This is a genomic window from Bacteroides sp. D20, assembly GCF_003436255.1.
In the GTDB taxonomy this organism is placed as follows: Bacteria; Bacteroidota; Bacteroidia; order Bacteroidales; family Bacteroidaceae; genus Bacteroides; species Bacteroides uniformis.
This window is the reverse complement of the sequence record NZ_QSOO01000014.1, coordinates 57,672-115,342: the sequence shown is the minus strand read 5'-3', so window position 1 is coordinate 115,342 and position 57,671 is coordinate 57,672. Positions and strand designations below refer to the sequence as shown.

Genomic DNA, 57,671 nt, shown 5'->3' with positions numbered 1-57,671 from the left:
GCTTCATGCCGAACAGTTCTTCCGCTTCTTCAATCAGGAGCCAGTCGGTGATATTGCTGGTATCAACTGCCACACCGAAAAACTCGTCAATGTGTTTTTTGCTGTAATAGTTCTTCCCTGCGATGCGGCAGATAGGTATGCGGTTGCGCTTGGCGGTGGTGTATAGCCACGACTGCTTGACCTTGAAGAGCAACATTACCTCCTCGCCCGAATAGAAGTCCATCACTTCGTCTGTTTCCTTTTCCCTTTTTTCTTTTTTGGCTAGTGGAGACGATGGAGTGAACTTTTTCTGTGCGGAAGTGCTGCCGGGCAGGATGCGGTGGTAGGGGTTGCCTTCCAGCATCCGCTCGATGTCCGCCTTGCGGATGAATGCCATGCGGTTGCTGATACGTGAGGCTTTCAGCTTGCCGAGGGCTACGAGTTTGTAAACATACTGTCGGGAACAACCCATGAGTATGGCTGCTTTGGAAAAGGTGAGATACTCCTGATGCTGTATCTCCATGATTGGCCGGGCGGTTTTGAAGAGGTTGTTCTTCTGTTCCGTTCTGGCTCGTTTGGCTTCTGCCTGACAAGCCTCGCTGCAATATTTCTGTACCCCGCTCCGGGTTACAAATGACTTGCCGCAAAAACTGCATTTTCTGGTTGTTTTCATGCTGCTTTATCGTTTACTGGTTCATTCCTTCAATCGTGTATCTCTGAAACGGTGAACGGAGGTAAACAGTAGTCAATCGTTGTCGCCTTTCTACACGGTGTTACCATCGCTGCAAGTAGGAGCGGTTGCTGTCGCTTGTCGTAAACGGTTGTAAACCCTTGTAAACTGTCTGCACGATGTGACAAAAAACAAGCTCCGCAAATTCTCCACGTCAGAAATACGTCTCAAAAATATGTGGAAATTTGGGAAGCATCAAAAAGCAGCCGAAAAGTGTTAATTTTTAGAATATACTGATAGATAAAGATTTACGCTTGGATGTTTCTGGTTATTTTTGGTTGTTCTACGCTTCTAAATACAATAGATGATTTTAGCCTCTCTTTTATTATAAGCTTCATTTGGGGCAATCATATAATAAAGTGTATGGGTGGAAACGCTTCTTGTTGTGGTTACAGTAATCCAATCCACTTGTGGCATTCTCACATCAAAGTCAAAGTTACTATTTAGCTCTACTGCAATTCGTCCGCCTTCATCAGATATTGTATATTCATTTTTAATCAAATTCAAAAAAGCCCTTTCAGCTTGACATACTTTTAAAACCTCTTTCTGTTTACCATTTTGAAAAATGATTTCTCCTTCACGTTTATTGTACTCGTTATTTTTATCAATAATGAACGAAAGATTAGAGGTAGAAAGCCCACGAGTAGAAGTTCCTTTATGAATCCAACCCCGATATTGTTCAGGAATAAAAGTTTCATAGGCAACATTGGCTTTTATTTCTATCCGAATAGTGCCACCTTCCATTCCTACTGAATATTCTTTCTGCGACAGCATTATCGCATCTTTCTGCACCTGGATAATCTTCAACGTATCTGCCACAGATTTATCATTCCTATCATAATAGATAATTTCAGCCTCCCTCTTACCATAAGTTCCATTAGGAGCAATCGTATAATAAAGCGTATGGCTGGAAACACTTCTCGTTGCGGTTGTGGTAATCCAATCTACCTGCGGCATTTTCACATCAAAGTCAAAATTGCTGTTCAGTTCTACGACAATTTGTTCTCCTTTATCAGAAACGGTATATTCATTCTTAGTCAACAATAAAATGCCTCCTCCTGTCTGATATACCTTCAAGACTTCCTCCAATTCACCGCTTCGGAAAATGATTTCTCCTTCGCGTTTATCATATTCCTCGCTCTTGCTGATGTAAAACTTCCGCACGGTTCTATCCATGTCAGTTCTTGTGGCAGGTTCGTGCATTTGATTATGCCCTTTATCGCCCATAATTATTTGCCCGGAGCCAGAACCTTCACGTATCCAACTCTGGTATTGCTCAGGAATAACAACTTCATAGGAAACATTTGCTTTTACCTCTACCTGAATTTCTCCTCCATTCTTATCTACTTCAAACTTTGCAGTAGTCAGAGTAATAGCATCTTTCTGTTTCTGCGTTACTACGATACTCTTAGTCAAGTCACCAGCTGTCAAGTTCAATACCACATTACGGTCATCAACTCCTTCATTTCTTGCCACTCTAACCGATACTTGGCTTTCCCCGGCTTTCCCTTTATTGGGGAACACCGTACACCAACTGACATCACCGCCTGACTGTGAAACATCTATCGACCAATCTTTATTGGTTGTAAAAGAAAGAATCGCTTCGCCACTATCCGAAGTGAAATCCAAGCTTCCGGTAAAGTAAATTTCACTATCAGGATTAGGAGTAATCTCTGCCGGAGCATCATCATCCGAACAACTGCCAAAAGTAATTAATAGACACAAGGCTACCATTGAGAACAACAAACGTACATAAATGGAACTTGTAGAATTCGCTCTAAATAGAATCATAACCAAATAGTATTAGCCTCGCGTTCCTCCGAGGATATTAAAAAAAGACAGCGTGGAACTGCGTGCTATTCATCGTCTTTGAAGGTCCTGAGAAAACCCGAGTAAACAAATGAACAGACAGCAGACCCACGCCGAAACCAGCGCAGGAGCAGTCCATGCCATTCTTGTTCACTCGATGAAAATTTCTCAGGTTCTCAAAGACAAGAATGAAGCACAACGCTTCTTACAATATCATTTCACAAAAATATTGAAACTAAGGACACTTCCTTGCTTCGATGGCAAATTTAACGATAAAGAGTGAAAACAAGAAAAAGATTGGAAAGTATTTTTAAGGCTGATGCCTACAGAAGATAAATATGATTTTGTCATTCTGACACTTTGTATTTTCTATCGCACGAGAATCCCGTATTTCCGCCCCATTACCCACACAGCAAGAAATACGAGAGCGGAAATCCGTAAACATCAGGCTATAAGCATTGTACCGAAACACACGCCCTTCCAATAAATCGAAATCACCTCTCCGAAAGCCCGAATACACCGAAAAGGCAAAAGCAAAAGAACGTTTTACTAAAACAAAGTTACCATTTTACTAAAACGTAACTCCCCTTTTAGTAAAATGGTATACTCTTTTTAGCTTAAAGGTGTAGCCAATTTCTGCATAGAAACCCTATAAAAGCGGAAGAATATGCAAAAAGAACGCATCTTTATGAACCGAATATCCACAATGTATCCCAAATTCGTTCTTCTATAAAACCAAGTGCGGCAGGAAAACCGGGAAAAGCATTACTTTTTGTCAATGTTATAGGGATATTTCTGTCTTTCAGTATCTTTTACAACAACCCATGCAGTTCCCACGTCCGCACATGCCGTATTCCTTCATTGGGCGGCAGACAGAAATCATCAAGCGAAACAACCAGCTTCTCATAATTTTCGGTTATAAACGAATATGTCCATCAATTCTTTCGTCCATAACCTAAAAAGTTTATGAAAAAGGCTAGATTTTCGGTTATAAACGAAAGATTCATCTAAACAAGCAAGGAAGATACTTCCTTTCCGCATCCCCTTTTATCGGCCGGATATTCCCTCTATAGAATCATCATTGTTGCATCTATATATCCACCGCGTTGCATCTATACTTCCACCGTGCTGCATCTATAGATGCAGCAAATCCCTTAACCTATCCTAATAATGCTGCTTATTGTCACCTATTTAGAAGCGAAATCATTATATTTGCGCCCATATATGCCAATACGTTGACTAAGCGATGGCAAAACAGCTTGTAAAAAACAAAACTGAATAATAACGAATTTCATCTGAATGAAACAGTACAAAACCGTAAACAACCTTGTAGGCTGGATTACCTTCCTTATTGCAGCGACGGTCTACTGCATGACCATCGAACCTACTGCAAGCTTTTGGGACTGCCCGGAGTTCATCACCACCGGCTATAAGCTGGAAGTAGGACACCCGCCCGGCGCACCGTTCTTCATGCTGGTAGCCAACCTATTCTCACAATTTGCTTCCGATGCCTCCACCGTGGCCAAGATGGTGAACTACATGAGCGCGCTGATGAGCGGCGCATGTATCCTGTTCCTTTTCTGGAGCATCACGCACCTGGTACGCAAACTTGTGGTGACAGACGAAAACAATATCACACGCGGCCAGATGGTTACCATCATGGGTAGCGGTCTGGTGGGCGCACTTGCCTACACGTTCAGCGATACCTTCTGGTTCAGCGCTGTGGAAGGCGAGGTGTATGCCTTCTCCTCACTGTTCACTGCCGTCGTATTCTGGCTCATACTGAAATGGGAGGACGTTGCCAACGAGCCTCACAGTGATCGCTGGCTGATTCTCATTGCCTACCTGACCGGTCTGAGTATCGGCGTGCACTTGCTGAACCTGCTCTGCCTGCCCGCCATCGTACTGGTATACTACTACAAGAAAGTACCCAACGCCAATGCCCGAGGCTCCCTGCTGGCATTGCTCGCTTCGGGCATACTGGTAGCAGCCGTACTCTACGGCATCGTGCCGGGTATCGTGAAAGTGGGCGGCTGGTTCGAACTGCTCTTCGTCAACACGCTGGGCATGTCCTTCAACACGGGTGTCATCGTATATATCATCCTGTTGGCAGCCTGCCTCATCTGGGGTATCTACGAAAGCTATACCGAACGCAACAAGGCACGTATGGCACTCTCGTTCATACTCACCATCGCCATGCTGGGTATCCCGTTCTACGGACACGGTACCAGCTCGGTAGTTATCGGTGTCATTGTCATTGCCGCATTGTGGCTCTACCTCCGTCCGAAGACGCAGGCAGCCGTCAAAGAGAAATTCCGCGTATCGGCACGCACGCTGAACACCTCGCTGCTCTGCACCATGATGATTGTCATCGGATATTCCTCGTATGCACTTATCGTCATCCGCTCCACCGCCAACACGCCGATGGACCAGAACTCTCCGGAAGACATCTTCACACTGGGCGAATACCTGGGACGCGAGCAGTATGGCACACGCCCGCTGTTCTATGGCCCTGCCTTCTCCTCGCAAGTGGCACTGGACGTGAAAGACGGTTACTGCGAACCGCGCATCAAGTACAACGGCACGAAGTTCATCCGCAAGGAGAAAGCTACGCCCGACGAAAAGGATTCGTACATCGAAATCCCCGGACGCATTGAGTACGAATACGCCCAGAACATGCTGTTCCCGCGTATGTACAGCAGTGCCCATACACAACAATACCATGCCTGGCAGGACATCAAGGGTTACGATGTGCCCTATGACAAATGCGGCAACATGATTATGGTAAACATGCCCACACAGTGGGAAAACATCAAGTTCTTCTTCTCCTACCAGCTCAACTGGATGTACTGGCGCTACTTCATGTGGAACTTCGCCGGACGCCAGAACGACATACAAGGCAGCGGAGAAATTGAACACGGCAACTGGATTACCGGTATCCCGTTCATCGACAACTGGCTGGTGGGCGACCAGAGCCTCTTGCCTCAGGAACTGAAAGACAACAAGGGACACAACGTATTCTACTGCCTACCCCTGCTGCTGGGTATCATCGGCCTGCTATGGCAAGCCTACCGTGGGCAGAAAGGCATCCAGCAATTCTGGGTGGTCTTCTTCCTCTTCTTCATGACCGGTATTGCCATCGTGCTCTACCTGAACCAGACTCCGAGCCAACCGCGCGAACGTGACTATGCCTACGCCGGTTCGTTCTACGCCTTCGCCATCTGGATTGGTATGGGTGTGGCAGGACTCGTCCGTCTGCTTCAAGACTATGCCAAGATGAAGGAACTGCCTGCTGCCGCCATCGTTTCCGTAGCCTGCCTCTTTGTCCCCGTGCAGATGGCAAGCCAGACTTGGGACGACCACGACCGCAGCGACCGCTACATGGCACGCGACTTCGGCCAGAACTACCTGATGTCCTTGCAAGAAAGTGGCAACCCGATTATCTATACCAATGGTGACAACGATACCTTCCCCCTCTGGTACAACCAGGAGACCGAAGGTTTCCGTACCGACGCCCGTACCTGCAACCTCTCGTACCTGCAGACCGATTGGTACATCGACCAGATGAAGCGCCCCGCCTACGACAGTCCTTCTCTCCCCATCACCTGGGACCGTATGGAGTACGTAGAAGGCACCAACGAATACGTCCCCATCCAGCCTGAGTACAAGAAAAGCATCGACCAGCTCTATGCCGAAGCCGAGAAGCAGGCACTGGACGGTAATCCCGAAGCACTAGTCAATGTAAAGAAAGAATTCGGTGACAACCCGTATGAGCTAAAGAATATCCTCAAGAACTGGGTGCGCAACAAGAATCAGGACTTGAAGGTGATTCCTACCGACAGCATCGTCATCAAGGTAGACAAGGAAGCCGTGCGCCGCAGCGGCATGATGATACCGGGCGACTCAATCCCCGACTACATGCACATTTCGCTGAAAGGCAAACGCGCCCTCTACAAGAGCGAGTTGATGATGCTCGAAATGCTGAGCGAGGCCAACTGGGAACGCCCCATCTATATCGCTGTCAGCGTAGGCAGGGAGAACCAGCTGAATATGGAAAACCACTTCGTTCAGGAAGGTCTTGCCTATCGTTTCACTCCGTTCGACACCAGTAAGACGGGCGTGACAATAGACTCCGAAAAGATGTACGACAACCTGATGAACAAGTTCAAGTTCGGTGGCATCGACAAGCCGGGCATCTATATCGACGAGAACGCCATGCGCATGTGTCACTCTCACCGTCGCATCTTCTCCCAACTCGTGCAGCAGCTGATGCGTGAGGGCAAGAAAGACAAGGCAAAAGCCGCCCTGGACTATGCCGAAAAGATGATTCCCGCCTACAACGTGCCTTACGACTGGCAGAACGGTGCCGTACAGATGGCGGAAGCCTACTACCAACTGGGCGAAACCGCCAAGGCGGACGAGATGATGAAAGCCCTTGCTGACAAGGCTGTAGAGTACCTGACCTGGTATCTGAGCCTGGACGACAACCGCTTCATGATTTCTACCCGTGAATTTGAATACCACTGGGCTGTACTCGATGCCGAGGTGAAGGCCATGAAGAAGTACAACTCCAAGCTCGCCGAAATCTACGAGCCGAAGGTGGAAGAACTGTATAATATGTATGTGGACAGAATGAAGGAGTGAGAATAAGGATTAGGGATTAAAGGATTAGGGATTAGCCTGTGCAGTTCATCACTAATCATTAACCCCTAATCCTTAACCCCTAATCCTTAAAATCCCTAATCCCTTAATCCTTAATCACGTGTTTATAGAACAACCTCCTGAGTTTTTTCGCAAACTATATCCCGGTGCAGTCTGGAGGATGGACCCCAATGAAAAAGCCGTTTATCTGACTTTCGACGATGGCCCTATCCCCGAAGTAACTCCCTGGGTGCTCGACCTGCTGGATAAGCACAACATCAAAGCCACCTTCTTCATGGTAGGTGACAACATACGGAAGCATCCGGACGAATTCCGGATGGTCGTTGAGCGTGGGCACCGCATCGGTAACCACACCTTCAACCATATCCGTGGATTTGAATACACGGCCAAGAATTATCTGGGAAATACCGAACAGGCGAAGATTTTCATGGAAATGGGTGGGGACATCAATTGCAATGTGGAGAAGGTTCTCTACCCTCTCTTGTTCCGCCCTCCCCACGGCCATATGTTCGCCAACCAGTATCTCACGCTGAAACGAACCTACAAGATTGTGATGTGGGACCTCGTGACCCGCGACTACAGCAAGAAGCTGCGCGGTCCGCAAGTGCTAGCCAACGTGATGCGCTACGCCCGCAACGGCTCCATCATCACCTTCCACGATTCCTTGAAATCCTGGTGCAACGGAAACCTGCAGTACGCATTGCCGCGCGCCATTGACTTCCTGAAGGAAGAGGGATATGAATTCAAAGTATTATAAACTTGAAACAGCAGAAAGTTACCAACATCTGCTGTCACAATAAATTCCACATAAAATAAGAAGGGGTTGTCTCGGCAAAAGGCAACCCCTTACATTTTATAGGCTCATGTCCTGTTCCACAAGAATAAACAGATGTTTTATAATTACCAAGTAAATGTACATCTGTATTCATCCCACTGGTCTTTTACAACCAGTTCCGTAGGATAACTGTCGGAATTCAATGTCCATGTAAAATACATATCGGACACAGAGTCCTCGCCATTGTATGTATAATGCCCTACAAGCGGCAGATGTTTCGTAGCCTTACCAAGCATGCCTCCATAATAGGCATATATCATCTCGTCCATATCCACATCCAGTATTTCATCAAACAACATCAGGCAGCCCTTATTCTCGATAGGAGCTGTTATATTATCCGTCGTATAGTCTATGGCAGCACTATACTCCCACTCGTCATTGCTGTCGATAATTCCGTCACCATTGAGATCCCCACTAGCTACATAACGTGTGGAAGTCTTCACCACATCTCCATCCTTATAGGTGATGTTCGTTATTTCACCATCGCTTTCAGAGCGTTTCATTACAACCAGATGGCCTTCAGTGTCGTATTCCATCTCCCAAGTAAACTCATCGGCATCGGGAGTACCAGCGTGGTCTATTGAGTTGCAAAATTCCACATAACCATCGCTGTTGAGCTGCAAGTTCAGTTCTGTAACATCGCCCTCTTCATCCGTCACGGTGATTCTTGCTCGGTCCTTTGCAACATCTGCCTTTGTAGTAGCGGGAAAGTACTCAAAGACGGCTTTATCCCCATCCTCAGTTGTAATGTTCGTCACCAGCCCTTCTTCATTGTGAGAAATCGCCATGCCCGAAACCGACTTCGGAAGCCCTCCCGTAAACACTTGCGAAGGATTGACCACAGTGGCGGTGTTTTCGCCACCCTCACCATTCTCATTTTCGTCATCGTCACTGCAAGCAGTGAATCCCAAGCACAACGCCACACCCAACATGGAGGCAGCCATCATTTTAAACATTTTCATAAGTTACAAATCTTGTTTTATCCCCATCCCTCTAAGGAAAATCCATAATAACAAAAGTATAAGGAATGCCGTCCGTATCTCACGACAACAAGACTCTGCCATTCAAACCCGGACAGATACTTTTGGCCATTTATCATTCCCAGACAAAGCTTAATATTTTTTGCAAAGTAATAAACTTTTCCTTTCACTCCTTGTCACTGAAAAAGGTGATTTTTCAGCCACATACAGAAAAAATTCAGCATCTCCAATAAAAAGCAAAATGAATAAGACGTATATTTGCAACAACTAAGCACAGATTGAATTCCACTAAAATATACCGATATGAGGGTACGCCATACTAAGCTATTATCACTCCTCTTTTCTTTAACCACTATCCTGCTTCACGCCGGAGAAATACCAACAGACACTCTGTTGGCACACTTCTACAACCGGGCAGCCAATCTCATGGAAGAAGGACACTACGATGAAGCGCAACGTAGCTTCGACAGCGCCTTTGCCACCCGGAACGTAAAGCACTCCTTCATGTATCCCATCTTGCTGAACGAACAAGCCACACTACTGATCTATGTGGGAAAGACAGAAGAAGCCTTTGCCATGAAAAAAAATGTGCTCCCCTACCTGCCGCAGATAGATGATTTGGAAAAGCACATCAGCGTATACAACGATTTGGGCCTCCTCTACCGTCAGCACCAAATGAATGACTCTACACTCTACTATTACAATAAAGCACTGGACAGTGCCTTGCAATATGGGGACGAAAGCTGGATAGCCCACATCTGCAACAATGTGTCCATCCTATACTTCAATATCAGGCAGCTGGACGAAGCTGAAAAGTATACCGACATGGCCACCGAACATGCCGCCAGAACCGAAGACCCATTCGTAGCTTTCACCACCTGGCAAATCAGGGCAACCATAAAGGCTGAGCTGAACAAGCTGGATGATGCTGAAAAATCCAACCGCAAAGCCTGGAACATTGCCTGCCACGGAGAGGGAAACGAAGACTTATGGAAGATACGCTGCCTGCCCGGCATGCTGAGACTCTTTGAACGAAAAGAACAACCCGATTCCATAGACCACTACTTGAAATTGGGGAACAAACTACTACAACGGGTACCATCCAACTCCATCGCTGCCATAGGATTCATACAATCGAGGGCAGCCACCGAAACAAACCGCAAAAACTATGCCCGCGCCTTGAAGGACTTCCACTGGCTGCGTAACCGGAAAACCGGTACCGAGCCCAAAACATTATTTACACAAATGGCACGATGCTACGATGCCTTGGGAAACCCCAAACTGGCCTACACCTATATGGATAGTGCCCGCATGTGGACTGATACGCTGGCACAGCACAATCTGACGCAACAAATGGCAGAATTCAACGTGAAATATCACACACAAGAAAAGGAATTGGAGATAGCCCACCTGCAACAAGAACAACTGGAACACCAAGCCTTCCTGCTAAAAGCCTCCATTGCTGTAGCCCTTCTGTCCGGTCTTGCTCTCATTACTTTGTTGACGCTCCGCCACAAGAAACGAATAGCCGAAAAGAAGATTGAACTGCTAAAGCAAGAAAACGAACTGAACTCGGCACGCCGTTACATTGAAGGGTTGGAAGAGGAATGCAAATATTTTGCCAAGGAACTGCATGACGGCATAGCCAACGACCTGCTGGGGCTGCAAATGAAGATAGAAACTTCTGCCAGCAAAGGGAATGAGCAGGAACTGCCTCACTCGTCAGCAAACTGAGAAACAACGTGCGGAATATCTCACACGAACTGATGCCTCCCGAATTCGAGCATCTCAGTCTAGACCAGATACTCGACCGTTATGCTGCCAAACTGACCGAGAACACCGGCATAGAGGTCAGCTATCATCCAACGGAGAACAACGCATCACGCCATCTTCCCAATGAAACCGCTTATGAGCTGTACCGCATCGTACAAGAGCTCACCATGAACATCGTGAAACATGCCTCAGCCAGTCATATAGTCATCAGTCTCCGTGCCGACAATGAAAATAAATATACCCTGCAAATTACAGACAACGGTAAGAATGCAAACAAGCAACAAACAGCAACAAACAACAATGACGGCATAGGATTGCGCACCGTAAACGACCGTATCAGAGCCATCAACGCTACCGCCAATGTATGCTCGTCAACAGAAAACAACGTTTTCACCCTACTGCTTAACATAAACGAATGAAACCAAACAAAGAAACATACAGAATACTGGTAATAGATGACCACCCGATTGTTGCTGAAGGCATCATCGCATTGGCCTCGCAACTCGAAGGAGTGACGTGCAAAGGAGCCACTTGTGCAAAAGACGTGGAACAACTGACCCTCAAAGAGAGATTCGACCTTTGCATCATTGACCTTGAACTACCGGATATGAATGGATTCCAACTCATATCCCACCTTCACAGCCAGATACCCAAATGCGGCATTTTAATCTATACCATGCATGAAGAACCTTGGATCATAGCCAAATTATCCACCCTAAACATCAACGGAGCTGTTTCAAAAAATGCCAGCACCAGCGAATTGAGAGACGCCATCAGTACACTGAAAAACGGAACCAGATACTTCAGCAATGTTTTCAGCGAACTGGACAAGGAAAAACAAAACACCCTACCACATGCACTTCCCGAATTGTCGAGACGTGAAAAAGAAGTGCTCGCCTATCTCTCGCAAGGACTGAGCACTTCTGAAATATCCCAATTACTATTTCTCAGCATCAATACAATACAGACTTACCGGAAGCGCCTGATGGAAAAACTGGAGGCCAAAAACGTTGCAGAACTTGTCTACAAGGGGAAGAGCTTATTCTGAGAACACTTGTCATTCGCCCGGACAGTTACAAGCCTCCAGCTTCTCAAGCTTCTCCGTCTGAAAAGGAAGAAAATCAACTTAGCGGATACTCACCGTCATCGGATTGCGCACCTTCTGTGCAAAATCAGCCATGTATCGGTTCCAGGCTTCAGCAGTCTTGATGTCCGCGCGGTCCCAGGCAAAGCCCCAGTAATACACGTAGTCAGCGCCCGGCTCATAGTCGCTGACAACCAGTACATGACCGTCCGCATTGTTACGCATCTTCTTCTCCTCTATGGGGAAAAGCACGGTTTTGGCTTCCTTCACAACGGCAGGGAAAGCGGCCCCCATAAATATCTTGCCATTATCCGGTCCGGTAGTGGGGTCTACATACGTCATATAGCCACCGGCGGCATCAGCCACCACAGCACCGTCCGGTTCGTGCAGCACAATACCGGTAACAATGGGCAAAGATTCCTTTAGATTGCTATACGAAACGGCAGTACGGTTCAGATGAGAACCGGCATCCAGCGTAATCAGACGCGTTTCCACCACCGCAGTATCCCCTTTCACAGCCAACGGATTGAACTCCAGCTTCACCGTGAAGCGCAACGGACCGTTGTCCAGCACCTCCTGCGTCTTGTAGCACCACGGATAGATAATGGTATCATTCACCATCAATGCAGACACTCCGGCTCCCAATGTTGGGCCTACTGCATAGCAGTCCATGCCATAACCGTGGTCTATATGATAGGAGAATGTGCGTACCAGCTCATCGGCTGCCTTCGGGTCTGTCTTGCGCAATTCATTAACCTGCTTCCAGGAGTCTGCATCCAGTTCCTTGGCATACATGTCTTCCAGTACCGGTGCAGCAGTGCCTCGCTTCGTGAACAAGTCGTAGCCGAAACCGCGTTCACCCCTTGCCTGCAATGCAGGACCGTAGGCACGGAAGCCTACCAAGTCGTTCTCCCAGGCCATGTCGTCCAGACGTTCGGGATACTGCCGCCCACAAGCCCTTACCTCCACATCGACGGGAGTACCGGCCTGGACGGTATATGCAGCCGATGCATTGGCAGCTACCGTCGCAGGGAAGATTAATTTGTCATCGTAGGTCACTTGGTAAGGCACCTGCTCCCCTTCGACATTCAGAACCACAATCTGTGCGGTGTCTGCCAGATTCAGAAGGTTTGAGATTTCGGTCATGGACACCTCTACCATCTCATCGGAACGGTCCATCGCTAACGGATTGGTTACCGTAACAGTCACTATCTTGCTATCGTTGCAAGCAAGACAGCAGAGGGCCGCCATACATAATAAAAGAAAGTTTCTCATATAATCATTGCTTTTTCCTAATCAGTTGTATAACTTTCTTTTAGGCGCGGATTATACGGATTTTCCTTATCCTTTCCGCGAAATCCGCGTAATCCGCGCCCAAAAGAAAAAGGTGACAAGTGACATTATCCTGCCACTTTATCACCTTCTCAATTATCCTTAAATTTATTTCGGTTGCTTTCCGATATAAGCCAAGATACCTCCGTCTACATAGAGGATGTGACCGTTTACCGCATTAGAGGCTTCCGATGCCAGGAACACTGCCGGACCGGTAAGTTCTTCCGGAGCCAGCCAGCGGCCTGCCGGAGTCTTGGCGCAGATGAACGAGTCGAACGGGTGACGGCTACCGTCGGCCTGCTTTTCACGCAGCGGAGCAGTCTGCGGGGTAGCGATGTAACCCGGACCGATACCGTTACATTGGATGTTATATTCACCATATTCAGAGCAGATGTTGCGAGTCAGCATCTTCAAGCCACCCTTGGCAGCGGCATAGGCCGACACAGTCTCACGCCCCAGTTCGGACATCATAGAGCAGATATTGATAATTTTACCGTGGCCCTTCTTCATCATGGCAGGCAGAACAGCCTTTGATACGATGAACGGAGCATTGAGGTCGATATCGATTACACGACGGAAGTCAGCAGCCTCCATCTCGTGCATAGGAACACGGCGGATGATGCCGGCATTGTTTACGAGGATATCAACAGAGCCTACTTCCTTTTCAATCTGGGCTACCATGGCCTGAACAGCAGGTTCATCTGTCACATCACATACATAACCGCGTGCCTTGATACCCTTTTCAGTATAGGCAGCCAAGCCTTTGTCTACCAACTCCTGGTTGATATCGTTGAAACAGATAGTTGCTCCTTGCTCTGCAAAAGCTGAAGCGATAGCAAAACCGATACCATAAGAAGCACCTGTAACAAGGGCTACTTTACCTTCCAAAGAAAAATTCAAATACGGATTCATAACGTTAAATTATTAAGTTTAAATAAGTGATATTCTATTTATGTACGATTTGCAAGTAGTTTATACTCAATGGAAACTTTATTTTGGGAGAATGCCTTCCCTATAAGGAAATCGCAGCGAATGCTTTTCGTATCGTAGCTTTTCACATCATCGGGATGCTCAGCATAGCGAATTTCATAGTTCGTTTTCATGATTGCACTACATTTAATAGGTTATAACTTCAGCCATCAAATACACATCGTTTGCGTACACGATGCAAATGTAACAAAAGAAAATGGAGAAACCGTATAAATTTGTGTCAATTATATAGCAATATCGTTCAAAGATTCGTAAAAAGAAAAAATCTATACCTATAGTGCCAACAAGAGGGGGAAAGAATAACAAAAAAAACCACTAAAACTTGCGATTTTAGTGGGTTTTTAGCTGCAATTAGCTGTATCGTAGTTGGACTACCAGGATTCGAACCTGGACAAACAGAACCAAAACCTGTTGTGCTACCATTACACCATAGTCCAAACATAGGGCTTTCTGTTAAAAAGCGGTGCAAAGATAAAAGGAAGCCCCGAAATATCCAAATATTTCGGGGCTATTTTTACTGCCGAAGCATTATTTCCTTAATTACTTCTCTTTAGGATACCGCTATTTGGCGATAATCAGATAGTAATTCTTCTTGCCGCGCTGTACCAGCAGGTATTTTTCGTCCAGCAGGTCGGCTGTCGTAATCACCTGGTCGAAAGCAGCCAGTTTCTCCTTATTCAGAGAAACGCCACCGCCTTGCACCAGCTTACGCATCTCGCCCTTGGAAGCGAATACAGCAGCATTATCCACGAACAAATCCACCGCCTTCACACCGGCAGCCAGTGCATCACGGGATATTTCGAACTGGGGAACACCCTCGAACACAGCCAGCAGCGTATTTTCGTCCAACTTCTTCAGTGCATCAGAAGTTGCATTGCCAAACAAGATGTTGGATGCATCCACAGCAGCGTTATAGTCCTCTTCGGAATGAACCATGATAGTCACTTCCTTGGCCAGGCACTTCTGAAGGACGCGCAAATGGGGAGCAGCCTCGTGCTCGGCCGTCAGAGCGTCAATCTCCTCCTTGGACAGTGCAGTGAATATCTTTATGTAGCGTTTGGCATCCTCGTCGCTCACGTTCAGCCAGAACTGGTAGAACTTATATGGAGAAGTGTAGCGCGGGTCGAGCCAGATGTTTCCGGACTCTGTCTTGCCGAACTTGCCACCGTCGGCCTTCGTAATCAGCGGGCTGGTCAGTGCAAATACCTCCCCACCGTTCGTACGGCGAATCAGTTCGGCACCGGTGGTGATGTTACCCCACTGGTCGCTGCCACCCATCTGGAGCTTGCAGCCTTTGGTTTCATACAGATGAAGGAAGTCGTACCCCTGCAACAGCTGGTAGGTGAATTCCGTGAAGGAAAGACCGTCACGTGCCTCACCGTTCAGACGCTTCTTTACAGAATCTTTCGCCATCATATAGTTCACGGTGATGTGCTTACCCACTTCACGGGCAAAATCGAGGAAAGTGAAGTTCTTCATCCAATCGTAGTTGTTCACCAACTCGGCACGGTTGGGGGCATCCGAATCAAAATCCAGGAACTTGGAGAGCTGGGCCTTCATACCGGCCAGGTTGCGCTGCAACGTCTCTTCCGTAAGCAGATTGCGTTCGGCAGACTTTCCGGAAGGGTCACCAATCATACCCGTAGCACCGCCAATCAGTGCCAACGGCTTGTGTCCGCAACGCTGGAAGTGACGCAAAATCATCACACTGCAAAGGTGCCCGATGTGCAAAGAGTCCGCAGTAGGGTCGAAACCAATGTATGCAGTCACTTGTTCCTTAGCCAGAAGTTCTTCCGTACCCGGCATCATATCGTGGAGCATGCCACGCCATCTTAATTCTTCTACAAAATTCATCGAATGATTAAGTTATCTGATTAATTATTTAAGTGATTATCTATGAATTGTTTGATTCCTATTTTAATCTGCGCAAAAATACGACTCTTTATTCGAAGAAACAACTCTTAGGGTTTAAAAAAGACTTTGCAGACATTTCTCCGGAGTGTTTCTCCAAGCTCCTCGGGAGAGATGCCGCGCACTTCGGCAGCGCGTGCATACAATTCCCCGATGGAAACTTCGCTTTCATCCGTTTCGATGAACAGCCGGTCGGCAGGTACCCGGCACAAGGCTGCTTCCTGGTATTTCTCCCCGAATGAAAGGTAAAAGCCATGTTTCAGATATTCCTCCGCCAGCGCCGCCTTGCCACGGAAACCATGTATTATCCACGGATTCGACGGGCGCAAGTCCCGCTTCACCTTCAGCAGTTCATCAACCGCCTTCACCAGATGAATCACCAGCGGCTTTCCCACTTCCTCTGCCAAACATGCCTGGCACCTGAACACTTCCACCTGCAAATCCATCGGAGCATCTGCCAGCTTGTCCAGCCCGGCTTCGCCCACGGCAAGTACTTGGGGATGGCGCACTAACTCCTCCAGGCCGCACACCCTGCTAGCCACAGCACCTTCAACTCCTGAGTGTTCACCTCCACTCCGACCTATATGCCAGGGATGTATCCCCACCGAATACCATCCGCCGCTCTGTGGAGAGAACGTTTCGGGATAGCAATTTGCAATGGCAGTTCCGGGTACTTGCGGAAGCCGGTGTGTATGTATGTCAACTGGAATATTCATGGAACGGGATCATATCCGGAACCTCCCCAGGGATGGCAGCGCAGAATGCGCCTGACTGCCAGACAAAACCCCTTGAAAGGTCCGTGTTTCTTGATGGCCTCCACCGCATATTGCGAACAAGTGGGGGTAAAACGGCATGAAGGCCCTATCATGGGCGATATGCACTTCTGATAGAAATAGATGGGAAGCAGCAGCAGATATGAAAGCAGACGCTTCATGACACCTGCGGAGTTTGCTCGGTTTCAGCATTTGCCGCTACCTTCTCGGCAATGCGTGCCAAAGCTGTCTTCATACGGTCCTCAATGACAGAAGAGTCTACCAACTGGTCCGAAAGATAGATGAAGGCCACGGCCAGACGGCACTTTTTTTCCGTCAGCACGGCCAGCAGTCCGTGTTTGTTCATGCGGTAGGCTTCACGTATCTGGCGTTTCACGCGGTTGCGCTTCACCGCCCGCTTGAAACGGCGTTTCGAAACACTTACAAGAATGGAAACGGGTGCCTCCAGCTCCTCCACCGGCAGATACACCACACGCAAAGGGAAAACCGAAAACGAGCGTGAGCCGCCCGCAAACATCTTCTCTATCACTTTCTTCTTGTCCAACCGTTCGGACTTACGCAAGGTATTTGGCATGGGGTGATGAGTTATAAGTTATGAGTGATGAGTTATGAGTGATAAGTTATGGGGCGATACAAAAACGAGCTACAAGTACCTGGCGACATAAAAGCACAACCACTTGTAGCTCAATTTTATAAATCCATTGTTATGCCTACAAGCTATAAGCAAATCACTCATAACTTATAACTCATAACTCTTTTTACTTTCCTTTATTATTTTCCTTGATAAACATGTCAAGCGCCGCCGTCATTGAGGGTGCCTGCACGCTGGGAGCTTCCAGGTCAAGACGAAGCCCGGCATCACGGACTGCCTGGGCAGTGGTAGAGCCGAATGTTCCGATCTTGATTTCCTTCTGGTCAAAATCAGGGAAATTCTTCTTCAAGGCACTGATGCCTGCCGGACTGAAGAACACCAGCATGTCATAATCAAAAGCCTCATCTGCAGCAAAGTCATTGCTGACAGTACGGTACATGACAGCTTCCGTGTGCTGAATCTTATTCTTATCCAGCAGATTCTTCACGTCATCATTGTGTACATCCGACATTGGTACCAAGTACTTTTCAGTCTTATGCTTAACAATGGAAGGTATCAAATCGTCAATCTTCCCGGTGTTTCCGAAGAAAATCTTACGCTTACGATACTGCACATACTTTTGGATATACAGAGCAACGGCCTCCGTCACGCAGAAATACTTCATTGTTTCGGGAATTGTCACACGCAATTCTGTACACAAGTGGAAGAAATGATCAATAGCATGACGCGAAGTAAAAATAACGGCAGTATGATCCAAGACCGAAATTTTCTGTTGTCTGAACTCTTTCGCTGAAAGGCTCTCCACTTTGATAAATGGGCGAAAATCTATTTTCACACCATACTTCTCGGCGATGTCGTAGTAAGGAGATTTCTCTGATGCCGGTTTCGGCTGCGACACAAGTACTTTCTTAATTTTCAACGTCCTAAAATTTTATTATCAAATAACTGTTTAGCTGCATCACACCTTGATATAACACAAAACAAGGCATGATTTCAAGGGCACAAAAGTACACAATTAAAAGCAAACCGCCATATAAATTGTTACAAAAAAGCTTTAACCACTTGTATAACATCAATATTTTAGCAAAAAAGGCTAAAATCAATCCGATTATTATCGTCAGCTGCAAACTCAAATCAAAATAGACTACGAACAGGGCAAACGGGAAAAGGGCGAATCCCAAGTAATAAAGTAGCGTAGAATAGGACTCAAGCCATAGCGTTGTAACACTTTCGTCAAAAAAAATCCAACCCAGAAAAGAGTAGAGCATCCACTTCAAGCACAAATAGAAGAGACACACACCGATGTAAATCCCCAGCAGAAGCCCCGGCGACACATGACGTACCAGTTCCGGCTGTATATCATTGAAGTAGTTGAAGATACAGACGCCTGCTAGGATGCAGGTCTGCAGGATGAGCAGCAGCAAATAGCGCATATCGGCGGCTGTGGAAGTGGCAAATATGCTGGTACGTTCGCGATGAAGCAGGAAATCCTTCACCAGTTGCAGCAGGAACTTGCGGCTGCGTGACAAGACATAGGCCGACAGAAAGAAACAGCACAAAAGGACCACGGTGATGCCATCGTCCATTCTCGGAGAATATGGAATAGGAATCCCCTCCGTCCCCACTACTGCCCAAGCCATCAACAGCCCTATCATATTGCAGCGAATTTACGGATGGAGGCGTCCCACAAGGGAGTGGTATATATCAGTTCCACGGCTTCCTGCGGTGTCTGCGCCACATGCCAGATGGCACCGTGCTGCGTACGCATGAAGTTTTCGTCCACCGCCTGCCGGAGCATATCGAGCAGAGGGTCGAAATAGTTCTTGACATTCAGTATCACAATCGGGTTCAGATACAGTCCGAGTTGCTTCCAAGTGATGATTTCCAGCAGTTCTTCCAGGGTGCCGCAACCACCGGGCAGGGCAATGATGGCATTGCTCAAGTCGGCCATTGTCTTTTTCCGTTCGTGCATGCTTTCCACTTCCACGAGTTGGGTAAGTCCGGTGTGATGCCATCCCTGCTCCACCATGAAGCGGGGAATGACGCCCGTCACCTCTCCCCCTGCCCGGAGTGCCGCATCGGACACAGCGGACATCAGTCCCATATTTCCCGCACCATTAATCAGGCGAATTTGCCGCTGCCCCAGCAAAGCGCCCAGCTCACGGGCTGCATCGAAATAAACGGAATCTATCTTTGTGCTCGAAGCACAATATACGCATACGGAATTTATCTTGTTCATCATCTTGCCACACCCTTTTTTAGGTATCGCCACAAAGGTACATGATTTCGGGGAGATTTGAAACAAGAGAGTCTTATTTCCAAAGTTCTTCCGGATTTGTGGTGCGGACGCTGTTCTCGAACAGCCATTGGGTGCCACCGCTCCGAACGGTAAATCCGACGGGAATAGGTGCAAGTCTCCGGTCACCCGGCAAGGGGTCGCCTGTTTCATCGTCCATGCGGCTCAGTTCATGCATGCTGTACCAATAGTTATTTTTGGCCATATACGTGTCATAGTATTGCCCTTCATTTGCTTTTCTGTTTATAGCCTTACACAGACCGTTCGATAGGAAAAAATACGAAAAAGCTCTTCCTTCTCACTCATATCTGTCAATTTTCCATAAATTTGCAATGGACCTAAAACATCATGATGTGAAATACAAACGTTGGATTTACTTAACCGTCACTTTCGTCATCATATTGGCAGGACTTGCTTCCCGGAAGTATGGCAATGCATTGCCTAAATTTATTGCAGAGTATATTGGCGATACACTTTGGGCAGCTATGGTTTATTGGGGATTACGCTTTCTCTTCCCTTCGGCATCCATACTCAAAGTGACCGCAATCTCCTTACTGTTTTCTTATTGCATAGAAATCAGCCAATTATACCAGGTCGATTGGGCGAATGCCATACGAAACACCACGCTCGGAGCATTGGTCTTCGGGCATGGATTTTTATGGTCGGATATGATATGTTATACTGTCGGGGTAATGTTATCTGCCACCGTAGATTCTTGCGCTTCCTTTTCTTCTTCGGATGAAGCAGTATAAAAACAAGACGCGGACAAAGGAACACAGATTCTATGCAAGCCGCTATTATCCCCGCCAAAAGCATTCGTAGGACACATTTCACGAGGCTACACCTTTTACTCCGGATGGCTACACCCTTTCTATGCGATGGTATAGCCATCTGCAAAAAAGGGTGTAGCCCGGCACGGAGGATAGTTACAACATTAGAAATGGTATGACTGTTATATGACAAAAAAATATCCTAACATGCAAGATATGGGATATCTGATGTTAGGATAACGATAAAAATAGTCAATTCATATCAAGGCAAGACGGCCTAATTATCAATACAAAAGAGACTGCGTTTGTTTATGATAAACTGCATTTTTCTTTTGAAGATTTACGGCTATTGACAAGAGAAGCTACTAAATAAAAGATATTAATGATTACATAGCATAGAAAAAACTTCCACACTTTAATCGTTTCTTTTAGCCACTCCTCAACCCATAAGATATCAATCTTATCCCCACATCGATTTTCAATCTCATATTTATAACTAATTTCACAATTAATAATTGCGTATATAATTAATAATGAAAGAATTATTGATGTGGCAACAAACACAATTCTAAGCCATTTCATAATCTATCTTGTTTTATAAACTACACCTCCTGGTTTGGATATTCTCACTAAATGATTCTGCATTGATATTGGAAGAACAAATCTGTTGACAATAGGAATAGTAGTCCATGTTCCCAAATTACTTGTTTGTTGTAGCCTTGTCCCTTTCAGAGCATTTGACCCACTTTTATTCAACACGTCATATACCATTGTTGTACAATTATTACTTGTCAGCTTATATTCATCAATAATACGAGCAGAAGAACTGTTATAATAATCACTTTTAGGATTATCTGGCATTGTAGTTGACATATTAAACTTTTCGTCTAAAATATTAGCAACTTTTTCATCTGCCACATCTGTTACTACAAATACAGACATTCCACCAGCTGCTTTTTTTGTCATTGTAAGCTTTTGCTTCATCCCCCATTAACTTTAAAAGAACACCGGAACCATTTCCTAAAGAATTAGAGCTTCTATCTGGCCCTTTATTAGTTCCATTGTATCGTCCGTAGCTATAAACAGTCATATTAGATCCTTCACCAACACTAATCCATGTGTGACCAAAGGACTGAGTTTCAGTGCAAATTCTAATACTATCTCCATTCACATCAATATTAACAACCGGACTATTCGCCCCGTACTGATACGGAGACATCGAATAATACTTCTCGGCAAATCTGTCATTAGTCGTAAACCTTCCTAACGCCGTATCATAATGTCTCGCCCCATAATCATACCAATTCAAACCCTTCTTATTGTCAAACTCCTTGCCGTTATACTTGTAAGGCTGGGTATTGCCTGTAGTGCCAAAAACACCGCCGAAAGGATAGTAATGATTCGTCTCCTCTACAGTACCTGACTGGTTGATTACTACACGGTTGTTGCCTTGATGGTCCTTCAGATAGTAATGATACTGCTGGGTACCGGCCAGGTTGATGTAACCCTCTTCTGTGAGTAACAACTTCTGAGTACCGTTTTCATAGATCACATTACCGCAATAGTCAGTCGTTGTGGTTGTACTGCCTATCTTATGGACTGTTCTCAGTTTCGTGCCGTCAGCACCATAAGTATAGGTGATCGTGCTACCATCACTGAACGATACCGTACTCGGCAAATTTAATACATTATATTGAATATCGGTAATTCCCTTATTCAAATCTTTCGTTAAATTACCATTGACATCGTAGGCATACTCCCCTGCGGTGCTTGCACCGTTCACAAAGGCAGTGTTTGTACCGTATGCAGCGGTACTCACCGCATCCTCCACACAGCTCAACTGATTACCGGTCAATGTGTAAGTCAGGTTATCAAGCAGGCCGTAGGCACTGGCACCAGTCTGGCCATAACGTTGCAAACTCTTGATGTTACCGTTCTTGTCATAACCCGTAACGTTCTCCGAGAAGCGGTTCGCATTCGTGCTGATACTTGCTGTCTCTCCATAGGTAGCGTTCAGTACTCTGTCAAGACCGTCGTAAGTGAATTTGTAACCACGGACTGTACTTTCGTTCCCGGACTTCCAAGTCATGCTGCTGATGCTGCCGTTGTACTTCGCAGTACCCACACCCGTGTTGTAGTACAGGTTCTGCGTGAAGCGTGTGCCGCTGATTCCCGTCAGCCAGCTACGCAGGTTGTAGGTATAAGTCAGCTTGTTGGTGCTCGTACCGTGATACTGCTTGGTCAGTAAACGACCGAAGTTGTCATAAGTCGCATCGTACAGAGTAATCGCAGTACTGCCAAGACTATGCTGCACTTTGCTTATTCTGTCCGCATGGTCGTAGGTATAGGTATATACTTCCGTGCGCGTGGTCTTTCCGCTGGCAGTATGTGTATGTGTCACACCAGACGGCTTGTTGGAGAAAGTATAAACCGTACTTGTGATGTCGTAACCACTGAGCAAGTTGTTCTGCACAAGCACGGTAGGACTGGAAGAAGGATTCCCCCCTGCAGGGTCAGCCGTCCCAGACTGTCGTACAAATAATACATATAGGAAATGTTATCCAGATAGGAAGTGCCCGTGCTGTTAAGCATCCGGAGAGTACGGATGTAGTCCTGCATGACCTACATCATTTGATAGACCTAAAAAACTATCCTAACATACAAGATATAGCATATCTGATGTTAGGATAGTAATTAAATAAATCTCATTGAAAAAAGGCAACTTATATTAGAGTAATATTTTTTATTTAGTATGCAAAAGCTTTATAATCTCACCATTACTTTTTCTTATTTCCACATAAGATTGTCCACAGAAAGTCAGCGCACTATCATTTCCATTAGGAATATGCCCTTCTATTACCCATATTCCATTTACCAAGTTAACAGAAAAAGGTTTTTCTTTCTCTATACTTTCCTTTCCATAAATTTCCAATAGTACGCATTCCGCTATCTTTACTGCAATATCCGCTGTAGGTATAAATCCCTCTGCAGGAACATAGCTTTTCATATCAGTATAAAAATCTGTTGAGAGACTATCATTCATTACATACTCAATCTGTTGAGATGATTGTTGATCTTCTCCGACCTTCGATGTACTGTTTGTACATGACATCGCAAATAGCATTAAAGCAAAAAAATAAGTCCTATACATATTGCTATCTTTTTAAAATACCCAATGAATATGTTCTCTCTGGCTAACAGGAATGTTTAAATCTGGCTTTTGTAGCAATTCTTTCATTCTTTGTTTACCCTTTTCAGCAGGAATATCTTTCGGATTAATATTATTCTTTCGTTTAGGATCTTTGGGATCACTAGGAAGATCACTAGTCACTATTGATGTTTTCTTACTATAAGGATTATATTCTAACAAATCGCCACTCGGCGTAGCCAAATAACCATTTTCTTTTGTTTTCTCAATATATTTTATATCAGCTTTTGAGAATTTATTATTTATATGCTCTGCGTCCGCGTCTCCATGCGAATGAATCGATCCTACAAATCTCTCACCGTTAGGAGGTAAGCTTATAGATACGCTGTGCTCTCCTTCATTGGCTGCACTATAAGAATATCCCTTTAGCTTTCCCTTTTGCTTAACTTCATAAATAGAAGAGCCCATTTCACGTTTACGTATAATAGATGCACCATTATAATACATACCCCAATCTTTAGCTGCTGCTCTTTTAGTCTTAAACAGATCACCAGGAGCATATTCCATACCATTTGGGTCTATGAACTTTACCGGATTATCGGCACAATAAGTATACGGACTCATCGAATAATATTTCTCTGCCAACGGGTCATTCGTCGTAAACCTTCCCAACGCAGCATCATAATGTCTCGCCCCATAATCATACCAGTTCAAACCCTGCTTCGTATCAAGCTCCTTACCGTTATACTTGTAAGGCTGGGTATTGCCTGTAGTGCCAAACACACCACCGAAAGGGTAGTAATGGTTAGTTTCCTCCACAGTGCCAGACTGGTTGATCACTACACGGTTGTTACCCTGATGATCTTTCAAGTAGTAATGATACTGCTGGGTACCGGTCAGGTTGATGTAACCCTCTTCTGTGAGTAACAACTTCTGAGTACCGTTTTCATAGATCACATTACCGCAATAGTCAGTCGTTGTGGTTGTACTGCCTATCTTATGGACTGTTCTCAGTTTCGTGCCGTCAGCACCATAAGTATAGGTAATCGTGCTACCATCACTGAACGATACCGTACTCGGCAAATTTAATACATTATATTGAATATCGGTAATTCCCTTATTCAAATCTTTCGTTAAATTACCATTGACATCGTAGGCATACTCCCCTGCAGCGCTTGCACCGTTCACAAAGGCAGTGTTTGTACCGTATGCCGCGGTACTCACGGCATCCTCCACACGGCTCAACTGATTGCCGTTCAGGGTGAAAGTCAGATTATCAAGCAGGCCGTAGGCACTGGCACCAGTCTGGCCATAACGCTGCAATCCCTTGATATTGCCGTTCTTGTCATACCCCGTAACGTTCTCCGAAAAGCGGTTGGCGTTCGTGCTGATGCCTGCTGTCTCGCCATAAGTAGCATTCAGCAGACGGTCCAGTCCGTCATAAGTGGACTTGTAGCCGCGGACGGTGCTTGCCGTTCCTGCCTTCCACGTCATGCTGCTGATGCTGCCGTTATACTTGGCAGGCCCGTTGCCGGTGTTATAATACAGATTCTGCGTGAACTTCGTTCCGCTGATGCCCGTCAGCCAGCCGCGTACATTATAGGCGTAAGCCTGCCTGTCCGCGTCGGAGCCGTGCAGCGACTTCGATTGCAGACGACCAAGGTTATCATAAGCATAGGCAGCAAGCGTCACCTTCGCCCCTCCCAATGTATGCTCCACCTTGGAGAGCCTGTCTGCATGGTCATAGCTGTAAGTGTATGCTTCCGTCCGGCTGTCCTTCCCGCTTGCCGTGTGCGTATGCGTCACCGTGGCAGGCTTGTCCGTAAAGGTATAGACCGTGGATGTCACGTCGTACCGGTAACGGAAAGCGTACCGCTCCAAGTCAGCATGCTCCTATATGAAATTCCCTGCTTACATCCAACATAAGCAGGGAATTGTTTAGATTATAGAATCAGAGATTCTTAATATATCAATATTCGAGCCAAAAATAATCAGGTGTACGTAAAGTATCCCACAACAAAATACCACCGTTGGAGCTACATGAAATTACAATATTGGGAATATTATCAATCCGGTATCGGAACGTACTATCTATGACCCTTTTTCCACAATATAATACCGTATCCAGAGATGTGACACGTATCTTTATTTTTAAACTATCATATCCGCTTTTATCGAAACGGGTGATTTCCATTCCAAGCCAATCTTCATGGTAGTCCAATATTTGGTCATCCGTCTTGTTCACATACAGTCCATTAAAAACAAGGCTGTCATTCACCCAACATTGGATATAATCTTTACCGGTACGCTCCTTAAAACCAGTACCTACTCGAATCATGAAATCATTCTCTGAGTCCAAATGACCAATGCACGCCACCAGCATGGCAAGTATGATTATAAAAATAAATATACGTGTCTTCATATTACTGCCTTCTTTTAAGTTTTTGCCTCCAGTTAGGAATATGCCTATTCAACTTGTTATGGATATAATTATCTCGGACTGTTTGTATCTGAGAACGGTTTAACTGAGTTGCTTTAAGATAATCTCCATCAAAATCTTGAATAACTTTTTTCTGTGTCATCAAGTTTTCCACATTCATTGTATGCCCCAATCCTCCTGAATGACCAAGTTCGTGAGCAAAAGTCCGGTTATCATCATTGTTCAACATATTAGAAACCGCTTTCGTTCCTATTTTCACATCCAGACTATTTTTATAAGTCTCAGCCATAACTACACTTTTATCCGTTTTTGTCAACATATCTTGATCAACAATCTGCAAAACGTGTTCAGTGTCCTTTATATCATCCACCGAGTTGACAGTTCTCAATTGCATATCCATAGTCGAAACAAAGTCATCACCTGAAATCGTATATGCGGCATTCACTTGCTCTACTATTTGTCCAGCCAAAGTCTTTATATCAAGCTCCTTATTATTAGAATTATTTATCAAAGCCGCTCTTACCGTAATTTTATATTCTATCTTATCCGTTTCACGATTATAATGGGTTTGCACGCGCCAATCATTTCCATCCGGATCAATGCGACCGACAGGCTCATTTCCACAATAGACATAAGGAGATACTTTAAAATGTTTGTCATATAAAGCATCAACCGTTATAAACCTTCCCAACACCGCATCATAATGCCTCGCCCCATAATCATACCAATTCAAACCCTTCTTCGTATCAAGCTCCTTACCGTTGTACTTGTAAGGCTGAACATTGCCTGCACTTGCAAATACCCCGCCGAAAGGATAGTAATGGCTCGTCTCTTCTACCGTGCCGCTCTGGCTGATGACTACCCGGTTATTCCCCTGATGGTCTTTCAAGTAGTAGTGATACTTGCTGTCGCTCAAAGTAATATAACCCTCTTCGGTAAGAAGCAGCTTCTGGACTCCGTTTTCATAGATCACATTGCCGCAATAGTCAGTCGTTGTGGTTGTACTGCCTATCTTATGGACTGTTCTCAGCTTTGTGCCGTCGGCTCCATAAGTATAGGTGATGGTACTTCCGTCACTGAACGTTACTGCATTCGGCAAATTTAAGAAATTATATGTAATGCCGCTAATACCTTTGTTCAAATCTTTAGTTAAATTGCCGTTGGCATCATAAGAGTACTCATCGGCGGCATTGGCACCGTTTTTGAACTCGAAGCCGCCATTGTAGGCGGAAGCCGTCACGGCATCATCCACACGGTTCAACTGATTGCCGTTCAAGGTGAGAGTCAGGTTGTCTATCATGCCGTAGGCGGTTGAAGAGAGTTGCCCGTAACGCTGCAATCCCTTGATGTTACCGTTTTTGTCGTAGCCCGTCACGTTCTCACTGAAACGGTTCGCGTTCGTGCTGATACCTGCTGTTTCGCCATAGGTGGCATTCAGCATCCGGTCCAGTCCGTCGTAGGTGAACTTGTAGCCGCGGACGGTGCTTTCATTCCCGGACTTCCAGGTCATGCTGCTGATGTTACCGTTGTAGCGGGCGGTACCCACACCCGTATTGTAGTACAGGTTCTGGGTGAAGCGCGTACTTGTGATGCCCGTCAGCCAGCTGCGGAGGTTATAGGCATACGTCAGCTTGTTCGCCGCAGAGCCGTGCAGGGACTTGGTACTCAGACGGCCGAAACTATCGTACGTATAGTCTGCCAGAGTTATTTTGGTTCCTCCCAAAGTATGCTCCACCTTGCTCACCCTGTCAGCATAGTCGTAGCTGTAAGTGTATACTTCCTCTCTTGTAGTCTTTCCGGAAGCGGGAAGTAAATAAAAAACTATCCTAACATGCAAGATATAGTAATATCTGATGTTAGGATAGCAATTAAATAGATTATTTCAAGAATATAAAATACTTATTTATTTAAGATATACAAAACTCCAGTTTCGCAATCTGTATTAAGATAAACTCCATGATGAAATAACAAATAAATCAAATATTTTTCTTCTGGATATGACAAACCAACAGAAAGTACACCTTTCTCATTAAAAAGCAAAGAAATAAGATTTTCTACTTTTCCTTTATAAATTGAATCTATGTATGGCTGTGGAGTTACCATACAGTCCATTTCCTTTAGTGAACAAAATGTAATGCTGTCTATACCCAATGTCTGTTCTAATAAAATTGGAAAAAGTTCATATCGATATTTCTTATTAGCTACCCCATCATTCAGAAATAGGTACATATCTCCTTCTCTTGGAACTATCGAATATACACTATCTTTGTATTCTATATTCATTGCAACAAAAGGACTTTGCCAAGTAGAATCAACAAACATATCTTCATACCTCTCACTTGTTTTATGTACACACATTACAAATAAGAGATTAATACCCAACATAAGGATAATCTTATTCCAACAGTTTTTGGGGTATTTTCCTTCCACGATATTCCGTTCTTTTTGCATCTCCTGTTCTTTTTCTAATTTTATTCTCAGTATTAATAGCACGAATTTCTCTCATGGGTATTCCATTTCCTATATTTTCATAAGACATAATACCTTTATCTACATCCGACGAATGCTGTAACTCATGGCTTAAACCAATTCTTGGTGTCCAATGATTTCCATTAATATCCGTTTTAACATCAGGGTCATAATTTATAATGCTTCCTTGCGGAATGTCTTTTTTAGCTTTTTCTCTATCAAATCCTGAAGAATTAGACTTTCCTCGTTTAGTCCTTGTTATTGAATGAACATTCTTACTTTTCTCCAGTTCAATAATCATCTCACCAATTTCCTTATCATCCTTCTTAAGTTGCTGCAAATCTGCTTTCACGTCCTTTTGATACTTGGTATCAAATCCAAAAAATATTCTCACATTATCTATCAAGCCATTAGGATTAGGATTTACAACAATTGTATCTCCATTCACATCTATGTTATTCACCGGATTATTCGCCCCATACTGATACGGAGACATCGAATAATACTTCTCGGCAAATCTGTCATTCGTCGTAAACCTTCCCAGCGCCGCATCATAATGCCTTGCCCCGTAGTCATACCAGTTCAACCCTTTCTTTGAGTCAAGCTCCTTACCGTTGTACTTGTAAGGCTGAACATTACTTGTACTTGCAAACGCCCCGCCGAAGGGATAGTAATGGTTCGTCTCTTCTACCGTACCGCTCTGGCTGATGACTACCCGGTTATTCCCTTGATGGTCTTTCAAGTAATAGTGATACTTGCTGTCGCTCAAAGTAACATAACCCTCTTCGGTAAGAAGCAGCTTCTGGACTCCGTTTTCATAGACCACGTTTCCGCAGTAATCGGTAGTGGTGGTAGTACTGCCTATCTTATGGACTGTTCTCAGCTTTGTGCCGTCGGCTCCATAAGTGTAGGTGATGGTACTTCCGTCACTGAAAGTCACCACATTCGGCAAATTTAAGAAATTATATGTAATGCCGCTAATACCTTTGTTCAAATCTTTAGTTAAATTGCCGTTGGCATCATAAGAGTACTCATCGGCGGCATTGGCACCGTTTTTGAACTCGAAGCCGCCATTGTAGGCGGAAGCCGTCACGGCATCATCCACACGGTTCAACTGATTGCCGTTCAAGGTGAGAGTCAGGTTGTCTATCATGCCGTAGGCGGCTGAAGAGAGTTGCCCGTAACGCTGCAATCCCTTGATGTTACCGTTCTTGTCATACCCCGTCACGTTCTCACTGAAACGGTTCGCGTTCGTGCTGATACCTGCTGTCTCGCCGTAGGTGGCATTCAGCATGCGGTCCAGTCCGTCGTAGGTGAACTTGTAACCGCGGACGGTGCTTTCATTCCCGGACTTCCAGGTCATGCTGCTGATGCTGCCGTTGTAGCGGGCGGTACCCACACCCGTATTGTAGTACAGGTTCTGGGTGAAGCGCGTACTTGTGATGCCCGTCAGCCAGCTGCGGAGGTTATAGGCATACGTCAGCTTGTTCGCCGCAGAGCCGTGCAGGGACTTGGTACTCAGACGGCCGAAACTATCGTACGTATAGTCTGCCAGAGTTATTTTGGTTCCTCCCAAAGTATGCTCCACCTTGCTTACACGGTCTGCATGGTCATAGCTATAGGTATAGACTTCCGTACGTGTGGACTTGCCGCTTGCGGTATGGCTATGCGTCACCGTGGCGGGCTGTCCCGTAAAGGTATAGACCGTATTAGTCACGTCATAACCGCCCAAAAGATTGTTCTGTACGACTTTAGTTACACGCCCCTTGACGTCATAGTAATAGCCTTTGTAAATTTTAGTACTGCTGCCGGATACAGTCACCGCGCTTCCTGTCAGGGAGCCTTTACTGTAGCCCGAAGTGTCGTTCGTGAACTGGCTCGTCGGGAAACCCGTACCGCCCAGTTCTGCACATGCACCACCTGATCGGAAGAAACCGTCTTGTTCGTGCACTCCCCCTGTTGCGTCAGCCGTCCACCGTTGTCATACACATACTCCGCGAGCTGCGCATCCGGAAGCTTCTTCCAAGTGCAGAGATTACGGTGGTCGTCATACACACAATAGGTATCCTACGTCTCGCTGATAGAATAACAAAAACTATCCTAACATACAAGATATGGAATATCTGATGTTAGGATAGTAATTAGATAGATTGGTTTTTAATCAACCTATATCAGAGGAAGACAGTAGTTCGTTACGACGAATTAACCTAAAGCATCAGGCTCTAATAAATCTGGATGTAGTATTACTGATTTATCTAATGCTCTAACAAAATGAGATTTATGGGAATATAATACTTGATACTCCTCACTCTTCTCATTTGCCCAAACTTTCAAAACTACAGCCGCTTCTAAGGGTAAACTCTTCCCGCAGAAACAGCAAACAACCATTTCTTTATTTAATATTCCATCCATAATTTTTCGCTATTCTATTAATAGATTTTTGAGACCAATTTCCCATTGTTGTTATTATACCTTTCCTCCCTTCTACAACAGCATTAAATCTACCGGGAGTAATTTCATGAAGATAAACTGTAGCTCCATCAGCCTGAGTAAAAGCCTTTCCTACAGACTTTGTTACTCTTACTTCATTCACAGAAAGTACCCCTCCTCTCGTTGCCGTTGTTCCAGCAATCCGTTGCACTCCGTGAGCAGTTGATTGTATTGCATTTTGAGTACCTCTTCCTGCCACCTTTCCTACAGCCCATCCTATTGCCTTCCCCAACAACATACCGCCAAACTCTCCGGCACCAAAGCCAAAGGCAGCTTCGCCTATAGGTCGCGCAATAGCATCTATAGAACGACTGTTCAGAGAATTGAAAAGGGCAGACTTAGAGTCTTCAGATAAAGGACTGGTTTTACCTAAGAACTGATTCTGAAGTTTACCGCAGGAAGCTATCAAGTCAAAAGCATTAACAGCCTGATTGGCTAAGATACCTCCATTCTGATAGAAGTTCAGATAGTTGTCATTACCTAACGCAATAGAGGCAGATGAACCGATATTAGTATAGCCTTTTAAGGCTTCACTGCCTTCCTGCCAACGTAAATTCCCTTGTTTATCTTCATACCAGTCAGCTCCTGTTGGGTCTATTCTGCTGATAGGGCTGTTACCACAATAAGCATAGAGACTTATTTTGAAGTAGTTTTCAGCAGAAGGGTCCACCGTCTCAAACCTCCCCAACGCCGCATCATAATGCCGTGCCCCGTAGTCATACCAGTTCAGCCCTTTCTTCGAGTCATACTCCTTGCCGTTGTACTTGTAAGGCTGAACATTACCTGCACTTGCAAATGTACCGCCGAAAGGATAGTAATGGCTCGTCTCTTCTACCGTGCCGCTCTGGCTGATGACTACCCGGTTATTCCCCTGATGGTCTTTCAAGTAGTAGTGATACTTGCTGTCGCTCAAAGTAATATAACCCTCTTCGGTAAGAAGCAGCTTCTGGACTCCGTTTTCATAGATCACATTGCCGCAATAGTCAGTCGTTGTGGTTGTACTGCCTATCTTATGGACTGTTCTCAGCTTTGTGCCATCGGCTCCATAAATATAGGTGATAGTACTTCCGTCACTGAACGTTACTGTATTTGGCAAATTTAAACAATTATATGATATACCGGTAATATTCTTGTTTAAATCTTTAGTTAAATTGCCGTTGGCATCGTAGGTGTACTCGTTCGCCTGCTTCATGCTGTCCTTGAACTCGAAGCTGTTATTGTAGACGAAAGCTGTCGCGTTCTCGCGGAAACGGTTAGTGTCTGTACCAATGATTGTAGTATTATCATAGGCGGCGTTAACATTTGCTTTAAAGCTCATTGAATAAATTTTGCCATTGGGCCTTCATTACTCCACTTGGCAAGTTAGACTGCTAATATTTCTATTATAGTGGGTACCCTATAAAAAGAAACAGCGGATGTTTCCACCCGCTGTAATAGAATTGTTATAAAAATATTATTCAATTATTTGTTTTTTATTTTTAATATAAAATAGAATAAGAGCATAATAAAAACCTCAGATAATACACCTGGTAAATATAGAAACCCTATCATTATATCAAAATTAAAACGCCAAAATATAAAGAAAATAGTAGAAAGAGAGACAACAAGTATCAATTGCAGGCAACAATATAATAATGTCGTTTTAAGATTAAGCCTCAAATTCAATAATAATAATAAGAAGAACAAAACCGTTCCTAAAACAAACGTTATTGATCCTACAAATAATTCAACTGAAAATAAATCTCCTAATGATATACTTTGACTTTCCATATCTATTCAATTTTAACTTGTCTCTTTTTAGGATCATAATTTAGTGACTTAAAATTATCTTAATACTCTTTAACTATACTATTGGGCCTTGGATCTATAATTACTGGTGCCTTATCTTTTACAGATGGGTCTTGTTTCAAAACATCAGCCGCAAAAGTTCCACAATTATTATTCCTTAATGAATACTCTTTCCTCTTTGAATTAGCATTCTCCGCTATTTTTGATTCTGCATAGTTTTTCATTTCTTTAAACTTATCACTTTCAATATATGCTCCTTCTATTCTTCCGGCATGTCCCGCTTGTTCAGATATTATTGATAAAGTTTTATTCAATGATTCCAATGTAGGCTTTTTATCTTGTCCTATTTTTACATTTGGAACAGCGAATGTTCTGACAACTCCTTTACCCTCTTTGTCATATCTGCCATATTCATAATATTTAGTCACTCCTGTTTTATTATCAATCAATAATACTCCAGCATGACCTAAATTCCCAATTTTACCAATAGGAGTTGATATTTTATAATCAGGGAAGGCAATATAAATACCATCCTTCCCGTTAGGGTCTATACAATTTATAGGATTACTATAACAATAAGTATACAAACTTTCTGAATAATACTTCTCTGCCAACGGATCCACCGTCATAAACCGTCCCAACACTGCATCATAATGCCGTGCCCCGTAATCATACCAGTTCAAGCCTTTCTTCGTGTCATATTCCTTGCTATTGTACTTGTAAGGCTGAGTGCTTGTTGATGAAGCGAATACTCCTCCAAACAGATAGTAATGGTTTGTCTCCTCTACCGCTCCGCTCTGGTTTATGACTACACGGTTGTTCCCCTGATGGTCCTTCAAGTAATAGTAATACTTGTTGTCGCTCAAAGTAATATAGCCCTCTTCGGTAATCAGAAGCTTCTGGGCTCCGTTTTCATAGACCACATTCCCGCAATAGTCCGTTGTGGTGGTAGCGCCACCTATCTTATGAACCGTTCTTAGCTTTGTGCCGTCGGCTGCATAAACATAGGTAATCGTACTTCCGTCGCTGAACGTTACTGCACTTGGCAAATTTAAACAATTATATTGAATATCGGTGATTCCCTTGTTCAAATCTTTGGTTAAATTGCCGTTCGCATCGTAGGTGTACTCTCCGACCTGCTTCACGCCGTCCTTGAACTCGAAGCCTCCACCGTAAGCAGAAGCCATCACGGCATCGTCCACACGGCTCAACTGATTGCCGTTCAAGGTAAAAGTCAGGTTGTCTATCAGGCCGTAGGCACTGGCTCCAGTCTGGCCGTAACGTTGCAAACTCTTGATGTTACCGTTCTTGTCATAACCCGTAACGTTCTCCGAGAAGCGGTTCGCATTCGTGCTGATACTTGCTGTCTCTCCATAGGTAGCGTTCAGTACTCTGTCAAGACCGTCGTAAGTGAATTTGTAACCACGGACTGTACTTTCGTTCCCGGACTTCCAAGTCATGCTGCTGATGCTGCCGTTGTACTTCGCAGTACCCACACCCGTGTTGTAGTACAGGTTCTGTGTGAAGCATGTACCGCTGATGCCCGTCAGCCAGCTACGGACATTGTAAATGTACGACTGCTTGTTCACGGCAGAACCGTGCCTGTAAACGACCCAGATTATCATAAACGTAGGTAGCAAGCGGTACCTCACCTAAACCGTCAACCTAATGCTTCAGGGTCAGCAGCCTGCCGACAAGGTCATAAGCATAGGTGTAAGTCTCACTGCGGGAAGGCTTGCCGGAAACTGTATGAACATGACGACGCTCCGTGGGCTACCCCGTAAAGTTATAGACAGTATACTCCGTACCGTATCCTTACCACCAAAACTTACCGCTGGATAAGACGGGAACGGGAATCATAATACAGCACACTGTAAAGCTGGTCGGTACCCCCGTCTGACAGCTCCGTAACACTGCCCGTAAGCAGACCACGGGCATCGGGAATACTGAAAAGCCAAGAGATTAGATACAACGAACCCTAAAAGTTAGATAAAACACTTTTAGGGTTCACTTCAAAGATAAAAAATATAAGCAAAAAAGCCTTTAATTTTATTCAATTTAAAGATTCTGATACTCAAAAACAAAGAATAAACAACATCCGCTACAACAAGTAGCTATTTATATTAAGGCAACATTGAAGGATAAAGTAACGAATCTGAGGGCAAAGGAGATATCCCCCACCCTATTTTACGCTTTACTAGATTGAGTAAATTACTATCATCTTTCATCATTACTCTATTTTTCAATATTCCATAAGATTCACCTAAATACAAAGTATCATTTTGTAAGCTATCACGATATGCAACAATCATAATACGTGGATCCATATCTTTCTCTATATTCCTTTCCGGAATTAATTGCTCCATATAAAAAGAAAACCAAGCAAGAAAAATATCATCATACGTAGTTAAGAAATTGAGACTCTCATAAAAACTCTGCTCAAAGCCTTGTGGGGTACACTTTGCACTTACAGGCAACAATACTCCTTGAGAACCATATATCAATTTTACTTTTTTTACTTCTTGCCCTAATGTGATAATACAAAAGGAAGAAATTAATATTAGAAAACAAATTTGTCTTTTCATTCTGATGTCCAGCTATTTCTAAATTTAAATATTCTATTTCTCAACTCTTGGGATTCAACAGAAGAAGATTCTACATTTGAAGTAACAGATTTTGTTACAACCCATTGCCCCTCGCTATGTTTTATTCTCCCTTTATGCATTAAAGGAAGTTCTCCATTAGCTTTTGCCGTTTTTAATTCAGCACCTTGAATAACACTTCTTTCTTCTTTTGTCCCATACCTAGTATCTGGTGATTCATCTACTTTATTAGTTTTCATATTAAATGCATGGGCAGCTTCATGCTCTAATCCTGTAGCAGGTGATAGAATATTGCCATCATTGAGCTTCAAACCAGCATTTGGATTAAAACGGATAAAACCACTAGAATCAAACCTATTATCTTTATCGCTTTCTACTATTCCAACTTTCAATTTGGCATTTGTAACTATCTTTTGCGCATATTCTCCTCCACCATTTTTACTATTATAAAAATAAGCCTCAACAACAGCATTCACAAAACTATTATTAGGTGCCATAGCTGCATTCTTTCCATTGAAAGAAAAATAAGCCTGCTTTCCATTGGAATCTTTATACCAAATAATAAAATCTTTCCCATCAGGATCTATATACTTAATCGGATTATTTACACAATAACTATAAGGATTAAAAGCGTAATAGTTTTCAGAAGAAGGGTCAACCGTTGTAAACCGTCCTAATGCTGCATCATAATAACGTGCTCCATAATCATACCAGTTCAGCCCTTTCTTCGTGTCAAACTCCTTACCATTATACTTGTAAGGCTGGGTATTGCCTGTAGTGCCAAACACACCACCGAAAGGGTAGTAATGGTTAGTTTCCTCCACAGTGCCAGACTGGTTGATCACTACACGGTTGTTACCCTGATGATCTTTCAAGTAGTAATGATACTGCTGGGTACCGGTCAGGTTGATGTAACCCTCTTCGGTGAGTAACAACTTCTGAGTACCGTTTTCATAGATCACATTACCGCAGTAGTCAGTCGTTGTGGTTGTACTGCCTATCTTATGGACTGTTCTCAGTTTCGTGCCGTCAGCACCATAAGTATAGGTGATCGTGCTACCATCACTGAACGATACCGTACTCGGCAAATTTAATACATTATATTGAATATCGGTAATTCCCTTATTCAAATCTTTTGTTAAATTACCATTGACATCGTAGGCATACTCCCCTGCGGCGCTTGCACCGTTCACAAAGGCAGTGTTTGTACCGTATGCAACGGTACTCACGGCATCGTCCACACGGCTCAACTGATTGCCGTTCAAGGTAAAAGTCAGGTTGTCTATCAGGCCGTAGGCACTGGCACCAGTCTGGCCATAACGTTGCAAACTCTTGATGTTACCGTTCTTGTCATAACCCGTAACGTTCTCCGAGAAACGGTTCGTATTCGTGCTGATACTTGCTGTCTCGCCATAGGTAGCGTTCAGCATCCGGTCAAGACCGTCATAAGTGAATTTGTAACCGCGGACTGTACTTTCGTTCCCGGACTTCCAGGTCATGCTGCTGATATTGCCATTGTACTTCGCTGTACCCACACCCGTGTTGTAGTACAGGTTCTGTGTGAAGCATGTACCGCTGATGCCCGTCAGCCAGCTACGCAGGTTGTAGGCATATGTCAGTTTGTTGATGCTCGTTCCGTGATACTGCTTGGTCAGCAAACGACCGAAGTTGTCATAAGTGGCATCGTACAGAGTGATTGAAGTGCCGCCAAGACTATGCTGCACTTTACTTATTCTGTCCGCATGGTCGTAGGTATAGGTATATACTTCCGTGCGCGTGGTCTTTCCGCTGGCAGTATGTGTATGTGTCACAGTGTTCGGCTTGCCGGTAAAAGTATAAACAGTGTTCGTCGTATCATAACCCTCCAGCAAATTGCCTTGAACCGTTTTTGTGATGCGTCCCTCAAAGTCATAATAATTAGCCGAATAAAGTTTTGTACTGCTGCCAAGAACAGTGACTACACTACCGGTGACATATCCTTTGGCATCGATTGTTGCCGCAGGAAAGCCGGCATTATCGAAACCGGTCAGACTACGGAAGGCATAGTCGTCATAATAGTTTACTCTATGGACTTCGGGCGACACCAAGGCGAAGCTTGATGTATATCCACTGTTACCCAAACCGCTGTTGCTATTCACCCGTGTACATGATACAATAACATTCGAAACTGCAGCCGTATTCGTATTGGAACAAACGCCCTGCACTGCCAGACGATGGAACTTATCATACAGATAGAAACTCCACTGCTTAGAGGCATACTGCTTGCCATCCTGGGAAAAGATCATATTGTCTGCCTTATCGTACACATAGCTCACAGCAGAAGCACCTGGAAGCTTTTTCCAATTACAACGGTTACGGTTGTCATATTTGTACTGGAAAGCATATTGATCCAGGTTTGACACACTCTGATACATCGGTTGTAATACGAAGCAAAGGTTATCCAAATCGTTATACACATAATAAGTATCATGCTGCTCGCTACCCTGCATCTGGCGTTCCAGCAATATATGGCCTTGTTTGTCTGTGAAAGTATAAGAAACATGTTGGTCTTCGTCAATACGTTTCACCACGCGCAACTGTCCGGCTGCATAAGTACCGTTGTTGACAAGTGCCCCAGACGAACTTACCGAATAGTTAATGCAATTCACATCGGAAGAATTAGCCAGATAATCCATAGTTACAGGTTTTGATGCCCATGCCGCTCCCGGAGAGTATCGCTTCAGAATGCGGTCTAATGGGGAAACACTGTAAACAGGCTTGCTGTAGGGACGGGAATCACTTGAATAGTTGCCCGGAGCCGCACTTTTGATAGCCGAAGGAGACATATAAACAGAGGAGGAAACAATTGGGAGCCAACTCTCCGAACGACGTCCTGCGCCATCATATTCTTGTAACGATATCAAATTACTTCCGGCAGGAGTAATTCCCTTTTGTACCTTCTGGAAGAGACGCCCCAAGCCGTCATAATAATCATAACTTGCCATATACTTGCTACCTGCTGCTGCAGTCATAGCATGAGTGCGAACGTAATTCTGCGAAGTGCCGTCAGGAGACCACTGATAGAAGTACGAGGCAATAGGATTTTGGTTATGATCCTGCACATCAGATAAATCACCCAAAGCATTATAGAGATAGAAATCCTTAAAACCAGTTGCTTTTCTTATCTCCTTCAGCCCATAAGAAGGATTGTGAAGCCAGGTTGTGACCTCGCATTCCGGGAAGGACGTTTTCAGTGCATAGAGGGCCGTCGTATTGGGTGAACCGGCAGAACACAAAGCATCCAAACCTGTTGTTCCGAGCCGAGACACTACTTCCGCATAAGTGATACCTTTGAGACGGGCAATCGGCAAAGAATATTTATAGCCCCACAAATAGACCACAGACATGTTGTCGGGAGTAGTAACTTCCACCGGATTCCATTTACTATCATACCTATAAGAAACAGTTCTTTTCTCAGGATACAAACTACTATATTCTTCACTGGACTGCAAGGTGAATTTAGAAAAGACGTCCCCGTACGTATTATTCAGATACAGCGTCGCTCCTCCCGATGTTCGTTGGTAGTTCTGTACAGCATCAAGCACGTTATTAGCCTTGAATTCATCTTTGTAGGAAGAAACATCCGCTGCATAAGCATAGCTTTCCATTACATAGCCCGAACGGCTGGTACTTGTGCGGCAAGTAGCTATCTGGTTACGACTGTTGTAGGTATACAGTTTTTCCTGCGTCACCGGTACACCATGGGCATATTCCGTCGAAACTTCCCGTTTTAACCGTATATCATAGGTAAGATGCGGATATAAAGTTATCTCAAAACGTCCGTGATAAGCCAATGGATTTCTAAAGCTCACCGTCTGTCCTCCGATGTTTTCATTATAGGTGATACTGCCGGAATAGCAATTAACCGGACCCACATAGTTGTCCCTTACACGGATGTTGGTCAATTCTTGCCACTTGTTTGCAATCTCATATTCATAGGTGTCTTCCCATACCAAGATATTACCGGCATCATAGATGCTCTTTTTTAGTAGTCGCCCATTATAGTTGGCAGGCATATAAGCCAAGGTAGCATCATAATCCTGGCCGGCTATGTTACTGAATACGAGTTCCTCTCTCCCCGCATCCAGAAAATCGCGCTGCTTGACGACACGGCTGTAACCTACAGGATTGGCATTGGGCGCAGAAGCTGGTGGAGTTTGCGCCTGAGCATAAAAACGGCGGAAAGTGTGGTAACTGGTAGAAGGGCGTATCACTCCTTCAGGAGTTGTGGTATAGCTTCCGCGCCGGACATTAAAATCATCATAGAACTTGACTGAGAACATCAGAATGCCAGAGGTCTTGTGATTCTCGCTTTCATACAAGTAACCGGTACGTTCCAACACTTCACCTGTATTATTCTTTTTAGTAATGGTCTTGATTCTCACCCCTCCGCCAACTTTCTGCAATGTGTCTTTGTTTACTGCAGTTCCACCGCCTCTATAGGTCAAAGTAGCAGAACTGGCATTGCGGGTAGAATAACCTTGATTGGTAACTGCAGAACTCAATGTACTTGTCAGGACATAATCTCCCGCTTCCAATGTGAACGACTCGTTGACATGATACACATGCCCACTGGTATTTTGTGAAGTCACTTTGTACGATTTAATGACACTTCCTCCGGCACCGAGTTTCCGCAAAGTGGTTCCGGAGCCGGTGACTTGATTGACTTCATAATCGGGAAAATTGACTTGAGCATCCACCGTCACTACCTGCGTGGTGGGCAGAGTGAAAGTAGCGGAAGGCGTCACTATCAGGTCGTTGTTGTTGACAGTATTGACACCTTTGACTTGTGCGTCATACTTATTCAAATCCTCTGCAGAAATGAAACGATTGTCTCCTACAAAAGTGTGAGGTTCAAACTCAAACTCCACACTGCCGCCCGTAGGATATGTGATTTTCTTCAGCATATTGGCCGTAATATACTCCCGGCTACAATTTCTGACAGCGGTAGAACCGGATAAAGGAACATTCGTCAAACCTTCCAGGGAGGGAATCAATGTATGAACACGGTTTGTAAGCGTGGAAGTATTCTGCTGTCCATTGTAATATCCCCAATAGTCTATGGCAAAAGAAGTCTTATAAGGCAAGTTCACAGCTTCATTATAAGTGAATGTATGCTTTTCACCCTGCGAAGTGCCATTTTTTCGAAGTACAGAAAGCAGTTTCAGACGTTTACGAAGTACGCTGGTGGGTATGGTAGACGACGACCCATAATCGTCCGATGACAAGTAATTACCTCCGACTGATTATTCGGGACAAATGAAGTAATCATAATTGAACTGGTAAGAATACACATCCTTCCCGTCCAACTTACTCTTTATTTTCATGTTTGTCAGTTTTCCGGTAGTTCCCGGATAGCGGTCTTCACGACTTCCCATCTCGAAAATCACTACTTCCGTATCGGTTTCTATCTTGCTTAAATAGCAAGTCTGTGAAATGCCGGCAGTAAAGTTCCGTTTTATATGGTCATTGTCCGGAGGGGTACCTACGGTATAATACTCCGACATAACAGGCACTGAATAGCAACTGGCGGTAACATAGGATAGAGTGATAGTATGTCCCGTCACATCCGTCATACTTGTCAGCATATAAGTCAAGGGGGCATTGGAAGTTACAAATGCATAAGGTCTGAAGGCATAAGATGTGCCTGCTTCATCTGTAATGATCACTTTTTCAGCACTATGCCACACTTTACAATTCATCCTGGAACCGATAATGACAGGAGTCTGACTTTTGGGGTGCAAGAAGTATTTGAATGATCTTCCTCCGGGCAATGCAACTTCAAATATATCTCTTTCACCTTGCCCTATAAGGCCTTCATTAATAATTCCATTGGTCGTATTACTCGTATTGGGGTCGAACATTAAATTTCCCCACAAATTCATCAGTTCCTCGGTCCCCGAACGGTAGTTCAACGTATCAGCACTCTGTACTTTCCAGTGATATTTTATTTTCTCCCATTCAGCCCAAGTAGCAAATGTACCAGAGGTCGCGTCTACCTTGCCCACAGCATTAAGGTTGACGCACCCTCCTGCCAAAAGATTCCAACCAAGACCTACCCACGTAGCTTCTTGAGCCACCTTGACTCCGCTCGCATGATAAGACAACGTAATGGGTAGTTCTATACGCCCACATTTAAGGGTATATAGCGGTATAGAGATATCAGGTGTTCCTGTGTATTCACTTACAGGAATGTTTCCATACAATTGCATACCTGCCGCTTCGGGAATAGCAGGTACATAATCATTTATCCGCAGAAGATGATTATTCATATCTCCACCGTCCTGTGCACGTACCGACTGCGTTGTACCACATAACATAAGAAGAGCTAACAATACTTTTATTCTATTTTTCATATTCAATGAAATTTATATATTTCTTAAATAAGTGCGCCTGAAGTAGGTATTTCGGCTTCCGGCACACTTTTTTAGTTTTGTAATACTTGTTTTTACAGTGGCATCGCCTGCACGCCCAGCACACTGGCTATGGTGGCAATGATGGTACCCACAATTTTCAAGATATCTTTCCAGGTTTCTTTGCTTATTTTCATAATTCCATGTTTTAAAGATGATTGTTCTAAAATTCTTTACTTACCTCGAAGCACGGACACTGCTTCACCCACTCCCACGGCTCCACCGTCCCATCTCCGTCCAAATCGGGACTGAGGTCGCGGTGGCCGCATACACGGGCATTCCGGAACTGTTGTAGCAGCTGGTACACCAGCAGGTGCAGGGCCGAACGCTGCTCCGGCGTACGGGTATCCTTCGGATTTCCCCAGGCATCCAGCCCGCCTTCGTAGCAGATACCTATCGAATACTTGTTGTGACCGCGGCAATGCGCACCGGGCAGTTCCAAGGAACGGGTTCCGAGCACGGTACCGTCTCTCCGGATATAGTAGTGATAGCCCGTCGTGCGGAAGCCACGGCGGCGGTGCTCTGCCTCCAGAGCCTCGGAAGTAAGCGTACAGCCCTCCCGCGTGGCGCTGCAATGCACCACGATGTAGTTGATTTTTCGCATAAGATTAGTTAGTGATTAATGATTGAAGATTAGTAATTTATGATTTGACGATTTACGATGTACGATTACTTTTCGTATCATAAATGCCTGCATAGGCGCGGTTATTTAGCAGTACGAATTTCAATCGTACATCGTAAATCGTCAAATCGTAAATGGCCTTATCCCAACGGATTTTCACCTTGGTCACCGTCGTTACCGCCCGAGCCACCGTCGTTGCCGCCCGAACCTGCCGTGTCCTGAAGGTCGAAGCGCACGCACTTCACCCCGGTCACCAGCGAACGGGTAGACACCGTATGGTCCAGATTACGCTTGGAAGTGGGCAGAAAACGCACTCGTAGCGTGGACTGGGTAGCCGATACCTTCAGAGGGTCTTCCACACCGTTCATGGTGGACTTCATCGTAAGGCGGAAAGTACCCAGACCGTCCAGCGTCACGCTCTCGGAAGACTGCAGGTGGCGAGTCATCACGGTCACCAGGTTGTCGATGACATTCTTCGAGTCACCCGTAGAGAGGGAAGACAATTCCGCAATCTCCTTGGCCACCTGCTCGGTGTCCACATTCCCCGTCAGCACCACGCGGGGATAGAAAAGCTTCTTGCCCTCTTTGTTGGCAAGAACCGACTGAAATGATTTGTAAATTACTGGCATAGTAGTTTTGTTTTAAAAATTAATAGTTTGTCTTGAAATTCAAGGATTCGTTTTTTTCAAATGAAACAACATTGTTTTATTTTCGTGTATTAAGCTTAACCACATTGCAAAGATAACGCTATCCGGAAAAGTGTGCAAATTAAAAAAACCGTTTTTCTTCATGAATTTATTCACATATCGAAAACACTATTTACAGCACAGGCTCAACAGGTATCGCCCCGGTTGCCGTATCTTGCCATGACTCTCGCGCAAGGCATAGAAGCCCTTCCACAGGGGGTGGCCGATAGCACCGAAATTACTTTTGAGGATAATGGCATACTGCTCTTGCGGAGGAATATGGAACTGCTTCAGATTGAAAAGCAACCCGTCCAGGTTGCGGTCCGTGCCATCCTGCGGCGGTTGCAGTTGCTCTATTTTCCGAAGATATTCCCCCTCCGCGGATGGCACATCCGCGCCCTCAGTGCCCCCGGTTCCGGAGGAACTATGGAGGAGGGGATTTTCTTTGCTGTGTTGTGATGTGCTATGCTCTGCTGTGCTATATGTACCCGATGTCGCATTTTCGGGCTTAAATGCTGCACTTTCGGCAGCGGACGGCACGCTTCCATTGGCAGACGGCACTCTCCCGGCGGCAGTCGGCGCGGCCTCGTCATCGCTCTGAGAATCATCCACCAGACAATAACGTGTGTCTATGGCGGAAGATTTCCGGCGCTTGGTACTGAACAGATACTGCCGCTGTATCTCGGCAGAAGTCAGGATGGCGTATTTGCCGAAAAGGGCGGCATTGAAAATGCCGTACTCCACAGCCAGGGCAAGAATGCGCTTCACGTCGGCAGCCGTCTTTTCATAGAGGCAGGCGGAAAGGTCTTCGTAGAAAAGCTCGTCGGCACACACGTAATAGCCTTCGTCGGCATAAATGCAGGAGAGGGCGCCCAGCAGAATGGCAAAGGAGCCGTCACCCTCACGCTTCATGATGCGGCGCACCAGACGGTCGTGCATGAAGTCTGTGTTCAAGGGGAAATAGTCAAGTCCCCGTTTTTTGATTCTGGACATGGTTTGATGATTAGGGGTTAGTGATTAGGGGGAGAGAGCGGCTTGTATCATTCTATATCACCTGCTTCGCATAGGCGTTTCCGCTTGCGGAGCACGCTTTCGCGCACTACCTTCAAAGCATTCAGAATAAGATACATACGAAGGGTACAGTCCGAAATTTCAGTGATGACCGGATAACGGAGGGGATTGCTTGCAGGAAGTGAGCGACGGTAGCGGGCGTTACTCATCGCCCTACGGCATTCCTTGCAATAATTGTCGGGGGCAAGCGTACGCTTGTCTACATAAAAAGAATCAACGGGCAGTTCTCTGTGGCAACATCCACAGAAACGAACATTTTTTTCAATAATCTGTTCCATAACCATTTTTTGTTAAGAATTAGTACAATAATATTTTTTTCGGCACGCCCCTGCCAAAGATGCTTGTAGGGGCTGTTTGCTGGAAGTATATATCCAGCGTATTCTATCTATACATCCAGCGCGTTGCATCTATACTTCCAACGCACCTCATCTATACATCCGGCAAGGCGGATGCCCATTTTTTCAAATTCGTAAGTATTTTTGCTAAATTCGGATGCTTCCGGATAAAAGACCAGATGTGTATTTTCCATAAATCCCTCCCTTTTATTTGCATTTATAAAACATGATATGTATTTTTGTCCCAACAAAGATAATGCTGTTTTCATTTATAAAACAAACAAATCGGGAATTAAATTCTTAAATAAGACGTAAGACAGTATAAATGAGGAGATAATAGTTTCTGAATAATTTACACGTAAAAACTGAAGAATATGGCGAATGACAAAGACCCGGTATTTTGTGCGGCAGACATCATAAAACGTGCCAAACTGGCGAAAGAATTCAAGACAGACAGCGAACTTGCCGCCTTTCTGGGTATATCACGCTCCACACTGAGCAACTGGAACGCCCGCAATAGCATCGACTTCCCCCTGCTGCTGGGCAGCCTGGACGACGTGGACTACAACTGGCTGCTGACGGGAAAGGGCTCGCCTGCACATCATTCAAAATTCTGTGACAACGACTTGGTACAAGGTGAAGTGGAAATACTTCACACACCGAAAACAGCCGACCCTATGGACGACCGTAGCGTGACCCTCTATGACATCTCTGCCGCCGCCAACCTGAAGACACTGCTGGCTGACCGCCCGCAGTACGCCTTGGGGCGGATTGTAATTCCCAATATCCCTGTGTGCGACGGTGCCGTCTACGTCTCGGGCGACTCGATGTATCCCATCCTCAAGTCCGGTGACATCGTAGGCTTTAAGTCCATCCGCGACTTCACCGACGTCATCTACGGTGAAATGTATCTCGTCTCCTTCGAACGGGGCGGCGACGAATACCTGGCAGTGAAATACGTCAACCACTCGGAACGGCCGGACTGCATCCGTCTGGTGAGCTACAACAACCACCACGACCCCATGGACCTGCCGCTGGCGGCAGTCAATGCAATGGCCATCGTGAAGTTCTCGATAAGGAAGAATATGATGATGTAGAGGGCGGCATTATCACCGGAAATTTCGTAAGAAAGCTCCTGGCAAGGATCATTCAACAAGCAAACAGAGAAATTATACAAAAAAAGCTTGTAATTTATTCTTTTATCTTATTTTTGCGATGCCATAGGCATAATCATAAGTATCCGGAAAAAAACATGCTTATTCCATCCAATAGAACAAAGAGGGAGTGCATTCTTTCAAGGTTATGTTTTCTAGTGCTTTCAGTATGGGTGTCCCTACCTTCCGCAGCACAGAACAATCCCTACAAGATAGACGATGCACTCTACCCCATCTACCAGCGGGCTTCCAAGCAGGCACGCCAGCAGGAGGGGCTGCTGGTGGCCGACACTTTGTATCAACAGGCTCTGAAGCTCGGTGACAAAAAAGCACAATGCCTGGCATACATCATCCCCCTGCAGTTCTATATATCCCAAAAAGATGATAGCAAAATAGAAAAGGCATCCACTGACCTGAAAGAGATTTCACGTGCCAATAACTATCTGCAATATTATTATCACGCTTGGAGCAGCGAAATCATCTACTTCCTGAACCAACAACGCTCATTGCTCGCCTTGCAGAAAGCGGAAAAAATGAAAAAGCAAGCTTTTGCCGACAGATACCCTTACGGTATCTTCAGCTGTATCCGAACCATGGGCCATATCTACAAATCACGCGGAAACTTCGACCTCTCCGCCCAATACTATCAGGAAGCCTTGGACTATATGCTGAAGAATATGCCCGACCAGGATCCCAGCCAACTATACTCAAGCCTTGCCGAATATTACCGTAACACCCAAAAAGATTACGCCACCGCACTGGACTATTGCGAAAAAGCCTTGAAGAGCGCTAAAACAGAACGGAACATAGCCCAAGCCATGATAGAGAAATGCTTGATACTGTTCAAGCAGAAACGTATAGATGAATTCAACGACTGTTATAAAGAAGCCGTACAAATGGCAGACCGCTGCAAGCTCTCTGCCAACGTTTCCCTACTGATAGCCCACATCAGCAAGAACATACTGGACAAACAGTATGAGCAGGCCCATGCCCACGCTGACCAATTGTCCGAGAAAGGCTTGCAACAACATGCCTACATTTACGAATGCGCCAAAGACTATCCCAATGCCATCAAATATCTGAAAAAATACCACCAGCAGTTGGATTCGACGAACAATCTCCTGCAACTGTCGGACATCGCCGAACTGAACACCCAGATAGGCGCCGAACGCCTGAAAATGGAAAACATACAGGCCACCTCGCGCTACCGCATCACTCTTTTCAGCATTGTCACCGGCTTTTTGCTGTTATCCCTGCTTTTCCTGATGCTCTACCCCCACCGCAAACGTAAAGTCAACCTCGAACTATGCCACAAGAACGAGGAACTTTCCGAAGCACGCGACCAAGCCGAAGCAGCCAACAAGGCAAAGAGCATCTTCCTGCAGAACATGAGTCACGAAATACGGACACCGCTCAACTCTATCGTGGGCTTCTCACAACTCATCACTTCCCCCGACGCGAACCTTTCCCAAGAGGAAAGGCAGGATTTCTGCCATCTCATACAGCACAATTCCGACCTCCTCCTTACACTGGTGGGGGACATCCTCAGCGCAGCCGAGTTGGAAAGCAACAGATACACCATGAAGATAGCGCCGCACAGTTGCAACAAGCTCTGCCGGGAAGCCATAACCACCGTTGAACACCGCAAGCCCGAAGGCGTGAAGCTCTACTACACCTCCGAAGTGGACGACTGCTACGAACTGAGCACCGACGGGCAACGTGTGTGCCAGATACTCATCAACTTCCTTACCAATGCAGAGAAACACACCACACAAGGCGAAATCCGCCTGCACTGCTCTCTCACAGAGAATCCCGGATACGTCACCTTCTCCGTCACCGATACCGGTACCGGCATTCCCCCGGAATACTCGGAAACCATCTTCGAACGCTTTGAAAAGGCCGACAACTTCGGGCAAGGCACCGGTCTGGGACTCAATATCTGCCGCCTCATCGCCGAACGGCTGAAAGGGAAAGTGCTGCTGGACAAGGAGTACAAGGAGGGGGCAAGGTTCGTGTTTGTACTGCCGGTGAAAAAATCCATTTGAAGAGCAAGACCAAAACAACAAAGGCTGCCTCTTCTGCATCCTCCGAAACATCGGTATCTGCAGAAGGGCAGCCTTCTATATAAATAGCCGTAAAGCTATGCTGATTATAAACCGAATGCGGCTTTCACCTTGTCCACATAATCCAGCTTCTCCCAGGTGAAGAGTTCCACTTCAATGTCCTTGTTGCCTTCGTAGCGGCTCTTGAAATGCTTGACGATGGTCTGCGGCTCGCGGCCCATGTGTCCGTAGGCGGCAGTCTCCTGATAGATGGGGTTGCGCAGTTTCAGGCGGTCTTCTATTGCCTTGGGGCGAAGGTCGAACAGCTCGTCAATCTTACGGGCAATCTCACCGTCGCTCATATTGACGTGGCTGCGGCCATAAGTATCTACGAAAATATTGATGGGGCGTGCCACACCGATGGCGTAACTTACCTGCACCAGCATTTCGTCGGCAACGCCGGCAGCTACCAGATTCTTGGCAATGTGGCGGGCTGCATAAGCTGCGCTGCGGTCTACCTTAGAGGGGTCCTTTCCGGAGAAAGCGCCGCCGCCATGGGCACCCTTGCCGCCGTAGGTATCTACGATAATCTTGCGTCCCGTCAGCCCGGTGTCACCGTGAGGACCACCGATTACGAACTTGCCCGTGGGGTTGACGTGGTATGTGATACGGTCGTTGAACAGTGCCAGCACCTTTTCATGATGGATGGAAGCAATGACACGCGGCATCAGAATCTCGATTACATCCCGGCGGATTTGGGCGAGCATTTCCTCGTCGGCCTTCAGCTGGGCGGCATCGCTGTCGTCGGCAGGCTGTACGAAGTCGTCGTGCTGGGTGGAAACTACGATGGTATCGATGCGTACGGGTGTGCCGTTGTCATCATATTCGATGGTCACCTGGCTCTTGGCGTCGGGACGGAGGTAGGTCATCACCTTGCCTTCGCGACGGACATCTGCCAGCACTTGCAGGATGCGGTGTGCAAGGTCCAGTGAAAGCGGCATGTAATTCTCCGTTTCGTTGGTGGCGTAGCCGAACATCATCCCCTGGTCTCCGGCACCTTGTTCCATGGGGTCCTGTCGCTCCACGCCGCGGTTGATGTCGGGGCTCTGCTCGTGGATGGCGCTCAGCACGCCGCACGAATTGCTCTCGAACATATACTCGCCTTTGGTATAGCCGATTTTCTTGATTACTTCGCGTGCGATGAGAGGCATGTCAACGTACGCTTTGGTTTTCACTTCTCCAGCCAGCACTACCTGACCGGTAGTAACCAGAGTTTCGCAAGCTACTTTCGAACTGGGGTCGTAGGCCAACAGTTTGTCAAGCACAGCGTCCGATATTTGATCGGCCACTTTGTCGGGGTGTCCTTCAGACACCGATTCGGATGTGAATAAATATCCCATTTCAGTTGAGAATTGATAGTTGATAATTGATAATTCAACGAATGGCGGAAGGAGGTGTGTGGAGTAGATGCATCCGGCACACAAACGTGCCGTCAGAAAAGGATGTGTTTTAGCATTTTTTTCTGTGGTTGCAAGCTACTCAAATCTCTCCACATATCGTTTTTCGGGGGCAAAGATAGTGCAAACCGAACGCAGAACAAAATGAACTTGTTCATTTTTTATGCTGAGGTGCAGCCTATCTTCGCTTTCCGGAGGCAAAGATAAAAAAGAAATCTTGTATCTGCGCTACAGATAGCAGAGATTAACACTGATTTTGCAACAATTCCCCGATTGTCTTTCCCAATACCGGATGCACCACGCCTGAAGCAATCTCCGCCAACGGCTCCATCACGAAACGGCGTTCCTGCATCAGCGGATGAGGAAGTTTCAGTTCGGGAGTATCCAGCAAAACGGGAGTACCGTCATCGGCAAAACAGAGCAACAGGTCGATGTCTATCACACGGTCGCTATACACTGCATTGACAGACTTATGCGTACGCCCCATCTCCCGCTCGATTTCCTGCGTCGTTTGCAACACCTCCAAAGGTGCCAAAGCAGTGTCTACGCAGAGTGCGGCATTCAGAAAAGTATTATCGGAAGAAAAGCCCCACGGGGCAGTAGCATAAAAAGCAGATAGGGAAATCACTTCCCCTATCTGCTTTCTTATCTTTTGGACGACCATGCGGAGGTTCTGCTCCTTATCGCCGAGATTGGTACCAAGACTGAAATAAACAACCATAATTACCGGTCTGTAATCAGCATCGCATCTCCATACGTACCAAAGCGGTACTCTTCCTTCAATGCCACATTGTATGCCTCCATCACCTGCTCGTAACCGCCGAAAGCGGCAACAATCATCAGCAGGGTACTGAGCGGCATGTGGAAGTTGGATATCATGGCATTGGCCACGGTAAAGTCGTACGGCGGGAAGATGAACTTGTTGGTCCAACCCTCGTATTCCTTCAAATGTCCGTCGGTGCTGACGGTGCTCTCGATGGCACGCATCACGGTGGTACCTACGGCACAGACTTGGCGGTTCAGGTCTTTGGCATGGTTCACAATCCGTACGGCTTCCTCGTTCACAATCATCTGCTCGGAGTCTGTCTTGTGCTTGGTGAGGTCTTCCACATCAATGTCGCGGAAGTTACCCAAGCCGGCATGCAGGGTGATGTAGGCAAAGTCAATACCCTTGATTTCCATACGCTTCATCAGCTCGCGGCTGAAGTGCAGGCTGGCGGTAGGCGCCGTAACAGCTCCTTCGTTGCGTGCAAAAATAGACTGGAAACGTTCGGCATCGTCCGGCTCTACGGGACGGTTGATGATACTGTGGGGCAGCGGCGTTTCGCCCAGCGCATAGAGCGCCTTCTTGAACTCATCGTGCGGACCGTCGTAAAGGAAACGAAGCGTACGCCCACGCGAAGTGGTGTTGTCGATAACCTCAGCCACCATAGAGTCGTCGTCACCGAAGTAGAGCTTATTGCCGATACGTATTTTACGGGCAGGATCCACCAGTACATCCCACAACCGGAGCTCTTCGTTCAACTCACGCAACAAGAACACTTCAATACGCGCACCGGTCTTTTCCTTGTTACCGTACAAGCGGGCAGGGAAAACCTTGGTGTCGTTGAAGATAAACACATCTTTGTCATCAAAATAGTCCAGAACATCCTTGAACATCTTGTGCTCAATCTCACCCGTCTTACGGTGCAACACCAACAGACGTGACTCGTCTCTGTACTTCGTGGGGTGCAAAGCTATCTTCTCTTCGGGAAGCTTGAATTTGAATTGCGACAGTTTCATAATTAGTTATAAGTTATGAGTTATTTATTATTTATATCAGTCTGTTTTAGTCATAAGAGGGTATGAGTTATCCGGCAGTATGCTACACTTCATAGCAAATAACTTATAACCCATAACTTATAACTAAATATCTATCTCCTGCGCCTCTATCCACTCTTTGAAATCGAGGGGATTGAGGCAGTCTGCCAGCCGGACGTCGCCTACGCGGGTACGCTCCAGGGCGGTGAGGTGAGCGCCGCTCTGCAGGGCTTCGCCGATGTCACGTGCCAGGGCGCGGATATAGGTTCCTTTGCTGCATACTACGCGTACCTTTATCCACGGTTCGGCAATATCCAGCCCGTCGTCCAGCAGCTCTATCTCGTCGATGACGAGCAACTTGGGTTTCAGCTCTACCTCCTCTCCCTTGCGGGCAAGGTCGTAGGCACGTTTCCCGTTCACCATACATGCCGAGAAGGCGGGAGGCACTTGCTGTATCTCGCCGATGAACTTCTTCAGCGTCTCCTCCACCAGTCCGCGGGTGATGTGCTCCGTGGGATAGGTGGCATCTATCTCATGTTCCAGGTCGTAAGAGGGAGTGGTGGCACCCAACCGGATGGTGGCAACGTACTCCTTCGTGTGATACTGGAATTCCTCAATCCGTTTCGTGGCCTTGCCCGTACAGACTATCATCACCCCCGTAGCAAGCGGGTCGAGGGTACCGGCATGGCCTACTTTCAACTTCTTCTCCTTTATCCGCCGGCAGATGTGGTAACGCGCATGTCCCACAACCTTGAACGATGTCCATCCCAGCGGTTTATTGAAATAGAGGACTTCTCCTTCTTTAAAATTCATTGGCCTCTCCCCTAACCCCTCCCCGGTAGGGAGGGGGATAAAATGGTACAACTTAATATTTTTCTCTTATTGATTTCCGGAGTAATCAGTCTTTCCCCCACACAAGGAGGGGACTTTAGCTTAATATGAGCGTTATGACACCGGCTATCGCGCAATAGATGGCAAAATAAATCAGCTTGCCCTTCTTCACAATATTTATCATCCACTTGCAGGCCAGGCAGCCCGAAACAAAAGCAGCCAGGAAACCTACCACCAGCGAAAGCGTCGGAATATCCCCTGCAACCGCCTCACCTTTCATCATCTTCATTCCATCCAGCAGTGCCTCGCCCAGGATGGGAGGCATCACCATCAGGAAAGAGAACTGTGCCAGCTTCGCCTTGTTGTCGCCCAGCAACAGACCGGTTGCAATGGTACTGCCCGAACGGGAAAGCCCCGGAAGCACCGCGCATGCTTGTGCCAGACCGATGATAAAGGCATCCTTCATGCTGATGTTCTCCTTCTGCTTCGGCTTATAATAATAGGAGAAAGACAGCAGCAGAGCTGTCAGCAGCAGGCAGCAGCCCACAACGACCAGTCCCGAACCGAAAATGGCCTCTACTTCGTCCTTGAAAAATACCCCCACAATGCCGATAGGTATCATGGATACCAGTATATTGATGACGTAACGTGTCTCCTCGTTCATCTGCCACTTGAACAGTCCCTTGAAAATCCAGTCAATCTCTTTCCAGAGTATCACCAGCGTACTGAACACCGTAGCCACATGTACCACTATCGTAAAAGCAAGATTCTCCTCTCCCTCAATACCGAACAATGCCGAACCTATGGCGAGGTGTCCGCTACTGCTCACCGGCAGATATTCGGTCAGTCCTTGAATAAGCCCAAGGATAAGCGCTTCAAACCATTCCAATTTGTTTAAGTTTTTAAGTTCTTGAGTTGCCGGAGGGGCTGTCCGGAAGCTCTGTTACTACTTTCTTTCTGATTATTTTTCAGACGCAGATAACGCAGATGACACGGATTTCTAATATTCCAATCTGCGTCATCTGTGTAATCCGCGTCTGAAAGTTTACTCCTCTGCACGACAGCTTTTAGGCTTGCGCAGCACGGCATATATCATGAACACAAACCCCAGCAGGCAAACTACCGGAGCCACCTTGATGCGTCTCACACTAAAAATGTCCGGCTCAAAGGTCGTCGGGGTAGACGCGGGACCGGTCATCAGAAGAAAACCAATGATAACCACCGCCATTCCGATGCCAAGCAGGATAAAATTGGTCTTATCAAAAGCGAATTTCTCTTTACTCATCTATACATTTACTATTTTACTATTTACAATTTACTATTTGGAGGCTGCGATAACAGTGCTTTCTCTCTATGCACTTCAAGGCGTTAAATATAATACAGTGTGCTTGCCTTCATCCTCAGATATTTGTTGATGGAAAGCAAAGCGCACAGCCACGTAATAAGTACACCGAACACCAGCACGGCACCCGACACCAGCACCATCACCTCGGGCGTAATCACCTTGACCAACTCCGGTTCGTAGGACACCAGCCAATAGGCGGCTCCCCACAGAATGCTGTCGGCTATGAAAGCGGCCAGCACACCTATCCAGAAATTGCGCCGCAGAAACGGACGACGGATGAATGCCCAGCTTGCTCCCACCAGCTTCATGGTGTGGATAAGGAAACGCTTGGAATATATAGCCAGACGGATGGTGTTGTTTATCAGCGCAAAGGAGATAAACGTCAGTATCACAGCCAGCCCCAGCAGCATCAAGCTGATATTCCTTATATTATCGTTCACGGCATCTATCAAGTCTTTCTGGTAGAGCACTTCCTGGATATTGGTATTCTTTTTAATCAGTTTCTCTATTTTGGCGATGCTGTCCGAATTGGCATAGTCGGAATGCAGCTTGATTTCGATGGAGGCAGTGAAAGGATTGTAGCCGAGGAACTCTTGCGGGTCCGTACCCATCGCCTCAGTCTGCTCGCGGAGTGCCTGCTTCTTGGAAATGTATTCCGTCTGCTTCACAAAAGCCTCCTTGTCCAGCCTCTTCTGAAGCTTCAGGATGTCGCTCTCCTTCATGTCGTCACTGACAAGCACGGAGAAACTGATGTTCTCCTTGACGTACACGGAAAGATTATGAGCCGCGAGCACAAAGAATACGACCAGCCCCAACAGCAGTAACACCAGCGTCGTACTGATGCTGGACGTAATGAACTGCATGTCAAAATAGGATACCGAGTTATTCTTTGCTTTCATTATACCAATTATAAGTTACGAGTTACAAGCTACAAGTTATGTAAATCAGTCGCTATTAATCATTAATCCCTAATCCCTTTTCTCACCCTTTCTTCCTGAACACGTAAATCATGGAACTGCTGCGTTCCTTCTTCACCAACGCGCTGAACCAGGCCAGTGTACCGGTCACCATTCCCCGCAGGAAAGTACACGAGTGCCTCATGTGCTTTTCTGTCAGCATGGAGACGTAGAAGGCATCGAACGGCATGGGATGCCGCTCTGCCATGATGAAGCCATGCTTGGAACCGAATTGCTGGATGGTGCCCGGTGTGAAGTGCCACAAATGGCGGGGCACATCGTAGGCAGCCCAGTAAGCCCCGTATTTCTTTGCGTCGAAGGAGGAACAGTTGGGCACAGCTACAATCAGCACCCCCTTTTCAGTCAGCAGGGAGTGCAAGGTTTCCCACGTTTCGTTGAGGGGTTCCAGATGTTCCATGACATGCCATAGGGTGATGACGTCGAAACTGCCCGGTGCAAAATCTTTCAATGCCGTATGGGGTTTCACATCCAGATTGAAGTGTTCTTTGGCAAAGGCACGCGCCTGCGCACTCTTTTCCACAGCTTCCACCTGCCAGCCGCGACGCTGCATGACATCGGCAAAGTAACCGGTCCCCGTACCCAAATCCAGCAGGCTGCCCTCCTTGCGGTGTGCTTCACGGAGCACAAGGCGTGCCTTGCGTCCCAGCATATAGTTGCGCACCCAATGGTACACGGAGTTCATCGCCCCCTTGCGGGTATCGGTATGTGATATGTAATCAGGAGTTTCGTAGTAACGACCGATTTCAGCCTCCACGGGAAAGTCTTGCGTGAAAAGGAAACCGCAATCCCGGCAGCGGCACAAGTGGAACATTTCGCCCGAGGCATAATGGTCTACACATGTCAGGGCACGCTCCAAATGCGTTCCACCACATAACGGACAAGCTTTTATAGTGAGTTTATTCATCGAACGTTCTGCCAATAAGGAAGTGCAGCCCGAATGAAACAGACCACACCATACCTAAATTTGGTGCAAAATAACAAATAAAAAGTGATTTATAGGGTTTCCATTAAGGAGATTTAAGAAAACAAACGCTTGCTCCGGCCAGCTGGCGGAACGAATGACCAACTGTTCGATATTAAGCGGACAACTGTCCGATAATGAACAGTTTTCGAAAGCATCTATTCATTGATTATCAACAACTTAAATCTTTGGCATGGGAATTGACTATAATTAGGCGAAGGCGTTTGAGAAAAAGATTAGTTGGAATGCAACTTTTTAATCGGGAACAACGTCTAAAAGAAACAGAGTAAGTAACAACAATTAAAAATAAAGATTATGAAAACTACAAATTTATTCAAGGCAGTCGCATTCGTAGCAATGACTATCGTAAGCGTTATGAATACAGAAGTGAAAGCTCAGGAAAACAACTTCATCACCAATGAAGAAGTGAAAAACGAATTAGTAGTTGCCAAGACCATCTTTAAGCAAGACGGTGCACAACTTTACCGGCACATCCGTTATGAATACTCTTATGACGACCAGAAACGCCTGACCTGCAAGGAAGCCTCCAAGTGGGACGGTACAAAAGACGAATGGACACCTTACTTTAAGATGACATACCAATATGGCAATGATGAAATCACCATGTCCTACGCACGTTGGAACGAGTCTCACAAGGCTTATGACAAAGACATGAAGAAAAGTGTGTATGAATTGAACGATGAAAACATGCCGGTAGCTTACAAACTCTACAATCAGGACGCGCCAAAGTCCGAATTGACCCTGGTAAGCTACAACAAGACCGACTACGTAGCGAATATTCTGGCCATGGCAGAATAAAATTTAAAGTTTATAATATGAAAAGCACGAGCCTCACGGCTCGTGCTTTTATTCTATATACCGGTGTCATCATACTGATGTCATCGAGACTTTTCTATCCCGTCAGCCGGCTACCTCTTCTCCTTTCAGCGTAGCCGAACTGGATTCGGTAACCTTCACCATCACAAAATCGCCCACACGGTGCGTGCCACGGTCAAACACCACCACACGGTTTTGTTCCGTACGGCCGAACAACTGGTCACGACTACGTTTGGAAACACCTTCCACCAGCACCTCGTACGTCTTGCCCACGCAACGGGCATTCGCCTCGGCAGAGAGACGGTTTTGCAAGGCGATGATTTCATTCAGACGGCGAATCTTCACCTCCTCGGGCACATCGTCCGGCAGATGCTTGGAAGCATGCGTACCGGGGCGTTCGCTGTACTTGAACATGAAGGCGGAATCGTATCCGCACTCCTCCATCAGCGAGAGGGAAAGCTGGTGGTCCTCCTCCGTCTCACTATGGAAACCGGAGAATATATCCGTAGATAAGCCACAATCGGGGATGATGCGGCGGATGGCTGCCACGCGGTCCATATACCACTCGCGGTCGTACTTGCGGTTCATCAGCTTCAGGATGCGGCTGCTCCCACTCTGTACCGGCAGGTGAATGTGCTTACATACGTTGGGCATGTCGGCAATGACCTGGAGAGTTTCGTCGCTCATGTCTTTAGGGTGCGAGGTAGTGAAACGGATACGTACGCCCGGCGCTGCCTCTGCCACGGTGCGCAGCAGCATTGGGAAAGTAATCGTCTCTCCGTCCGGCTTCTCGAAGCGGTAGGAATTGACGTTCTGTCCCAGCAGGGTGACTTCCTTATAACCCTTTGCCACGAGGTCGGCCACTTCATTGAGGATGCTTTCCACATCACGGCTACGCTCACGGCCACGGGTGTAGGGAACGATGCAGTAAGTACAGAAATTATTGCACCCACGCATGATGGAGACGAAGCCGGAGATGTGGTTTCCGCAGATACGCGAGGGGATGACATCCCGATAGGTCTCTGTGGTGGAGAGCTCCACGTTCATTGCTTTCTCACCGGCCTCTACCGAGGCAATCAGTTCGGGCAGAGTAAGGTAGGCATCCGGTCCCACCACCAGGTCCACATGATGGTTGGTGATTAAGTCGTCCTTCACACGCTCTGCCATACAGCCCAGCACACCCACTATCAGGCCGCGTTTCTTCTTCTTGAGCGAGTGGAAGAACTCCAGACGGTTCAGAATCTTCTGCTCCGCATTGTCGCGGATGGAGCAGGTGTTCATAAACACTGCATCGGCTTCCTCCAGGGTGTCGGCCACCGAATATCCCGCCATCTGCATGACGGATGCAATCACTTCACTGTCGGCCACATTCATCTGGCAGCCGTAAGTCTCGATAAACAACTTCTTGTTGTCATCAGCAGTTGCAGATTTAAAGTCTGCTCCCGTTACTTTTTCCATAATCAGTTCGTTTAAAATCAGTTTATATCATAAGTTGGTATCTGTCATTCGGAGCGCAAAGATACTTCTTCCCTCCCAATAAACGGATGAAATGAAAGAAAAATGCCATTACAAGTTGTCAATCTGCGCCTTATCAGCTAATTTATGTTAAGAGAGCAAACATTTTCCGAGTGTTAATTTGGCATAGAG

General features: G+C 46.0%; 52 protein-coding genes, 1 tRNA gene and 4 pseudogenes (1 of these 57 only partly in view). 10 read left to right on the top strand and 47 right to left on the bottom strand.

The window, feature by feature from the left end; all coding sequences use genetic code 11:
- Positions 1 to 652 carry the 5' portion of a helix-turn-helix domain-containing protein gene (locus DXD78_RS14750; protein WP_005638542.1) on the bottom strand. The gene continues 290 nt to the left of window position 1, outside the view, so the window shows 652 of its 942 coding nt (coding positions 1-652); its start codon is at positions 650 to 652; its stop codon lies off the left edge, out of view.
- A gap of 348 nt (positions 653 to 1,000) precedes the next feature.
- Complete coding sequence (locus tag DXD78_RS14745) at positions 1,001 to 2,500, bottom strand: BACON domain-containing protein (RefSeq protein ID WP_117652798.1); 1,500 nt, start codon at positions 2,498 to 2,500, stop codon at positions 1,001 to 1,003.
- A 109-nt stretch (positions 2,501 to 2,609) separates the two neighbouring features.
- Between DXD78_RS14745 and DXD78_RS14740 the strand changes: the two genes are divergently transcribed.
- The 3 genes from DXD78_RS14740 to DXD78_RS14730 all read left to right on the top strand — a co-directional run bounded on the left by DXD78_RS14740 (position 2,610) and on the right by DXD78_RS14730 (position 7,937).
- Entirely contained in the window at positions 2,610 to 2,801 is a 192-nt protein-coding gene (locus DXD78_RS14740) for a hypothetical protein (protein ID WP_034529228.1), read from the top strand.
- A 1,016-nt stretch (positions 2,802 to 3,817) separates the two neighbouring features.
- Entirely contained in the window at positions 3,818 to 7,162 is a 3,345-nt protein-coding gene (locus tag DXD78_RS14735) for a DUF2723 domain-containing protein (RefSeq protein ID WP_005831023.1), read from the top strand.
- Between the two features lie 118 nt (positions 7,163 to 7,280).
- Positions 7,281 to 7,937, top strand: coding sequence for a polysaccharide deacetylase family protein (locus DXD78_RS14730; RefSeq protein ID WP_005831030.1), 657 nt, complete (start codon positions 7,281 to 7,283; stop codon positions 7,935 to 7,937).
- 143 nt (positions 7,938 to 8,080) lie between these two features.
- Here the strand turns inward: DXD78_RS14730 and DXD78_RS14725 are convergent, their stop codons facing one another.
- Positions 8,081 to 8,977 (bottom strand): DUF4595 domain-containing protein, encoded by an 897-nt coding sequence (locus DXD78_RS14725; RefSeq protein ID WP_005831035.1) that lies wholly within the window; start codon positions 8,975 to 8,977, stop codon positions 8,081 to 8,083.
- 321 nt (positions 8,978 to 9,298) lie between these two features.
- Here DXD78_RS14725 and DXD78_RS14715 point away from each other — a divergent pair, with 321 nt between their 5' ends.
- From DXD78_RS14715 to DXD78_RS14710, 3 genes are read left to right on the top strand one after another with little or no spacing between them, the layout of a single operon-like run.
- Complete coding sequence (locus DXD78_RS14715) at positions 9,299 to 10,729, top strand: heat-shock protein Hsp90 (protein ID WP_009037553.1); 1,431 nt, start codon at positions 9,299 to 9,301, stop codon at positions 10,727 to 10,729.
- A gap of 8 nt (positions 10,730 to 10,737) precedes the next feature.
- Positions 10,738 to 11,187 carry a sensor histidine kinase gene (locus DXD78_RS21370; RefSeq protein WP_233524367.1) on the top strand — a complete coding sequence of 150 codons (450 nt, stop codon included), beginning with the start codon at positions 10,738 to 10,740 and terminating at the stop codon, positions 11,185 to 11,187.
- Positions 11,184 to 11,816 carry a response regulator transcription factor gene (locus DXD78_RS14710; protein ID WP_009037552.1) on the top strand — a complete coding sequence of 211 codons (633 nt, stop codon included), beginning with the start codon at positions 11,184 to 11,186 and terminating at the stop codon, positions 11,814 to 11,816. Before DXD78_RS21370 ends, DXD78_RS14710 begins: the two co-directional genes overlap by 4 nt.
- Positions 11,817 to 11,894: 78 nt before the next feature.
- Here the strand turns inward: DXD78_RS14710 and DXD78_RS14705 are convergent, their stop codons facing one another.
- The 12 genes and pseudogenes from DXD78_RS14705 to DXD78_RS14650 form a co-directional block, all read right to left on the bottom strand.
- A complete protein-coding gene (locus DXD78_RS14705; RefSeq protein WP_005838041.1) occupies positions 11,895 to 13,127 on the bottom strand; it encodes a DUF4861 domain-containing protein in 1,233 nt (410 codons plus the stop codon).
- Positions 13,128 to 13,292: 165 nt separating this feature from the next.
- Positions 13,293 to 14,096: a gluconate 5-dehydrogenase gene (locus tag DXD78_RS14700; RefSeq protein WP_005831048.1), complete on the bottom strand. Its 804-nt coding sequence runs from the start codon at positions 14,094 to 14,096 to the stop codon at positions 13,293 to 13,295.
- A 56-nt stretch (positions 14,097 to 14,152) separates the two neighbouring features.
- A pseudogene (locus DXD78_RS14695) lies at positions 14,153 to 14,287 on the bottom strand (5-keto-4-deoxyuronate isomerase); the annotation flags it as partial.
- Between the two features lie 253 nt (positions 14,288 to 14,540).
- A tRNA-Gln gene (locus DXD78_RS14690) sits at positions 14,541 to 14,611 on the bottom strand.
- 124 nt (positions 14,612 to 14,735) lie between these two features.
- Complete coding sequence (tyrS, locus tag DXD78_RS14685; protein WP_009037551.1) at positions 14,736 to 16,028, bottom strand: tyrosine--tRNA ligase; 1,293 nt, start codon at positions 16,026 to 16,028, stop codon at positions 14,736 to 14,738.
- A gap of 107 nt (positions 16,029 to 16,135) precedes the next feature.
- Positions 16,136 to 16,801, bottom strand: a complete 666-nt coding sequence (locus DXD78_RS14680; protein ID WP_009037550.1) for a TatD family hydrolase — start codon at positions 16,799 to 16,801, stop codon at positions 16,136 to 16,138.
- Complete coding sequence (yidD, locus tag DXD78_RS14675) at positions 16,798 to 17,019, bottom strand: membrane protein insertion efficiency factor YidD (RefSeq protein WP_005831056.1); 222 nt, start codon at positions 17,017 to 17,019, stop codon at positions 16,798 to 16,800. The genes DXD78_RS14680 and yidD overlap by 4 nt, the downstream gene beginning before the upstream one ends.
- A complete protein-coding gene (gene rnpA / locus DXD78_RS14670) occupies positions 17,016 to 17,432 on the bottom strand; it encodes a ribonuclease P protein component (RefSeq protein ID WP_009037549.1) in 417 nt (138 codons plus the stop codon). Before rnpA ends, yidD begins: the two co-directional genes overlap by 4 nt.
- Before the next feature lie 184 nt (positions 17,433 to 17,616).
- Positions 17,617 to 18,369 (bottom strand): uroporphyrinogen-III synthase, encoded by a 753-nt coding sequence (locus tag DXD78_RS14665; RefSeq protein WP_005834069.1) that lies wholly within the window; start codon positions 18,367 to 18,369, stop codon positions 17,617 to 17,619.
- A 4-nt stretch (positions 18,370 to 18,373) separates the two neighbouring features.
- The gene (locus tag DXD78_RS14660; RefSeq protein ID WP_009037548.1) at positions 18,374 to 19,105 is read right to left on the bottom strand and encodes a DUF4271 domain-containing protein; all 732 of its coding nucleotides are present in this window, start codon (positions 19,103 to 19,105) and stop codon (positions 18,374 to 18,376) included.
- Positions 19,102 to 19,692, bottom strand: coding sequence for a TIGR00730 family Rossman fold protein (locus DXD78_RS14655; protein ID WP_009037547.1), 591 nt, complete (start codon positions 19,690 to 19,692; stop codon positions 19,102 to 19,104). The genes DXD78_RS14660 and DXD78_RS14655 overlap by 4 nt, the downstream gene beginning before the upstream one ends.
- A gap of 70 nt (positions 19,693 to 19,762) precedes the next feature.
- Positions 19,763 to 19,951, bottom strand: coding sequence for a hypothetical protein (locus DXD78_RS14650; protein ID WP_009037546.1), 189 nt, complete (start codon positions 19,949 to 19,951; stop codon positions 19,763 to 19,765).
- A gap of 148 nt (positions 19,952 to 20,099) precedes the next feature.
- Here DXD78_RS14650 and DXD78_RS14645 point away from each other — a divergent pair, with 148 nt between their 5' ends.
- A complete protein-coding gene (locus DXD78_RS14645) occupies positions 20,100 to 20,498 on the top strand; it encodes a DUF2809 domain-containing protein (protein ID WP_009037545.1) in 399 nt (132 codons plus the stop codon).
- Positions 20,499 to 20,825: 327 nt separating this feature from the next.
- On the opposite strand, the gene DXD78_RS14640 is transcribed toward DXD78_RS14645, so the two are convergent.
- From DXD78_RS14640 to DXD78_RS14550, 23 genes and pseudogenes are all read right to left on the bottom strand, one after another.
- The gene (locus DXD78_RS14640) at positions 20,826 to 21,098 is read right to left on the bottom strand and encodes a hypothetical protein (RefSeq protein ID WP_009037544.1); all 273 of its coding nucleotides are present in this window, start codon (positions 21,096 to 21,098) and stop codon (positions 20,826 to 20,828) included.
- Positions 21,099 to 21,101: 3 nt separating this feature from the next.
- Positions 21,102 to 21,482: a hypothetical protein gene (locus DXD78_RS21365; protein ID WP_227741090.1), complete on the bottom strand. Its 381-nt coding sequence runs from the start codon at positions 21,480 to 21,482 to the stop codon at positions 21,102 to 21,104.
- The gene (locus DXD78_RS21200; protein WP_233534021.1) at positions 21,424 to 22,605 is read right to left on the bottom strand and encodes an RHS repeat-associated core domain-containing protein; all 1,182 of its coding nucleotides are present in this window, start codon (positions 22,603 to 22,605) and stop codon (positions 21,424 to 21,426) included. Before DXD78_RS21200 ends, DXD78_RS21365 begins: the two co-directional genes overlap by 59 nt.
- Before the next feature lie 654 nt (positions 22,606 to 23,259).
- The gene (locus DXD78_RS14630; RefSeq protein WP_051642902.1) at positions 23,260 to 23,667 is read right to left on the bottom strand and encodes an NTF2 fold immunity protein; all 408 of its coding nucleotides are present in this window, start codon (positions 23,665 to 23,667) and stop codon (positions 23,260 to 23,262) included.
- A gap of 12 nt (positions 23,668 to 23,679) precedes the next feature.
- Positions 23,680 to 25,518, bottom strand: a pseudogene (locus DXD78_RS14625) (RHS repeat-associated core domain-containing protein); the annotation flags it as partial.
- Between the two features lie 115 nt (positions 25,519 to 25,633).
- Complete coding sequence (locus DXD78_RS14620; protein WP_035447390.1) at positions 25,634 to 26,086, bottom strand: hypothetical protein; 453 nt, start codon at positions 26,084 to 26,086, stop codon at positions 25,634 to 25,636.
- A gap of 595 nt (positions 26,087 to 26,681) precedes the next feature.
- A pseudogene (locus DXD78_RS14615) lies at positions 26,682 to 27,908 on the bottom strand (RHS repeat-associated core domain-containing protein); the annotation flags it as partial.
- 95 nt (positions 27,909 to 28,003) lie between these two features.
- Positions 28,004 to 28,534 (bottom strand): hypothetical protein, encoded by a 531-nt coding sequence (locus tag DXD78_RS14610; RefSeq protein ID WP_118931273.1) that lies wholly within the window; start codon positions 28,532 to 28,534, stop codon positions 28,004 to 28,006.
- Positions 28,500 to 30,524, bottom strand: a complete 2,025-nt coding sequence (locus DXD78_RS21350) for an RHS repeat-associated core domain-containing protein (RefSeq protein WP_370448320.1) — start codon at positions 30,522 to 30,524, stop codon at positions 28,500 to 28,502. Before DXD78_RS21350 ends, DXD78_RS14610 begins: the two co-directional genes overlap by 35 nt.
- Before the next feature lie 251 nt (positions 30,525 to 30,775).
- The gene (locus DXD78_RS14600) at positions 30,776 to 30,985 is read right to left on the bottom strand and encodes a hypothetical protein (protein WP_035447395.1); all 210 of its coding nucleotides are present in this window, start codon (positions 30,983 to 30,985) and stop codon (positions 30,776 to 30,778) included.
- Positions 30,966 to 32,297: pseudogene (locus DXD78_RS21345) on the bottom strand (RHS repeat domain-containing protein); the annotation flags it as partial. The gene DXD78_RS14600 and the pseudogene DXD78_RS21345, both read right to left, overlap by 20 nt.
- Before the next feature lie 227 nt (positions 32,298 to 32,524).
- Entirely contained in the window at positions 32,525 to 32,833 is a 309-nt protein-coding gene (locus DXD78_RS20965; protein ID WP_035447399.1) for a hypothetical protein, read from the bottom strand.
- A gap of 59 nt (positions 32,834 to 32,892) precedes the next feature.
- Positions 32,893 to 34,476, bottom strand: a complete 1,584-nt coding sequence (locus DXD78_RS14590; RefSeq protein WP_227741066.1) for an RHS repeat domain-containing protein — start codon at positions 34,474 to 34,476, stop codon at positions 32,893 to 32,895.
- Between the two features lie 203 nt (positions 34,477 to 34,679).
- The gene (locus DXD78_RS21085) at positions 34,680 to 34,823 is read right to left on the bottom strand and encodes a hypothetical protein (RefSeq protein WP_158560254.1); all 144 of its coding nucleotides are present in this window, start codon (positions 34,821 to 34,823) and stop codon (positions 34,680 to 34,682) included.
- Between the two features lie 151 nt (positions 34,824 to 34,974).
- On the bottom strand, positions 34,975 to 35,436 hold the full coding sequence (locus DXD78_RS14585) for a hypothetical protein (RefSeq protein ID WP_117652797.1): 462 nt from the start codon (positions 35,434 to 35,436) through the stop codon (positions 34,975 to 34,977).
- Positions 35,433 to 40,721 carry an RHS repeat domain-containing protein gene (locus DXD78_RS21500; protein WP_250709705.1) on the bottom strand — a complete coding sequence of 1,763 codons (5,289 nt, stop codon included), beginning with the start codon at positions 40,719 to 40,721 and terminating at the stop codon, positions 35,433 to 35,435. The genes DXD78_RS14585 and DXD78_RS21500 overlap by 4 nt, the downstream gene beginning before the upstream one ends.
- Positions 40,722 to 40,739: 18 nt before the next feature.
- Positions 40,740 to 41,849, bottom strand: a complete 1,110-nt coding sequence (locus tag DXD78_RS14575; RefSeq protein ID WP_009037541.1) for a hypothetical protein — start codon at positions 41,847 to 41,849, stop codon at positions 40,740 to 40,742.
- Between the two features lie 92 nt (positions 41,850 to 41,941).
- Positions 41,942 to 42,043 carry a smalltalk protein gene (locus DXD78_RS21080; RefSeq protein ID WP_005825315.1) on the bottom strand — a complete coding sequence of 34 codons (102 nt, stop codon included), beginning with the start codon at positions 42,041 to 42,043 and terminating at the stop codon, positions 41,942 to 41,944.
- 26 nt (positions 42,044 to 42,069) lie between these two features.
- Positions 42,070 to 42,510: an N-acetylmuramoyl-L-alanine amidase gene (locus DXD78_RS14570; RefSeq protein WP_009037540.1), complete on the bottom strand. Its 441-nt coding sequence runs from the start codon at positions 42,508 to 42,510 to the stop codon at positions 42,070 to 42,072.
- 158 nt (positions 42,511 to 42,668) lie between these two features.
- On the bottom strand, positions 42,669 to 43,157 hold the full coding sequence (locus DXD78_RS14565) for an HU family DNA-binding protein (protein WP_005825310.1): 489 nt from the start codon (positions 43,155 to 43,157) through the stop codon (positions 42,669 to 42,671).
- A 186-nt stretch (positions 43,158 to 43,343) separates the two neighbouring features.
- Entirely contained in the window at positions 43,344 to 44,207 is an 864-nt protein-coding gene (locus tag DXD78_RS14560; protein ID WP_009037539.1) for a DUF4373 domain-containing protein, read from the bottom strand.
- A 47-nt stretch (positions 44,208 to 44,254) separates the two neighbouring features.
- Complete coding sequence (locus DXD78_RS14555; RefSeq protein ID WP_008662326.1) at positions 44,255 to 44,569, bottom strand: hypothetical protein; 315 nt, start codon at positions 44,567 to 44,569, stop codon at positions 44,255 to 44,257.
- Positions 44,570 to 44,670: 101 nt separating this feature from the next.
- Positions 44,671 to 44,814, bottom strand: a complete 144-nt coding sequence (locus DXD78_RS14550) for a hypothetical protein (RefSeq protein WP_225982629.1) — start codon at positions 44,812 to 44,814, stop codon at positions 44,671 to 44,673.
- Between the two features lie 180 nt (positions 44,815 to 44,994).
- On the opposite strand from DXD78_RS14550, the gene DXD78_RS14545 reads away from it, so the two are divergent.
- Both DXD78_RS14545 and DXD78_RS14540 read left to right on the top strand, forming a co-directional pair.
- Entirely contained in the window at positions 44,995 to 45,717 is a 723-nt protein-coding gene (locus tag DXD78_RS14545) for a helix-turn-helix domain-containing protein (RefSeq protein WP_005825301.1), read from the top strand.
- Between the two features lie 155 nt (positions 45,718 to 45,872).
- A complete protein-coding gene (locus tag DXD78_RS14540) occupies positions 45,873 to 47,819 on the top strand; it encodes an ATP-binding protein (protein WP_117652796.1) in 1,947 nt (648 codons plus the stop codon).
- A gap of 104 nt (positions 47,820 to 47,923) precedes the next feature.
- Here the strand turns inward: DXD78_RS14540 and metK are convergent, their stop codons facing one another.
- The 8 genes from metK to DXD78_RS14500 all read right to left on the bottom strand — a co-directional run bounded on the left by metK (position 47,924) and on the right by DXD78_RS14500 (position 55,130).
- On the bottom strand, positions 47,924 to 49,216 hold the full coding sequence (metK, locus tag DXD78_RS14535; protein ID WP_005825299.1) for a methionine adenosyltransferase: 1,293 nt from the start codon (positions 49,214 to 49,216) through the stop codon (positions 47,924 to 47,926).
- 301 nt (positions 49,217 to 49,517) lie between these two features.
- Entirely contained in the window at positions 49,518 to 49,994 is a 477-nt protein-coding gene (gene folK, locus DXD78_RS14530) for a 2-amino-4-hydroxy-6-hydroxymethyldihydropteridine diphosphokinase (protein WP_117652795.1), read from the bottom strand.
- Positions 49,995 to 49,996: 2 nt separating this feature from the next.
- Positions 49,997 to 51,055: a tRNA preQ1(34) S-adenosylmethionine ribosyltransferase-isomerase QueA gene (gene queA / locus DXD78_RS14525; RefSeq protein WP_005825296.1), complete on the bottom strand. Its 1,059-nt coding sequence runs from the start codon at positions 51,053 to 51,055 to the stop codon at positions 49,997 to 49,999.
- A gap of 123 nt (positions 51,056 to 51,178) precedes the next feature.
- The gene (gene truB / locus DXD78_RS14520) at positions 51,179 to 51,886 is read right to left on the bottom strand and encodes a tRNA pseudouridine(55) synthase TruB (RefSeq protein WP_005825294.1); all 708 of its coding nucleotides are present in this window, start codon (positions 51,884 to 51,886) and stop codon (positions 51,179 to 51,181) included.
- Positions 51,887 to 52,001: 115 nt separating this feature from the next.
- The gene (locus tag DXD78_RS14515; RefSeq protein ID WP_005825291.1) at positions 52,002 to 52,793 is read right to left on the bottom strand and encodes an undecaprenyl-diphosphate phosphatase; all 792 of its coding nucleotides are present in this window, start codon (positions 52,791 to 52,793) and stop codon (positions 52,002 to 52,004) included.
- A gap of 156 nt (positions 52,794 to 52,949) precedes the next feature.
- Positions 52,950 to 53,189, bottom strand: a complete 240-nt coding sequence (locus DXD78_RS14510) for a DUF3098 domain-containing protein (protein ID WP_005825288.1) — start codon at positions 53,187 to 53,189, stop codon at positions 52,950 to 52,952.
- Positions 53,190 to 53,272: 83 nt separating this feature from the next.
- Positions 53,273 to 54,148: an ABC transporter permease gene (locus DXD78_RS14505; RefSeq protein WP_005825286.1), complete on the bottom strand. Its 876-nt coding sequence runs from the start codon at positions 54,146 to 54,148 to the stop codon at positions 53,273 to 53,275.
- Positions 54,149 to 54,230: 82 nt separating this feature from the next.
- Complete coding sequence (locus DXD78_RS14500; protein ID WP_005825283.1) at positions 54,231 to 55,130, bottom strand: bifunctional 2-polyprenyl-6-hydroxyphenol methylase/3-demethylubiquinol 3-O-methyltransferase UbiG; 900 nt, start codon at positions 55,128 to 55,130, stop codon at positions 54,231 to 54,233.
- Between the two features lie 372 nt (positions 55,131 to 55,502).
- Here DXD78_RS14500 and DXD78_RS14495 point away from each other — a divergent pair, with 372 nt between their 5' ends.
- On the top strand, positions 55,503 to 56,006 hold the full coding sequence (locus DXD78_RS14495; RefSeq protein ID WP_005825281.1) for a DUF3836 domain-containing protein: 504 nt from the start codon (positions 55,503 to 55,505) through the stop codon (positions 56,004 to 56,006).
- 102 nt (positions 56,007 to 56,108) lie between these two features.
- Here DXD78_RS14495 and miaB read toward each other — a convergent pair whose 3' ends face one another.
- Positions 56,109 to 57,482 carry a tRNA (N6-isopentenyl adenosine(37)-C2)-methylthiotransferase MiaB gene (gene miaB / locus DXD78_RS14490; protein WP_005833992.1) on the bottom strand — a complete coding sequence of 458 codons (1,374 nt, stop codon included), beginning with the start codon at positions 57,480 to 57,482 and terminating at the stop codon, positions 56,109 to 56,111.
- Positions 57,483 to 57,671: the final 189 nt, after the last annotated feature.

Excerpts from the sequence above, each read along its gene's own strand:
- DXD78_RS14705 (WP_005838041.1), bottom strand. The coding sequence starts at position 13,127 with ATGAGAAACTTTCTTTTATTATGTATGGCGGCCCTCTGCTGTCTTGCT.
- DXD78_RS14590 (WP_227741066.1), bottom strand. The coding sequence starts at position 34,476 with ATGATAATCTGGGTCGTTTACAGGCACGGTTCTGCCGTGAACAAGCAG.
- DXD78_RS14735 (WP_005831023.1), top strand. The coding sequence starts at position 3,818 with ATGAAACAGTACAAAACCGTAAACAACCTTGTAGGCTGGATTACCTTC.
- DXD78_RS14740 (WP_034529228.1), top strand. The coding sequence starts at position 2,610 with ATGAACAGACAGCAGACCCACGCCGAAACCAGCGCAGGAGCAGTCCAT.
- DXD78_RS14600 (WP_035447395.1), bottom strand. The coding sequence starts at position 30,985 with ATGGATGGAATATTAAATAAAGAAATGGTTGTTTGCTGTTTCTGCGGG.
- DXD78_RS14545 (WP_005825301.1), top strand. The coding sequence starts at position 44,995 with ATGGCGAATGACAAAGACCCGGTATTTTGTGCGGCAGACATCATAAAA.
- DXD78_RS14745 (WP_117652798.1), bottom strand. The coding sequence starts at position 2,500 with ATGATTCTATTTAGAGCGAATTCTACAAGTTCCATTTATGTACGTTTG.
- truB (WP_005825294.1), bottom strand. The coding sequence starts at position 51,886 with ATGAATTTTAAAGAAGGAGAAGTCCTCTATTTCAATAAACCGCTGGGA.
- folK (WP_117652795.1), bottom strand. The coding sequence starts at position 49,994 with ATGGTTGTTTATTTCAGTCTTGGTACCAATCTCGGCGATAAGGAGCAG.
- DXD78_RS14500 (WP_005825283.1), bottom strand. The coding sequence starts at position 55,130 with ATGAATAAACTCACTATAAAAGCTTGTCCGTTATGTGGTGGAACGCAT.
- DXD78_RS14700 (WP_005831048.1), bottom strand. The coding sequence starts at position 14,096 with ATGAATCCGTATTTGAATTTTTCTTTGGAAGGTAAAGTAGCCCTTGTT.
- DXD78_RS14495 (WP_005825281.1), top strand. The coding sequence starts at position 55,503 with ATGAAAACTACAAATTTATTCAAGGCAGTCGCATTCGTAGCAATGACT.
- DXD78_RS21200 (WP_233534021.1), bottom strand. The coding sequence starts at position 22,605 with ATGACTTGGAAGTCCGGGAACGAAAGTACAGTCCGTGGTTACAAATTC.
- DXD78_RS14630 (WP_051642902.1), bottom strand. The coding sequence starts at position 23,667 with ATGTATAGGACTTATTTTTTTGCTTTAATGCTATTTGCGATGTCATGT.
- DXD78_RS14710 (WP_009037552.1), top strand. The coding sequence starts at position 11,184 with ATGAAACCAAACAAAGAAACATACAGAATACTGGTAATAGATGACCAC.
- DXD78_RS14565 (WP_005825310.1), bottom strand. The coding sequence starts at position 43,157 with ATGCCAGTAATTTACAAATCATTTCAGTCGGTTCTTGCCAACAAAGAG.
- DXD78_RS14660 (WP_009037548.1), bottom strand. The coding sequence starts at position 19,105 with ATGATAGGGCTGTTGATGGCTTGGGCAGTAGTGGGGACGGAGGGGATT.
- DXD78_RS14550 (WP_225982629.1), bottom strand. The coding sequence starts at position 44,814 with ATGGAAAATACACATCTGGTCTTTTATCCGGAAGCATCCGAATTTAGC.
- DXD78_RS14560 (WP_009037539.1), bottom strand. The coding sequence starts at position 44,207 with ATGTCCAGAATCAAAAAACGGGGACTTGACTATTTCCCCTTGAACACA.
- yidD (WP_005831056.1), bottom strand. The coding sequence starts at position 17,019 with ATGAAGCGTCTGCTTTCATATCTGCTGCTGCTTCCCATCTATTTCTAT.
- metK (WP_005825299.1), bottom strand. The coding sequence starts at position 49,216 with ATGGGATATTTATTCACATCCGAATCGGTGTCTGAAGGACACCCCGAC.
- DXD78_RS14725 (WP_005831035.1), bottom strand. The coding sequence starts at position 8,977 with ATGAAAATGTTTAAAATGATGGCTGCCTCCATGTTGGGTGTGGCGTTG.
- DXD78_RS14640 (WP_009037544.1), bottom strand. The coding sequence starts at position 21,098 with ATGAAATGGCTTAGAATTGTGTTTGTTGCCACATCAATAATTCTTTCA.
- tyrS (WP_009037551.1), bottom strand. The coding sequence starts at position 16,028 with ATGAATTTTGTAGAAGAATTAAGATGGCGTGGCATGCTCCACGATATG.
- DXD78_RS21365 (WP_227741090.1), bottom strand. The coding sequence starts at position 21,482 with ATGACAAAAAAAGCAGCTGGTGGAATGTCTGTATTTGTAGTAACAGAT.
- DXD78_RS14650 (WP_009037546.1), bottom strand. The coding sequence starts at position 19,951 with ATGGCCAAAAATAACTATTGGTACAGCATGCATGAACTGAGCCGCATG.
- DXD78_RS14655 (WP_009037547.1), bottom strand. The coding sequence starts at position 19,692 with ATGATGAACAAGATAAATTCCGTATGCGTATATTGTGCTTCGAGCACA.
- DXD78_RS14540 (WP_117652796.1), top strand. The coding sequence starts at position 45,873 with ATGCTTATTCCATCCAATAGAACAAAGAGGGAGTGCATTCTTTCAAGG.
- DXD78_RS14570 (WP_009037540.1), bottom strand. The coding sequence starts at position 42,510 with ATGCGAAAAATCAACTACATCGTGGTGCATTGCAGCGCCACGCGGGAG.
- queA (WP_005825296.1), bottom strand. The coding sequence starts at position 51,055 with ATGAAACTGTCGCAATTCAAATTCAAGCTTCCCGAAGAGAAGATAGCT.
- DXD78_RS20965 (WP_035447399.1), bottom strand. The coding sequence starts at position 32,833 with ATGGAAAGTCAAAGTATATCATTAGGAGATTTATTTTCAGTTGAATTA.
- DXD78_RS14585 (WP_117652797.1), bottom strand. The coding sequence starts at position 35,436 with ATGAAAAGACAAATTTGTTTTCTAATATTAATTTCTTCCTTTTGTATT.
- DXD78_RS14505 (WP_005825286.1), bottom strand. The coding sequence starts at position 54,148 with ATGAAAGCAAAGAATAACTCGGTATCCTATTTTGACATGCAGTTCATT.
- rnpA (WP_009037549.1), bottom strand. The coding sequence starts at position 17,432 with ATGCCAAATACCTTGCGTAAGTCCGAACGGTTGGACAAGAAGAAAGTG.
- DXD78_RS14510 (WP_005825288.1), bottom strand. The coding sequence starts at position 53,189 with ATGAGTAAAGAGAAATTCGCTTTTGATAAGACCAATTTTATCCTGCTT.
- miaB (WP_005833992.1), bottom strand. The coding sequence starts at position 57,482 with ATGGAAAAAGTAACGGGAGCAGACTTTAAATCTGCAACTGCTGATGAC.
- DXD78_RS14575 (WP_009037541.1), bottom strand. The coding sequence starts at position 41,849 with ATGAAAAATAGAATAAAAGTATTGTTAGCTCTTCTTATGTTATGTGGT.
- DXD78_RS14680 (WP_009037550.1), bottom strand. The coding sequence starts at position 16,801 with ATGAATATTCCAGTTGACATACATACACACCGGCTTCCGCAAGTACCC.
- DXD78_RS14555 (WP_008662326.1), bottom strand. The coding sequence starts at position 44,569 with ATGGTTATGGAACAGATTATTGAAAAAAATGTTCGTTTCTGTGGATGT.
- DXD78_RS14715 (WP_009037553.1), top strand. The coding sequence starts at position 9,299 with ATGAGGGTACGCCATACTAAGCTATTATCACTCCTCTTTTCTTTAACC.
- DXD78_RS21080 (WP_005825315.1), bottom strand. The coding sequence starts at position 42,043 with ATGAAAATAAGCAAAGAAACCTGGAAAGATATCTTGAAAATTGTGGGT.
- DXD78_RS14620 (WP_035447390.1), bottom strand. The coding sequence starts at position 26,086 with ATGAAGACACGTATATTTATTTTTATAATCATACTTGCCATGCTGGTG.